The 57,671-nt window shown below is 47.2% G+C and carries 41 protein-coding genes, 1 tRNA gene and 1 pseudogene (2 of these 43 running past the window's edge); 8 read left to right on the top strand and 35 right to left on the bottom strand.

Annotation, left to right across the window (positions count from 1 at the left end; all coding sequences use genetic code 11):
• Positions 1–620, bottom strand: partial view of a tRNA (adenosine(37)-N6)-threonylcarbamoyltransferase complex transferase subunit TsaD gene (gene tsaD, locus ACP26M_RS19860; RefSeq protein WP_426582599.1) — the 5' portion only. It extends 382 nt beyond the left edge of the window; only the first 620 of its 1,002 coding nucleotides appear in the window; it begins with the start codon at positions 618–620; the stop codon falls past the left edge of the window.
• 198 nt (positions 621–818) lie between these two features.
• On the opposite strand from tsaD, the gene ACP26M_RS19865 reads away from it, so the two are divergent.
• On the top strand, positions 819–5,237 hold the full coding sequence (locus ACP26M_RS19865; RefSeq protein WP_426582601.1) for a translocation/assembly module TamB domain-containing protein: 4,419 nt from the start codon (positions 819–821) through the stop codon (positions 5,235–5,237).
• 141 nt (positions 5,238–5,378) lie between these two features.
• Here the strand turns inward: ACP26M_RS19865 and ACP26M_RS19870 are convergent, their stop codons facing one another.
• The 3 genes from ACP26M_RS19870 to ACP26M_RS19880 all read right to left on the bottom strand — a co-directional run bounded on the left by ACP26M_RS19870 (position 5,379) and on the right by ACP26M_RS19880 (position 8,661).
• Positions 5,379–6,584, bottom strand: a complete 1,206-nt coding sequence (locus ACP26M_RS19870) for a bifunctional 3,4-dihydroxy-2-butanone-4-phosphate synthase/GTP cyclohydrolase II (protein WP_426582603.1) — start codon at positions 6,582–6,584, stop codon at positions 5,379–5,381.
• Between the two features lie 134 nt (positions 6,585–6,718).
• Entirely contained in the window at positions 6,719–8,173 is a 1,455-nt protein-coding gene (locus ACP26M_RS19875) for an LptF/LptG family permease (protein WP_426582605.1), read from the bottom strand.
• 107 nt (positions 8,174–8,280) lie between these two features.
• Positions 8,281–8,661, bottom strand: coding sequence for an START-like domain-containing protein (locus ACP26M_RS19880; RefSeq protein ID WP_090534561.1), 381 nt, complete (start codon positions 8,659–8,661; stop codon positions 8,281–8,283).
• A gap of 163 nt (positions 8,662–8,824) precedes the next feature.
• Between ACP26M_RS19880 and ACP26M_RS19885 the strand changes: the two genes are divergently transcribed.
• Positions 8,825–8,901: transfer RNA gene (locus tag ACP26M_RS19885), tRNA-Met, on the top strand.
• Here the strand turns inward: ACP26M_RS19885 and ACP26M_RS19890 are convergent.
• From ACP26M_RS19890 to ACP26M_RS20040, 31 genes and pseudogenes are all read right to left on the bottom strand, one after another.
• Positions 8,858–10,480 (bottom strand): recombinase family protein, encoded by a 1,623-nt coding sequence (locus ACP26M_RS19890; RefSeq protein WP_426589744.1) that lies wholly within the window; start codon positions 10,478–10,480, stop codon positions 8,858–8,860. The genes ACP26M_RS19885 and ACP26M_RS19890 overlap by 44 nt on opposite strands.
• 541 nt (positions 10,481–11,021) lie before the next feature.
• Positions 11,022–12,851: a hypothetical protein gene (locus ACP26M_RS19895; RefSeq protein ID WP_426582608.1), complete on the bottom strand. Its 1,830-nt coding sequence runs from the start codon at positions 12,849–12,851 to the stop codon at positions 11,022–11,024.
• Positions 12,852–12,861: 10 nt separating this feature from the next.
• A complete protein-coding gene (gene traM, locus ACP26M_RS19900) occupies positions 12,862–13,983 on the bottom strand; it encodes a conjugative transposon protein TraM (protein ID WP_426582610.1) in 1,122 nt (373 codons plus the stop codon).
• A 47-nt stretch (positions 13,984–14,030) separates the two neighbouring features.
• Positions 14,031–14,648, bottom strand: a complete 618-nt coding sequence (traK, locus tag ACP26M_RS19905) for a conjugative transposon protein TraK (RefSeq protein WP_426582612.1) — start codon at positions 14,646–14,648, stop codon at positions 14,031–14,033.
• Between the two features lie 6 nt (positions 14,649–14,654).
• Positions 14,655–15,785: a conjugative transposon protein TraJ gene (gene traJ, locus ACP26M_RS19910; RefSeq protein WP_426582614.1), complete on the bottom strand. Its 1,131-nt coding sequence runs from the start codon at positions 15,783–15,785 to the stop codon at positions 14,655–14,657.
• Between the two features lie 11 nt (positions 15,786–15,796).
• The gene (locus tag ACP26M_RS19915; RefSeq protein WP_426582616.1) at positions 15,797–16,540 is read right to left on the bottom strand and encodes a phosphoadenosine phosphosulfate reductase family protein; all 744 of its coding nucleotides are present in this window, start codon (positions 16,538–16,540) and stop codon (positions 15,797–15,799) included.
• 9 nt (positions 16,541–16,549) lie between these two features.
• Entirely contained in the window at positions 16,550–17,194 is a 645-nt protein-coding gene (locus ACP26M_RS19920; RefSeq protein ID WP_426582618.1) for a TerB family tellurite resistance protein, read from the bottom strand.
• 29 nt (positions 17,195–17,223) lie between these two features.
• Positions 17,224–17,889, bottom strand: coding sequence for a hypothetical protein (locus ACP26M_RS19925; protein ID WP_426582620.1), 666 nt, complete (start codon positions 17,887–17,889; stop codon positions 17,224–17,226).
• An 11-nt stretch (positions 17,890–17,900) separates the two neighbouring features.
• A complete protein-coding gene (locus tag ACP26M_RS19930) occupies positions 17,901–18,578 on the bottom strand; it encodes a conjugal transfer protein TraI (protein WP_426582622.1) in 678 nt (225 codons plus the stop codon).
• An 11-nt stretch (positions 18,579–18,589) separates the two neighbouring features.
• A complete protein-coding gene (locus ACP26M_RS19935) occupies positions 18,590–21,034 on the bottom strand; it encodes a TraG family conjugative transposon ATPase (protein ID WP_426582624.1) in 2,445 nt (814 codons plus the stop codon).
• 32 nt (positions 21,035–21,066) lie between these two features.
• Entirely contained in the window at positions 21,067–21,870 is an 804-nt protein-coding gene (locus ACP26M_RS19940; protein ID WP_426582625.1) for a hypothetical protein, read from the bottom strand.
• 1 nt (position 21,871) lies between these two features.
• Positions 21,872–22,201: a DUF4133 domain-containing protein gene (locus ACP26M_RS19945; RefSeq protein ID WP_426582627.1), complete on the bottom strand. Its 330-nt coding sequence runs from the start codon at positions 22,199–22,201 to the stop codon at positions 21,872–21,874.
• On the bottom strand, positions 22,194–22,748 hold the full coding sequence (locus ACP26M_RS19950; RefSeq protein WP_426582629.1) for a hypothetical protein: 555 nt from the start codon (positions 22,746–22,748) through the stop codon (positions 22,194–22,196). Before ACP26M_RS19950 ends, ACP26M_RS19945 begins: the two co-directional genes overlap by 8 nt.
• Positions 22,745–28,345 carry a helicase-related protein gene (locus ACP26M_RS19955; protein WP_426582631.1) on the bottom strand — a complete coding sequence of 1,867 codons (5,601 nt, stop codon included), beginning with the start codon at positions 28,343–28,345 and terminating at the stop codon, positions 22,745–22,747. Before ACP26M_RS19955 ends, ACP26M_RS19950 begins: the two co-directional genes overlap by 4 nt.
• Before the next feature lie 32 nt (positions 28,346–28,377).
• Positions 28,378–28,809, bottom strand: coding sequence for a hypothetical protein (locus ACP26M_RS19960; protein WP_426582633.1), 432 nt, complete (start codon positions 28,807–28,809; stop codon positions 28,378–28,380).
• Positions 28,810–28,819: 10 nt separating this feature from the next.
• Positions 28,820–29,149 (bottom strand): DUF4134 domain-containing protein, encoded by a 330-nt coding sequence (locus tag ACP26M_RS19965; protein WP_426582635.1) that lies wholly within the window; start codon positions 29,147–29,149, stop codon positions 28,820–28,822.
• Between the two features lie 222 nt (positions 29,150–29,371).
• The gene (locus ACP26M_RS19970; RefSeq protein ID WP_426582636.1) at positions 29,372–29,848 is read right to left on the bottom strand and encodes a hypothetical protein; all 477 of its coding nucleotides are present in this window, start codon (positions 29,846–29,848) and stop codon (positions 29,372–29,374) included.
• Positions 29,849–30,097: 249 nt separating this feature from the next.
• Complete coding sequence (locus ACP26M_RS19975) at positions 30,098–30,769, bottom strand: hypothetical protein (RefSeq protein WP_426582638.1); 672 nt, start codon at positions 30,767–30,769, stop codon at positions 30,098–30,100.
• 395 nt (positions 30,770–31,164) lie between these two features.
• Complete coding sequence (locus ACP26M_RS19980) at positions 31,165–31,815, bottom strand: TetR/AcrR family transcriptional regulator (RefSeq protein ID WP_426582639.1); 651 nt, start codon at positions 31,813–31,815, stop codon at positions 31,165–31,167.
• On the bottom strand, positions 31,790–33,076 hold the full coding sequence (locus ACP26M_RS19985) for an aminotransferase class I/II-fold pyridoxal phosphate-dependent enzyme (protein ID WP_426582641.1): 1,287 nt from the start codon (positions 33,074–33,076) through the stop codon (positions 31,790–31,792). Before ACP26M_RS19985 ends, ACP26M_RS19980 begins: the two co-directional genes overlap by 26 nt.
• 266 nt (positions 33,077–33,342) lie before the next feature.
• The gene (locus ACP26M_RS19990) at positions 33,343–34,287 is read right to left on the bottom strand and encodes an NAD-dependent epimerase/dehydratase family protein (RefSeq protein WP_426582643.1); all 945 of its coding nucleotides are present in this window, start codon (positions 34,285–34,287) and stop codon (positions 33,343–33,345) included.
• Positions 34,284–34,424, bottom strand: a pseudogene (locus ACP26M_RS19995) (glycine C-acetyltransferase); the annotation flags it as partial. The pseudogene ACP26M_RS19995 and the gene ACP26M_RS19990, both read right to left, overlap by 4 nt.
• A gap of 205 nt (positions 34,425–34,629) precedes the next feature.
• The gene (locus tag ACP26M_RS20000; protein WP_426582645.1) at positions 34,630–35,097 is read right to left on the bottom strand and encodes an Lrp/AsnC family transcriptional regulator; all 468 of its coding nucleotides are present in this window, start codon (positions 35,095–35,097) and stop codon (positions 34,630–34,632) included.
• A gap of 3 nt (positions 35,098–35,100) precedes the next feature.
• Positions 35,101–37,887 (bottom strand): M16 family metallopeptidase, encoded by a 2,787-nt coding sequence (locus tag ACP26M_RS20005; RefSeq protein WP_426582647.1) that lies wholly within the window; start codon positions 37,885–37,887, stop codon positions 35,101–35,103.
• A gap of 616 nt (positions 37,888–38,503) precedes the next feature.
• Positions 38,504–41,125 (bottom strand): sugar-binding domain-containing protein, encoded by a 2,622-nt coding sequence (locus tag ACP26M_RS20010; RefSeq protein WP_426582649.1) that lies wholly within the window; start codon positions 41,123–41,125, stop codon positions 38,504–38,506.
• A gap of 55 nt (positions 41,126–41,180) precedes the next feature.
• Complete coding sequence (locus ACP26M_RS20015; protein WP_426582651.1) at positions 41,181–43,985, bottom strand: alpha/beta hydrolase family protein; 2,805 nt, start codon at positions 43,983–43,985, stop codon at positions 41,181–41,183.
• Positions 43,901–45,358, bottom strand: coding sequence for a RagB/SusD family nutrient uptake outer membrane protein (locus ACP26M_RS20020; RefSeq protein WP_426582653.1), 1,458 nt, complete (start codon positions 45,356–45,358; stop codon positions 43,901–43,903). Before ACP26M_RS20020 ends, ACP26M_RS20015 begins: the two co-directional genes overlap by 85 nt.
• Before the next feature lie 44 nt (positions 45,359–45,402).
• Positions 45,403–48,765 carry a SusC/RagA family TonB-linked outer membrane protein gene (locus ACP26M_RS20025; RefSeq protein ID WP_426582655.1) on the bottom strand — a complete coding sequence of 1,121 codons (3,363 nt, stop codon included), beginning with the start codon at positions 48,763–48,765 and terminating at the stop codon, positions 45,403–45,405.
• Between the two features lie 181 nt (positions 48,766–48,946).
• Positions 48,947–50,053: a FecR domain-containing protein gene (locus ACP26M_RS20030; protein WP_426582657.1), complete on the bottom strand. Its 1,107-nt coding sequence runs from the start codon at positions 50,051–50,053 to the stop codon at positions 48,947–48,949.
• 149 nt (positions 50,054–50,202) lie between these two features.
• Positions 50,203–50,808 (bottom strand): RNA polymerase sigma factor, encoded by a 606-nt coding sequence (locus ACP26M_RS20035; RefSeq protein ID WP_426582659.1) that lies wholly within the window; start codon positions 50,806–50,808, stop codon positions 50,203–50,205.
• 39 nt (positions 50,809–50,847) lie between these two features.
• Positions 50,848–51,780, bottom strand: a complete 933-nt coding sequence (locus ACP26M_RS20040) for a toprim domain-containing protein (RefSeq protein WP_426582661.1) — start codon at positions 51,778–51,780, stop codon at positions 50,848–50,850.
• Between the two features lie 207 nt (positions 51,781–51,987).
• On the opposite strand from ACP26M_RS20040, the gene ACP26M_RS20045 reads away from it, so the two are divergent.
• From ACP26M_RS20045 to ACP26M_RS20070, 6 genes are all read left to right on the top strand, one after another.
• Positions 51,988–53,028 (top strand): hypothetical protein, encoded by a 1,041-nt coding sequence (locus ACP26M_RS20045; RefSeq protein WP_426582663.1) that lies wholly within the window; start codon positions 51,988–51,990, stop codon positions 53,026–53,028.
• Entirely contained in the window at positions 53,025–54,908 is a 1,884-nt protein-coding gene (locus ACP26M_RS20050; protein ID WP_426582665.1) for an NACHT domain-containing protein, read from the top strand. Before ACP26M_RS20045 ends, ACP26M_RS20050 begins: the two co-directional genes overlap by 4 nt.
• 130 nt (positions 54,909–55,038) lie before the next feature.
• Positions 55,039–55,305 (top strand): hypothetical protein, encoded by a 267-nt coding sequence (locus tag ACP26M_RS20055; RefSeq protein WP_426582667.1) that lies wholly within the window; start codon positions 55,039–55,041, stop codon positions 55,303–55,305.
• Position 55,306: 1 nt separating this feature from the next.
• The gene (locus ACP26M_RS20060) at positions 55,307–56,113 is read left to right on the top strand and encodes a DUF3800 domain-containing protein (protein ID WP_426582668.1); all 807 of its coding nucleotides are present in this window, start codon (positions 55,307–55,309) and stop codon (positions 56,111–56,113) included.
• A gap of 102 nt (positions 56,114–56,215) precedes the next feature.
• Positions 56,216–56,941: a hypothetical protein gene (locus ACP26M_RS20065; protein ID WP_426582670.1), complete on the top strand. Its 726-nt coding sequence runs from the start codon at positions 56,216–56,218 to the stop codon at positions 56,939–56,941.
• Positions 56,942–56,964: 23 nt separating this feature from the next.
• On the top strand, positions 56,965–57,671 hold the 5' portion of the coding sequence (locus ACP26M_RS20070; protein ID WP_426582672.1) for a DUF2971 domain-containing protein. The gene runs 109 nt beyond the window's last position; 707 of the gene's 816 nt are visible here — the first part of the coding sequence; the start codon lies at positions 56,965–56,967; its stop codon lies off the right edge, out of view.

Genomic DNA, 57,671 nt, shown 5'->3' on the forward strand with positions numbered 1-57,671 from the left:
CTAAAATCATACCCCGGGATCTGCGGCTCCGGGAACTTATAAGCATCAGGGTTTCCCTGGCGTGCATATTTATCAATGAGCGGTCCGCCGGGATATGGCAAGCCTAAAATTTTACTGGTTTTATCCATAGCTTCGCCGGCGGCATCGTCAAGGGTTTGCCCTATGATCTCCATATCAAAATAATCCTTCACCAGCACAATTTGCGTATGGCCGCCAGATACGGTAAGGCAAAGGAAAGGGAACGAGGGATTTTTATCGCCGATAAAGTGGGCCAGGATATGGGCCTGCATGTGGTTAATATCAATAAGCGGGATGCCTTTTGCCAGTGCGAAAGCTTTGGCAAATGATACGCCCACTAAAAGAGAGCCTAAAAGTCCGGGACCGCGTGTAAAAGCTACCGCATCAATATCATTTTTGCTTACTTTTGCGTTTATTAATGCCTGCTGAACAGCCGGAACAATATTTTGCTGATGAACCCTTGAGGCTAACTCCGGGACCACGCCTCCATAGGCCTCGTGTATGGTTTGATTGGCAATAACATTGCTCATGATCACGCCATCAACACAAACCGAAGCTGAGGTTTCATCACATGATGATTCGATTCCTAAAATTACGGGCATTTTTAAGTCAAAAGTTTAAAGTCAAAAGTCTTAAAAAGACTAAGGCTGTTGAATTATTAAAAAATCGACTAAAGGGTAAAACTATTTGATGTGTTTTGAATTTACTCTTTAATCCAAATAAAAGGCAAAGTTATTAAAAAAGTACTCAAAATATTCCTGGGCCTGGTATTGTTCATTTTATTGACATTGAGCATACTTTTGCTCACGTTTCAATTTAAGCCGGTACAAACCTGGGCTGCCAAAAAAGCGGCAGCTTATATTGCCGGCGAATTGAAAACCAAGGTTGGGATTAAAAGCCTTTACCTCAGGCCATTTCGCTCGGTGGTAATTGAGGGGCTTTATATTTTGGATAAGAAACAGGATACTTTACTAAGCACACCCCGGTTAGCTGTTGATATTGAGGGTTTTTATCTTTTCAGAAGTATTAAACGCCGTACCATCAACTTTTCCAATATCGAACTGGATAATGGATCCTTCTATCTCAAAAAACAAAAAGACAGTACTACCAACCTGCAATTTGTTATAGATTATTTTAATTCGGCGGATACCACCAAAAAAACCCAAAACAAACCCTGGACGCTAAATTTTGGCACCATCGCTATTAATAACTTTCATTTCAGGTACAAGAACAGCCTGCGCGATACAGTAATAGCCGGGGTTAACTTTAACGACCTGGATGTGCAGCATTTCAGCACGCTGATACAGGGTATGGATTTAAAGAACCACCTGTTTAAAGCCAATATAAAAAGTTTAAGCCTGCATGAAAAAAGCGGCTTTACGGTAAAACACTTCGCATCGGATGCAACGATCGATACCAACCAGATCATGCTGAAGCACCTTGCTATCCAAACGCCCCGATCAGACCTAAAGGATTATTTCCGGATGAAGTTTAAATCGTTTGATGATTTTGACGATTTTGAAAATAAGGTACACATGGATGCCAGCTTTAAATCGTCACGCATTTCGTCATCGGATATCGCCTACTTTACCAGTTCATTAAAAAAAGTGAGTTTTGATTTGGGTATTGACGGGCAAGCCAAAGGTTATGTGAACAACCTCAAAGCCAAAAAAGTGACCATTACCGGCGGGCAGGCCACTTTTGTTAAAGGCGATTTTAACCTGCACAACCTTACCGATTGGGATAACGCATTCCTTGAGCTAAAATTTGACCAGGTTGCCTCCAACAAAAAAGACCTTGATTACCTGATCAGCCATTTTTCGGGAACGCCTACAGAAAAGGCTCCGGCCATACTTTCCAAATTCGGCAACTTTAATTTTACCGGCAGGTTTACCGGCTCGCAGAATGATTTTGTTGCCTATGGTATTTTTAAAACTGCACTCGGTCGTTTTGATTCAGACATCAACCTTAAAATTGATAAAAATGACCGCCCAAGCTACAGCGGCAGGGTTAACGCCTATGCCTTTGACCTGGGCACCCTGCTTGATCAAAGCGATTTGGGCAGGGCCACCTTTACTTCAAACATACAGGGCAGCGGCGACGCGCTGAAAAGCCTTACTGAAAAAGTGGATGCAAAAATCGCATCCATCACCTATAATAACTACACCTATAACAGGCTTACACTTAACGGCAGTTTTATAAACAGGCTGGCCAACGCTCATATTACCATAAACGACAGGAACATAAAGCTTGACCTTAAAGGTAAGGTTAACCTTAACCCCGCTTTGCCAACTTATGATTTAACTGCCGATATCAAAGACGCTAACCTGAACAAGCTTGGTTTTACCAAAGATACTTTGACTGTAAGCACACTGCTTAAAACCCAGTTTAAAGGCGATGACCTGGCCAATTTGCAGGGTAACATCCTGTTTTCGCCGGCAAGGGTGGTCAATCCACGAAATAATTATGCCGTTGATTCTCTGTTTCTATCAGCCGAAGGCATAGGTAATAACCGCACCATCGCTTTAAAATCTGACTTTGCCGATGGTAGCATCAAGGGCAAATACGATCTTGCAACCCTGCCTTCATATTTTAAAACCATTGTTAAAAAGTATATTCCTTCCATAAAAACAACTATAGTGCCGCCTAAGCCTGAGGAGTTTGATTTTTCGCTGAACCTTAAAAACCTCGATCCGCTTACAGCCATCTTCCTGCCCGATCTGAAAATTCCTGAGCAAGGAACTTTTGTTGGGCAGTTTAACTCGGAAAAGAAAACAGCTACGCTATCGGGCTATATTAAAACGCTTAAATACGGCAAAACCGTTTTCCATGATTTTATTATTGACGAAAACACTACCGATAGCTTGCTGGGCCTCAACGTATCGCTGAGGCGGGTTGACTTAACGGACAGCCTTTTTATCAAGGATATCAACATTACCAACTTCCTGAAAAACGATAGCCTTAACTTTAACGTTAAGCTCTCCGATAAAAACGCTGTTAACCAGCTGGACCTCTACGGCCTGGTTGAATTTGGCCGCGATACGACGGCCAAACTGAAACTGCTGCCATCAGATATCATACTGGAAAAAGAGAAATGGAAGATCCAGGAGCAGGTACGGATCCGTTTATTGGATGGCAAAACGCAGGTATCGGGCTTTGAACTTTCAAACGGGCCGCAAAAAGTATTTATCGATGGCTTTATATCCGATAACCCTGCTGATGAATTAAAGCTGTCGTTCCAGAAGTTTAACATGCGTACGTTTAACCAGCTCACGCGCACTTCGGGGGTAAACTTAAAGGGCTACCTGGATGGCGATGTTAAACTAACCTCGGTGCTCAAATCTCCGGGCATCGATTCGCATTTAACCATTGATTCACTTACCATGAACAAAACGCTGATAGGTAATGTGAAATTGGCCACCATGCTTGGTAACGACCGTAAACAAGCCGATGTTAATATGAATATCATTAACCGCGGGCTGGAAACCATGAACATTGGCGGCACCTACTCGTTTGGCAAAGAGACTGATGATAACCTTGATTTTGATATCAAGATGAACCAAACCGAAGCCATTATATTTGAGCCTTTTGTTAAAGACCTTGTTTCGGATATAAAAGGCCATGTTTCAACCGACCTGAAACTTACCGGCAAGCCCTCGAACCCGCAACTTAATGGCACCGTTACCCTTGTTAATACCGGCCTTACCGTTAATTATTTAAAAACAGCTTACACGGTTAATAACAAGCTGGATGTCAACAACAGCATTATCAGCATTAAGGATATGGTTTTGAAAGACATTCACAAAGGTACCGGAACCGCCAATGGTACCGTAAACCTCAATAATCTGTCCAACCCGGATATTGATGTAACCCTTAAAGCCAATAACCTGATGGCCCTGAATACCACATTCAAGGACAATCACCTTTATTATGGTACAGCTTATGGCACAGGCACTTTCAGCTTTAATGGCCCGGTTGATAATATGAAGATTGATATTACCGCAAGCACCAATGCCGGTACTGTTTTCAATATCCCGCTCAATACTTCATCAACCGCCAATGATTACGATTTCATCAAATTTGTAAGCCATAGTGATACCGCCAAAGTTGTTGCCAAAGAGCGTGCTTTTAATGGTGTTACCCTAAACTTTGATTTGAGCGCCGATGAAAAAACTATTGTAAAAATAGCTACTGATTATGGGCAACTTGAGGGCAGCGGCGTAGCCCGTAATTTAAAATTGAATATTAACAGCCTGGGCGATTTTGAGATGTACGGTGACTTTTTGATATCATCGGGCAAGTTTGAATTTACTGCCAAAAACTTTATCAGTAAAAACTTTACAGTAAGCCAGGGCGGTACCATCAGGTGGACAGGTAACCCCTCAAATGCCGAGATTAACCTTAAAGCCCTGTATGAGGTGCGTACCAGTAAGGCGCCGCTGTACACTGCCGCGGGCTTACAAACCCCTACCTCGGGGCAGCAAACGCTGGTTCAAGCCGAGCTGATCCTGACCAAATCTCTATTACAGCCTAATATTGATTTTGACTTTAACTTCCCTACCGACCCATCTGTTAAGGACGATCTGTCAACTTACCTTGCCGATGCCAATAACCGGAGCCAGCAGGCTATCAGCATTATTGTTCGCCGTAACTTTACATCAAACAGTAATAACTTAACCAACCAGGTGCTGGGTACAGCCGGCGAGGCGGTGAGCGAATTTGCATTTAACAAGCTTAACAGCCTAATATCGCAATCAAACATTAAAAACTTCGACTTAAATATTCGCTCCTTCAACGAGGCAAGTGCTTCGCTGCATTTCTTTGATAGCAGGCTATCATTTAACGGAAGCTTGTTCAGCAATAACGGCTCAAATGATATTTTTAATAATAACAACAGCAACCTGTTTAACCAACGGTTTAACAGCCTTACCAAAGACTTTGAGGCCTTATACAAGATACGCCGAGATGGCAACCTAACGGCAAGATACTCTTACAGGGCGTTGAACAACGTAACATTAAGCAGCCTTACAGACGTGCTGGCGCCGCAGTATGTAAACGGGTTAGGTTTGGTTTACCAGAGAGACTTTGATACCTTCGGCGAGTTTATCCGGAACATATTCAGGCAGGGCCGCCGCAAAAATGCGCCGGTTAACCCCGCTCCTATCCCATCGTCAATTACCACTCCGGCAACCAGGCCAGATGAAGATGAGGACCAGTAGAGCCGAAGGCTTAAAGCTAAAAGCTTTCCTGCACAAATACATTGAATAGTAAAAGGCTTAAAGCGATCTGCTTTAAGCCTTTTACTATAAATTATTTATTTCGCTTTGGGCTTTCAGCCTTTCGCTTTTAGCTTATAACGATCAATGATCCCGCATAATGGCGTGGTCCATCTTGTCGCGTTTGGTGCGCAGGTAAGCTTCGTTATGAGGGTTTGACGCTATTTCGATAGGCACATTCTCAACAACTTCCAAACCGTAGCCTATAAGGCCTGCACGTTTTTTGGGGTTATTGCTCATTAAACGCATTTTGGTAATACCCAAACTGCGCAGGATCTGCGCACCGATACCATAATCGCGCTGATCCATTTTAAAGCCCAGCTTCAGGTTAGCATCAACAGTATCATAACCGTTTTCCTGCAAGTGATAAGCCCTCAATTTATTGATGAGGCCAATACCCCGGCCTTCCTGATTCATATAAACAATAGCACCCTTACCTTCCCTGCTGATCATTTCCATCGCTTTATGCAACTGCGGACCGCAATCGCAACGGCATGAACCAAATATGTCGCCGGTAACGCATGAACTATGCACGCGGACCAAAATAGGCTCACCAGGCTCCCAGGTTCCTTTTACCAGAGCGAGGTGATTTTCGCCGGTATCAACCTGGGTATAAGCTATCATATCAAAATCGCCCCATTCGGTAGGCATTTTAACAGCCACTTCACGTCTTACCATCGACTCATGCTCCAGGCGATAAGCAATGAGATCTTTGATAGATACTATTTTAAGATTAAATTCTTTGGCTATCTCCAGCAGATCGGGCAGGCGGGCCATTTCGCCGTCTTCCTTCATAATTTCGCAGATAACCCCGGCGGGTTCCATACCGGCTAAAACGGCCAGGTCAATAGCAGCCTCGGTATGCCCTGTACGGCGCAGTACACCGCCATCCTTGGCTATCAGCGGGAAAATATGCCCCGGGCGACCAAGGTCTTCGGGTTTAGTAGCCGGGTCGATCAGCGCAAGTGTGGTTTTTGACCTGTCGCTCGCGGAGATCCCTGTAGTACAGCCATGGCCAAGCAAATCGACAGAAACCGTAAAGTTAGTTTCGTGCGATGTGGTGTTATGGCTTACCATAGGCATCAAGTCAAGTTCGCGCGCCCTTTGCGCCGTAATTGGGGCGCAAACCAGGCCGCGGCCATGGCGTACCATAAAATTAATTGTTTCGGGGGTGGCATTGCGGGCGGCCGTTAAAAAGTCGCCCTCGTTTTCACGATCTTCGTCATCAACTACGATAATTGTTTTACCTGCTTTGATTTCTTCAATCGCTTCCTGTATGGTGTTTAACATTCTATACTTACTTGTTGGGTAGCGCCTAAACGCTTGTTTAATCTAAATCAAATTTAACGCATATTACCATGACTTGGGTCGGCCTTGTGTAAAATGATAATGCTTTTATAATATGACGTTTATTAAATATACCGTTAATGACCGTGGCGGGTTGCCTTAGGCTTAAACTTTGCCGCCACACGGTTTACAAAGCGTTTATAAATCTCCATATCAAACAGGGCGGAGTCTGTAGCCGCTTTATAAGAGAGGAACAAACCGATAGGCAGCAGCGTGATAATAGAAATCCACATGCCCAGGTACTTGTTAATATCGCCGCCCTTAACCGATTTTTCGCCAATAGTGGTAATGATATAGTAAATCAGGAAAAATACCACCGAAACTACAACCGGCAAGCCCAAACCACCTTTGCGGATAATGGAGCCCAGCGGCGCACCGATTAAAAACAATACCAAACAAGCTACCGAAAGGTTATATTTCTTTTGATACTCTACAAAATACCTGCGGATACCTTCCGAATCGCCTTTATACCTGTCGCTCCGGTTTTTGATCACATCCTTGATCGACCTTATTTCGGAAGCGGCACTGTTGAGGCTCATTTGCTGTTCGGATAAGGTAAGGCCCTGAAAAACATCTTTTTTAGGATCAAACTCTTTATATTTTTTAATAACCTTTGATTGCGCAGGTATTGAATAGTATTTAATGTATGGTGTAACCAGTTTATAATTCACCATCACATTGCTATCCACCGAACGCTGCGACGAATCGAGATAATGCCTCAGCTGTTTAATGTTCATCATTTGTGATGCCTGCTTAAACTCGCTTTCATTGGTACGGGTAAGCTTAAATGCCGACAGATCAAACTTGGTTTCGGTTTCCTTAAAACGCTGGCGTAAAAGGCGCTGCCGGGTATTATATGTGGCATTTTCGGAAGCAGTTTCTTCATATCGCACCCCGTCTTTTAAACGCAATACCAGGTATTTATCGCCCATGGTACGGAACATGGTACCTTCGCGGGCCAGGATCACCGAATTGTTATTATCACCATTTGGGCTTTTTTGATAGATCATGATATCATATAAACGCTGGCCATCGGGATCCTTACGTTTTACCCGGATGGTATAGCCGGGAAAACTGGTACTGAACACCCCCTCGGGCAGCAAATCGGCCGATTTTTGTTTCCGGGCATCATACAACAGCGAATAATATTTAAGGTTGGCCACCGGCAGCATATAATCCGAAAAAAAGAACGCCGCGATACTAAGAATGGTAACTATGACTATCATCGGGTACATAGCACGTCTTAATGAAATACCGGCAGCTTTGATGGCAACCAGCTCGTAATTTTCACCAAGGGAGCCATAGGTCATGATGGTAGAGAGCAGGATGGACAACGGGAGGGCCATTTGAACATTGGTGGCCGAATTATACAACATGAGCTCCAGGATGGTATACCAAGCAAAGCCCTTGCCAATAAGGTCGTCAATGTATTTAAACAAAAACAACATCAGCAACACAAACATCACGATGAAAAGCGTAACCAAAAAAGGCCTTATAAATGATTTAAGGAGTAAAAGGTGAATCTTCTTCATTAGTGCTATTTGCAATTAACAGGGGCAAAACCAGTTAGCCGCACAGTTAAAACCCTTTAACGTGCAAAACCAGTTCAGCGTACAAAATTAGCTAAAATAAAGTTTTATCAGGCGCCCAATACACTTATGAGGTAATCGATAGAGTTATCCCAGATCTGCTTTCGTTCTGTAATGGCATCTTCGGTGGCAAAATCAGTAATGGCCAGGGCTACATCATTGGTAAGCTCATCCTGCATTATTTCCATTTCAAAATAATACTGGGCGTCATCATCGAGCCATTTAAAACGTACGGATCTGTTTTCCTTAACTGAACAAAGTTTGGCTTTTTGCGATTCGTCATCCCATGTAAAAGTATAAACATGGTCACGAATATTAACCTCATCGGCAAACCATTGAGACAAGCCATTAGGCTCGCTTAAGAAGCTGAACAGGATACGCGGAGATGACTTAATCTCGTACTCAATGGTAAATTTTTTCTTTTCGGACATTCGGTTTACACTTAAAAAAACAGGAACAAAAGTAAATGTGAAACATTTTTTCTAAAGAAAACGAATTTCTACTATATTTGCAAACCTTTTTAGGGACGGCCATTTGTTTTATAGCAAAGCCACTCTTTTTATTAACCACAAAAAGAGCCATAAAAATAAAAACGGCGGGGTAGCTCAGATGGTTAGAGCGTAGGATTCATAACCCTAAGGTCGGCAGTTCGATCCTGCTCCCCGCTACCAAACAGGCGAAAGCGGCAAAATCCAGGTTTAATTCTGGTATGCCGCTTTTTTTATTGCTAATAACTTGCTGTAAATAAGCGACATACAAAAACACAAAATTTATTCGAGAAGTTCGACACCCATTAGTTTTTTTACTATAGCTTATGCCGCTTGGGAATAGCAAAAACTGAATTTTCTGTTTGGTGAAATAATCCCCTCTACGCCATTTAAACGCCATTTTTGATACAAAACCGAGGGCTAAATTGATGCTTTGAGTAAGGTTCGACACCCCCTTTGAAGATTTCCATAAAACAACCTCTATTTCCTTCTTTTCTTCCTGGTATTTCGACCCATATTTGTTATAAAGTTCCGCGCTTATTTCTTCTTCTATGTAACGTTCTTCCAACCTTTCGATCTTTTTATTGAGATCAAATAATTGACTTTCCAATAATCCGAGGTCATCCTGCTGGCCATCGTTCATTTCATTAAACGTGGTCGTCATCTGCGCTTTGATCAGATCCCGCACTTCTACAGGCGCATCTTCCTGTAGCCCAAAATAATTTAGGATATTAAAAAACGTCTCATTTAGCTTGCTGGCGTTTTTATTATTGCAGCAGCCGACGGTATTGCATTTATAATAATGGATGCCTTTCTTTTTGGCTAGGTAGCCCCGCATTAGCCTGCCGCAATCCTCACAGTATATAAACCTCTTCAAGGGAATCGCCGGATTTTCTTCGACCAATTTATAGCCATGGGCGTTTTTATCCAGTAAGCCATTCACCTGTAAAAACAAATCCTTGCTCACTAATTTTTCCTGATTACCTTCCACCACACGGCCTTCCAGCATATTGTGTGCCATCAACCCGCAATAAAAAGGGTTACGGAATATTTCAGAGATGCGCTGGTGGTTAAGCTTTAAACCCTTTTGTGCTAATCGCTGACGGATCGCTTCGTTATTCAGTTCCTCATCTACCTTCCAGGTAAAGGCCTGACGCAGCAGTTTCCCTTTCTGATTAACCACGATTTTGCGTTTACCCTCAACCCGGATATTATCATAGCCTAAAGGCGGTGCGGTCGGCCAATCCCCGCGGAGCAGCATCTCCTTAATACCCGCAGCGCATTTTTCTTTACGGAGCTGATTATCGAATTCCCCAAACAGGAACAGCATTTTTTGCTGCATCTGGCCGGATGAGCTGGAAGTATCTATGGGCTGTGTAACCGAAACGATCTCGATGCCTAATTTACGCAACTGTCCGCTCAGCCAAATGGAGTTATCGTTACGCGAAAAACGCTCCAGGCTGTAAACGATGATATATGAAACGCGTTGCTTGGACTTTTTGACAAAGGCCAGCATCGCCGCGAACTCCCGGCGTTCATCCGTTTGCGCGCTTTCATAAGTACCGCCGAAATCTGCCAGCACCGTGTAACCATGTCTTTCGGTGTAAATGTTGCAGGCTTTGCGCTGGGTATCTAAACTTAGATTTTTATCGGCCTGTTCTTTAGTGCTGACGCGTGTATAGATCACGCAGTTGGTGCCTCTCTTGGTTTGGGCCAGTGTCGCACCTTTCGCAAAGGTGTGGAATATCGGATTTTCGACCATAACAATGTAATTTATGCGATTTGCTATAGTTACAAAATACGCACTTTTCAGGTCAAATCAAAGCTATTTCCGCTTTTCTTTGCGGTATTGACGATAGATAATTAAGGTAAATTCTTTAAATGTACGGATCACTTCAAGTGCCTGTTCATCGGTAAAATTTGCGAACCAGGGACAGGACCTGACCTCATCAATCGTCAGGTCGTGCCGCCTTTTCGGATTCAAATCAATTGGCTCGCCCACTGTCCTTAATACAATAATTTTATTTTACTCCGTTGGTTCCGTTTATAGGAGGGTTCATAAAAGATGTACCCGAAATCATGCAAATCCCGGATACACCTATGGTAAGTCGTGCTGGCGGAAATCTTAGCAAGTGGCATGATTTCATGCGCATAGGCCTGCACCGGGTTCTGAAAACCCTGCGATTGCCAGTATTGCACCAGCGCAGCGTAAATTCCAATATGGGTAATACATATCCGTGCATCACGCTGTATGGCTTCAAAGAAGCCTGCTATGGGCTGGCATATTTCCACCTGTCTACAAATTAAACACGGACACCTTGCCTGCGACGCTGTTCCTGCTTTTGTTCAGTGGCTACTGTTTCCTTTGCGCCTTCCTTTTGTGACTGCTGTTGGCTCTGACCCTCTTTCTGTTCGGCAGCAGCTTGGCCCTGTTGTTGGTTCGGTGCCTGCCCCTGGTTCTTTTGCTCAGCTGCTTTCGCAATTGCTGCCCTTTGCACTTCCTGCGGTGTCATTTCCATCTTTTGCGTGTGGTCAACGGCCTGTTTCTCCACTTTACGAACGATCAGGCTTTGGCCGTTAGCATCGTAAAAATCCAAACGCATCATGCGTGGATTAGCAACCATTTTCGCAGGTGTTTCTTGCCCATCGCGTAAAAGAATCACATCCACCTTATTGCCTTTTTCAAGTGGACGGATCATACGGCTACGGTCGTATTTTTCTTCCACCCCTTTGATCGGGTATTTCTGTAATTCCTTTTCGTGATCCCAAAAAGTAACTTTCGGGTTAAAGTTGCCATACTGGTCAGCGTTCTTAAAGTCCAGTCCCCGCCACGCGAAATAGGTTTCGCCGGTGGGTTTCATTCTCACTTCGCCGTTCTCTTCAACGGGTGCCACTTTGGGCTGCTCGCGGTAAGCCGCGCGCCCGTCCATCATATTGTAGCGCTCCTGGAGCGTGTAGTTATATTCCTTTCCAAAGAAAAAAGTTTGGGTAAGATCTTCTTTGCCGGGCTGTTTTAAAGTCACATCGGCCCGGTTAAAGAAAGTCATGTCCTTATCCTTCTGATCCCCTTTGGAAAAATGCAAGATGGAATGTGTTTCATCCTGACCGAACTTGCGGCTGTGCGGAACAGTAAACTCAGTGAGTTTTTTTTCCATTTGCTCGCGCAAGGGTTTTGCAATCTCGTCACCAAAACCCAGGTAAAACAACTGGTTCTTTACATAATCAAAACTTTGCTCGTTCATAATGCTTGAATTTTTAATGGTTAAATAATCGTTTATAAAATGTGCCGGGTAGAATGGCTGCTGCGATGCACCCAACCTTGTCGGTTCCAGCTTATCATTGAATAAGCATAGCCCGCCGTCCCGTACACCGGCAAAGAAATACTGGCTCACAATCGCGGGCTCGAACAGTGATTGCAATTCATGGTAGTCATAGCCATTCTCATGGTTATGGTGAGCGGTTACCAGGGTCAAGCCGGAGTGCGGCAGGGCATAACCCTCCAGATCCAGCTCCAGCTTTTGATTGTGGAAACGCCCGGCGATCAGGTAATCCGTCCCCTTGTCGGCCAGTTCATTATACAGTATCGCGCTGTCCATAAAGGTGCGGGCATTCCGCAGGTTGCCGAAGGATTCCAGCAGCCGGGGGCTGTGACCGGTCTCGTACACCATCCCGCCATCGTGCTGATGAGCGATGACATGATATTCCGCGATCTCTTTCAGCGGGTCGATTGTCCGCTGCCAGGACACCGGCAGCAGGTGCCCCCTGGAAAGCGCGTTCTCAAAAACATCAAAGGATGTACCCGGCAGCAGGTACAGGTTTTGCGCCGCCATCTGGCGCGCTACGGTCGTAACATCAATCTTTACGTTTTCCTCAGCGTCAAACCCCAGGCTGCTTTTTAGGGTTGCGGCCTGCATATACCCGTAGTTATCCGAATTGAACATTTGTTCCACGAAGTCGAATTCCCCGTTGGCGGCATCGCAGAATTTTTCGGCTGCGCCCGCCGATGAAAAGAAATGCAGACCCTGCGGTTTTAGATCTTCATCCGGCTGGTCGTTGAAAACCACCCAGGGATTGCCCTCACTAATTGCCTGGTCCAGTTCGGCGCTTAATACTTGCTGTTCGTCCCTTGTCATAGGCTGAATATTAATGACTGCTCTTGACTTCCTGGTTGTCGCGCAGTAAGAGCGTGTGTCCGTCCTTCAGTTTTCCTTTGACCTGTTTGATCTTTTTGCCGAACAGTCCCTTAGCCGTATTGATGCCGGCTGTGGTGAGTTGCGCGGTCATCGACGGGTCGAAACTCATCACATCCATATTCTGCACGCCGCTGGCTGCACCATCGCGGAGCACATCGCCAGTAATGGCTTCCGGCACGCTGATACCTTCCAGCCCGTCCGTCTGGTCGAACACCGTCAGATCGACCGGATAAAAATTATAGCCCACATGGATGCTTTTGATGTTCAGCGTATAGCGCTGGTTAGCTAAATTACCGCTGCCGTAGATGCGCTGCCCTTTGGCGTAAAGCTGCCCCCCGAGGGTCACCGTATCCGTCAGCTTTAAGCAAACCACCGTTCCCTGCACGATCTTCTGTGTGCCGTCAATAACCGCCGGTATCGCGCGAAACTTTTTAACCGGGGCTTTTTCCTGTCCGGGAGCTGCTGCCGCTTTTACCCGATCCGGATGCTGGATATCCAGTATTTTTTCCAGTATATTGTTCATTTGTTTGAGTTCCGGATCTTCTGCGGTTTTTGGCTGTAAAAGCGAATCAGGCAATGCCCGGTGTTCAGCCGGCAGCGTATTTTCTTTTGTAGGCTTTATTGCCGGTTTATTGATTTCTACCTGTAGCTGCGCCAGCCGCTGGTTGATTTGCACGGTACTGGCAGCAGGGCTGACGGGCTCTCCCGGGCCAGCGCCAAAAGGAGGCTGATGAGGTGGAAAAACATCACTGATATACGCCCCGGGAAGCGCGTTCACCGTGTCGGCGCTGTTTTTAGCATAGGGGTCGCCTTTGCGCAGCTGTTCCTTTTTCAGGGAATCCGCCCGCGCCCGGTCATAAAAACTCATTTTGTCGCCTTGCTGATCGGTGGCGATGATCCCGGCTGGCAATTTCATGCTTAAGCCTTTTTTAGCTTCAGCTTTTGCCTGTTCAGACTGACCTCCGCCAAGCGCCCAAAAAAGCATGGTCGCAAAGCAGAAAATGATTAGAGGCATTACCAGCAAGAACTTGCGCTTACGCCGCTCCTGTAAACTGAGTGTGTTAGTTTTCATAATGATTGTTGTTTTTGTCTATTGTTTATGGTACTTATAGCATTCTGTTAATGACTGCTGACCGTCAGTACTTTGTTCTCAACGGTGTTCCAGCGCTCGACCAAAAATCCGAGCAGGTTATTGTCGCTGCGGGTTACTTCCCGCAGATCACCTTCGGTGACCAGGCTTTGGCTAACGTTGCTGGTCGAGCGGATCAGATGCAGTGTGGCGTAGCAGCGGAAATGATAGGGGGCGCTGCGGGTATCGACCTGCACGCTGTCGACATTGATCCGCTGGCTGATATTGCCGGCGACGATGCCCGAATAATAACCGCTGGCGGAAAGGCTGTCATAGACTTTTTTGGCGGAGCCATCGGCGAGGTACAGCGCTTTGGACAGGTTCTGCCGGATTACCTTATCGTCAGGATCAAGGGTAAAGAACGCTTCATGAAAGGCGCGGACATGTCCCCGCGCCTGCATAGGTAAAGAGGTGCTTTTATCGGCAGCTACCGCTGACCAGGCGGTATTGCCCGCCAGGATATAGACCTTACTTTGCAGGGCGACCGTTATGCTTTTGATCTGCCAGGCCATAAAGCCGATGGCGGCAAAGGCGGCGATGACGATCACGATGGTGAAGGTGCGGACGTGCTGGAAAGCGGTTTCGAGGTTTTTCATCTTCTTGAACATACAGGGTTACTTTTTTGGTGGGCTGCCCGATAGCTTGCTTTTGTTAAAGTGCCAGATATCGCCAGATTGAGGATTCGTAGTTTGCTGATTATGCTGGGTATTACTGCCCCTGCTGAAACTTTGCATGACCGAGCCGCTGAAATAGGACAGCGCCATCGACGCGAGTGCGCTGGTTTTGCTGAACAGGGCATGGCCGCCGACATTCATAATATAATTGGCGACGCTGGGGACGGTGAAATAACCGACGATGCCGATAAGCAGGAAGATCAGATAAGCCGTATTTGCATTGCCCAGCTCATTGCCGCCCAGGTTCCCGCTCTGGATGCCGATGATCATATTTTCCTGCACCTTAGCGATGATCGCCCCGAAAATATTGGCGACGGGCAGCCACATGAATACGTTGACATAGCGCGCCAGCCATTGCTTAAGACTGTGCTGGAAGCCGTCGAAGATGCTCAACCCAAAGCAGAGCGGGCCGAGGATGGCCAGCACAATCAGCTTGAAAGTCCGTACAGTATCCAGACAAAGTGCCGCCGCCTGGAAAAGTACGTTTAGCAATTCGGCAATAAATTTCCGCGCCCAGTTTTTAATGCTCCAACCGGAAAACGCGTCCGATATCGGATTACTGCTGCCTGTATCCGTGGCGGCGCCGTCCGGGTGACTGTACTGGTACCATTTGTCAGGATCTGCATTCTGATCGTCAGGTGCCACGTCGCCGGCATCGGGCTTATCATTTTCCAGCAGGCGTGCAATCGCTTGGTTGGTATTGGTGACCATGCCCTGTGTAGCAGTGACAGCCGGCTGTAGGACGCCGTTGATTAAGGCCAGCACCGCCGGGAAAACAAGAATGCAGAAGCCGATGGCGAAGGGGCGCAGCAGCGGATAAACATCGACGGGTTCAGCGGCTGCGAGATGCTTCCAGACCCTTGCGCCGATATACCACAGCGTGGCAAAACCCGCAATACCCCTGGCGACGCCGATCACCCCGCTGCACAGGGGCAGCATCTGGTCATAGAGCTTGGCCAGCATGCCCTGCAGGCTGTGGAGGTCATCGGCAATACCCTGGGCATGGGAAAATAGCGGCATGCATGTTGTAAACATGACAGTGATAATGATTTTTATTTTCTTTGATTTCATAGCTGTTAATTTTAAGCGCAAGTGCAGGAGTAGGCCGGTAATGCCGCCTCCAGGTCAAAATCTTTTTGCTGCGCCAGGGCCATCTCCAATAGTTCCGCGTAGGTAATATCCGGGAAGAAGTTGCCGATCCTCCGGTCGCGGCCTGCGTTAGCCCTGCGCTCGTCCTCGATCCACTTATCAGCGAGCTCTGGGTATTGCGCCATAATTTTGATGATACTGTTCTTCCCCTTTAAAAAGCAGAGGTCGCAGTTACCCAGGATCGGCGGGATCTCCAGGGTATAAGGCTTGTTCTGCCAGTAATCGTTCACCATTTCCTTTGTAACCCCCTGTTCGTATAAAGGGAACCGGGTAATCGTATGCTTATAGGTCTGCCGGTAATTTTTCACGCGGTTCGGCTCATCGTACCGGAAGCCGATAAACTGCTCAAATTTTGTCCCGATCAAAGGACGGAGATACCTGCGGGCGACCCTGATCTTCAGTTCCACCGTGCATATTCTTCTCGCGCGGTTGGGCAGAAAGCGCTTCCAGCTGGTCAGCGCATCAAAACCTGTTTTACCCGGGCTGCGGTGATGGATATAGGTCGCGCGGTGGATCTTAAAACCTTCGTGCTTTTCAATATCATCGAGAAACTTGTAAGTCAGCGGATGTTCACGGCCCGTATCGGTAAACAGCACAATGTCATTGGGGTCCGGTTTTTCGGCAATAGTCATGTAGGCAGAAGTCTTTCCGCCGGACAGATTAAATACTCTTTTCATGATTTGCGTTTATAGAAGCCCGTTGATCTTTTTTAGTGCCTGGCGTTCGTTTGTTTCGCGCGTGCGCTGTAGCGCAATACGCTTGGCCTGGTCAGTGAACTTCCGCAGGTAACTCAGCTGGTTCCGGCTTTCCAGAAAGAGGCGGTATATCGCGGTCAGACGTTCCGCATCGCTCATCCGCAGCTGGCTGTCGGTCACCACCATAGCCAGGGCATCGAGGTTTTTTAAGCTTTGGCCGGCTAGGTTATTATAAATCTTCATGATATAGGCCAGTTCATCCGGGCTGAAACCGGCATTCTGGTTAAAACCTGCGGCGGCAGCCTTATATTCCCGGACGAGCTGCGCCTGGTCACTGATGATATCCGTCACGCGGGGATATTTGCGCACCGCCGGGCTGACGAGGTACAGCCCGTCCAGGAAAACCTCGTGCAAACTGAAATTACCCCGCGCAACACTTTTTACCGCGCTGTAGCCTTTGCTCAGCACCGAGTAGCCGCTGTACATCTGGCCCAGGATATCTTTGAGGCTGGCCAACTTTTGGTAATCCAGCACCAGTTGCTGGACACAATCGGCTACCGACTGAGCGCGGCTGTTGCCCGGCGCGCTTACCGTTAATACAAGGATCATTGATCCAATGGCGATCATTTTCTTCATCACTATATCTCCTTCACATTTTTTAATGACTATTGAATTCCGTAGAGCTTTTTCAACTGTTGCTTGTCTTCCTGGTTCTGTTTCCGGCCCAGCGCCAGCTTCCGGCACTTTGCGGCAAATGAACCGGCAAAAGCATATTTATCTTTCATGCTTTCATAAAGCTGGTCGAGCCGTGTCAGCCGCTGGGCATCGGTTAGCTGTAGTTTGCCTGGTGTCAGTACTTGGAGCAGTTCGTCCATATCCAGCTGGCATTTGGCCAGCAGGTTATCCCGTACTTTTTTGAAATAGGCCATTTCGGCGGCCCTCAGCAGTTTTTGCTGCTGCTGCCAGCTGAATTCAGCAGCCAGCATCCCGCGGATCTGCCGGTCGAGATCGGCGATGGCCTTACCTTTCGCGCTGTTTTTGATCAGCGGGTTAACCTGTTCGAGTGAGCTGAAATAAGCACCGTGCAGGCTGAATGTACCATCTTTGAGCACATGCGCCAGGTCCAGCCCGTTTTCCGTGATCCGGTAACCGGTTTTCAGCGCGCTGTAGTAGATCTCGTACTGGACGATCTGTTCGGCCATTACCCTGCGCAGCTTGGATTGCTGGCTGAACAAATCCCCGAAAGAAAAGGACAGCGACTGGGCTTTCGCGGACTGGAATACCAGGCTTCCGGCGAAAAAGATCAATAAGAATTTACATACGGTTTTCATCGTTTTATTATTTAGTTGATTCCATACAATTGTTTAACGGCCGCCCGTTCCCTGGCATCGCGTGCACGGAGGTAGCTCAACCCCGCGTTTTGCCGGTTGAACTGGCGCAGGTGGTCGAGGTTGGTTTGCATGGCGCGGGACGCCTGGGCAATCTTTTGCAGGCGTTCAGCATCATCCATTTGGGTGCTGAAGGACGAAACGGCCAGTAACAGTTCATCGAGGTTGCGCAGGCTTTCCTGTAAGATGCCATTATAGACCGTGCCCATATAATGAAGTTCCGCAGGGGAAAAATGCGGGTCCCGGCTGAACAGGCCGCTGGCCTGCTGGTATTCCGAGACCAGCCGCTGCTGCCGGGTGATAATGGTTTTGACCTCGTTAAAGCCGGCGATCAATCCCCTGACCCTGTTGAGCTCTTCATAGTAGTTCGCGTAGAGTTGCTTTTCCTTATCCAGCCAGCCGCAAATATCATTCAGGCTGTTCAGGTGCAGCGTATTTTCCAGTTTGCGCGCGGCATTTTGCAGGCCGATGGTCTGGTTTTGCAGGCGCTGTACTTTGAGGTCGATAGCGACGATCACGCGCTTGACCAGGCCGGTGAACGCGCTGACGACCGGGATCTGGGCTTTAACGCCTGTGCTGCTGAGAGAAAGCAGGCAGCAGATGAACAGCAGGATAGTTGTTTTTCTTTTCATTTGGATTGGAATTAATGGGTGAGTGCCTTTTCTTTTACCAGCGCCTCGATGCCTTTTTGCACGCTGCCGTATTTTTCAGCGTAGTCCAGCACCTGGACCCGCTCGCGGCCCTCGGTGGTAAAGGCGTAATATTCTTCCGGGCAGAGTTCGTTTTTAAAGACCTTCATGACCTGCCCGCCGAGATCGATAAAGATCTCGCGGTTATCCTTGTTGACCGAGAGCAGGATGGTCTTGCCTTTATCGGACAGACCGAGCGCGTCCTGCAGCTTGGCGAACTTGCCCTGGAATTTCCGCATATCCATGAGTATCTTGATATCGGCATTATTAATGATGGCGTCTTTGATGACCGGTGAATTGATCAAATCTTCCAGTTCCTGGGTGATGACGACCGGGATGCCGTTGAACTTACGGATGGTCTTAAAGGCGTAGCGCAGGAACTCGGCCATGCCTGATTTGGCGATGGCTTTCCAGGCTTCGTCGATGGTCAGCACCTTTCTTAATCCCGGCAGCTTGCGCATTTTGGAAATAAACAGTTCCATAATGATCAGCGTAACTACCGGGAAAAGGATCGGGTGGTCCTTGATCTGGTCCAGTTCGAATACGATAAAGGGCTGGCTCAGGAGTTGAAGGTTTTCCGTGGCGTTCAGCAGGTAGTCAAACTCGCCGCCTTTATAATAAGGGCGCAGCACATACAAGAAATTATCCATATCAAAATCCCGTTCCTTGACCCGGTGGCTTCGCAGCACTTTCCGGTAGTCGGTTTCAAGGTAATCGTAGAATGAGTTGAAGCCGGGGAATAAGCGGGTGTTTTGCGTCAATTGCTCATAGTAGCCCTGCAGGGCATTGGAGAGCGCCACGTATTCGGCGCGGTTAAAGGTCTCATTTTCGCCTTTCCATAGGGAAACCAGCAGCGCTTTCAGGCTTTCCTTCTTTTCGGTATCCAGCACATCGCCTTTACCCAGGTAGAACGGGTTGAATTTGATCGGGTTGTTTTCCTCATAGGTAAAATAATAGCCGCCGACCAGAGCGCAAAGGCCTTTGTAGCTGCCGCCGATATCCACGGTTACGCAATGCGCGCCCTGGTCATAAAGCGAGCGCAGGATATGGTTAACGGTCATGGACTTGCCACCGCCGGAAGTCCCGCAGACGAGGGTGCCCATGTTGCTGGTGATGCCGTTATGCCGGGGCGCGTCATACAGGTCGGCAAAAACCGGGCGTCCCGACAGCCGGTCGCAGAAGCGGATGCTATTGGCAGGCGGATCGCTGCGGTAATTGCTTTCCAGGTTCAGAAAGCAGGCCGCCTGTTCTGCGAAGGTGTCAAAAGTATCGTTCAGCGGAAAGTCACCGCCATTACCGGGGATGCCGGCCCACCAGATCTGCGCGGCACCGTCGGTTTCCGGTTTGGCCGCCGCATCCATGGCGGCCAGGGCCGAAACGACCTTGTTGCCGTTCTCCTTTAAACGGGTTTCATCCGCCGACCAGATCATCACGTTGTAGTGGGCTTTGACGGGCAGGCGCTGTTTGGCTATGGCTTCGTTTAAGAAATCGTTGGTCGCCTCCAGCGAAATGGCGTTCTCACGCGAATAGGCCGACAGGGATTGCAGACGCAGGCGTTTTTTCTCCAGTTGGCGCAGGGTGGCCTGCGCGTCGCCGACCAGGATATACTGGTTATAGATATGGCTGCAATCCAATAGTAAGCCCAAACCTGCAGCGAAGCTCACCGGGAAACGGGTCTGGTCTGTGGAATAGGCATCATAGGTCAGCCGCGAGCCGCAATGCGCCGGCAGTTGTTCGGCGTCGCCTAATGTGTAGACGGCCAGTTGCTGGCTGCCGATACGGATACCATCCGAAAGGCTGATGTCTCGGATTAATAGCTGGCTCTCCTCTTCCGGCAGAAAGCAATAACGCTCAATCAGCCCGGTTCTTTTCAATCGGCTTTGCAGGTCGGCGGCGGTCAGGCGGGTTAAGGTGATCAGCCGGGTATCTTCCAGCATGCGTTTGAACTGGGTGCAGATATCCAGGAACTCCTGACGCGCCTGTGCCTGCAGGGTTTCCTTCGGTACCAATACCGGGCGCAGTAACGTGGAGAACAGCGAATTGCTTTTAGACCGGCCCTGTGGTTTTTTGGTCAGATATAACAAACAGTCGTGTTTAAGGTATGGCCGCCCCGCAAAATACTTTGCAGCCGCGCCCGACAGGAAGCTTTGTTTGCTGCCTTCACCGGTGGCTATTTCAGCCCGTGTAAACCAATCCTGCTTATGCAGCACGCTGTCTTTGGGCAATACCCTGATCGCCTTAATCCAGGCCTGGTGCATGTTTTCGTAGTCGTCGTCCGAAAGGGTAAATATCTCGGGGAGCTGCACTCGGTAGGCCACGGTGTACTCGCCTTGCTTGGACAGGATGCAGTCATGCTCCACGCCCATGAGGGGCAGTATGTGTTTTAATTCTTTTTCCATCTCACAGATCTTTCTCGCTCGTTATGGGTGTTTTAAAATTTCGGCCGGTTCCGGGGCTTGATCCGCCGGGCGTTTTCCCGGTGCGCTTCCTGCAAGGCCTCTTTGTTGCGCCGGATCAGCGCCGGGATATTAGTTTCGCTTAGCGGCATAATTTCCGCTTTCAGGTCCTTTTGTATGGGATGCCGGCGCAGCAGCTCGCGTTCATCCATGCCGTACTGCCGGGCGGTGGCCACGGGGTCAAGGCCGATTTCATTGGGGATCTTCAGCTTAATGACGCCCTCGGGGAATTCCAATAGCTTGGGGTCAAGTTCCACGACCTGTCTCAGCACCGGGTGGTAAAACGCTTCGTAATGCCAGCCGTCGCTGGTCAGGTCAAAGCTTTTCAGGCTGATCACCGGATGAAAGTTGGCGGCGTGCCTTAATTCGTGCAGGTGCAGGTCGATGATAAAAGCTTCCCCGGCGAGGTCGATCCGCGGCAGGACACCGTTTAACCGCTGCTCGACCGCTGTTTGGTCAACGATGAGTTCGAAGTCGGATTTACCCATTACCAGCTCAGGCGGCAGGCCATATTTGGCCGACATGCCTTCCGGATCAAGACCGGTCATTTGCGGTACGGTGATGACCTTTACACGGTTCTCGTCAAACAGGTCATGTACCGCGCGCTGTTCGTCCAGGTCATACAGGAGTTTGTAAAAGGCGCCATGATCCTGCATGTCGCTGATAAATGAAATTTCATTCGACTGGTCATTGGTCTGGCGCAATACTTGTTTATCGATATCCACCTCGAAGCCGGTGCCTTCAATCTCAAAAATGACGGGCGTTTTTAACTTGCTCATTTTACTTCTCCTTTTCTGATAAATGTTGAAAGCATCTGCGGCTATAGGATTTTAGTACTTTGGGGATACGCTTGCGGGCGGCGGCTTTCATCAGGCCATGCTCGCCGTACTTGCGGCTGAGGCCGAATATTTTGATACTGCCGTAAGCGGCGGCGCTGCCTGTCACGGATAAGCAAACAAGCGTTCCTGCACCGGTGATATAGAGCGCGGCGAAAACCACCAGCAGGCCCATGACCAGCCCGGCGAAATACCAGATGTACTGCGCCCGCAGGCCGCGGAACTCGATGCTTTTGTTGATGCCTTTATTGATTTGATAGATGCTATTATTCATAATTATTATTTTTAAAGTCTGCCGAAAGCCCTCCCTTCCGGGGAGGATTGGGTGGGGCTTGCTGATACCGTTCTGCACTCGCGATGGTATCATGGATTGCGCCGCCATGACTGAACAGCGCCAGGCGCTCCAGCCAGAAGTTGCGGTTACGGCCCATCACCACTGAATGGTAGCCAAAGGTGACGACCAGTCCGCCAGGTTCAAGGCAGTCAGGTATAGCGTCTTTAAGCTGCCGGAAGGGGCTGCAAATGATTCCTTTATAGAATTCCATGGACTTGCGGTAAGCATAGGGCGGGTCAAGCAGGATGGTGTTAAATTTTTTACCGCTCCAATTGCGCAGGAATTCCAGCGCATCCTGATGATGACCAGCCGGCATGGCCGGATCACGGTCGTTGCGGGTTTCATCGACCGTGAGTTTTGTTGGTCCTGCAAAAAGGTTAAGCACCCGGCCCTCACAGGTTTGCTCCACCCAGTTGCGGATCGCCTTTACTGAAAAAGTATAGCGGTGCAGCGGGCAGCGGATATGGTCGAAGTGCAAGGTTTTCATATCCGTACTCCTTTCGCTCTTTTCAGTACCTGCTCAGCGCGTTCTTTCATTGCGTTACCATTCGCTACGGTTTTCGACACCCATTGCTCCATTTCAGTGTTGTCTTCAGCTGGCCGGATCATGACGACTTTGGCTTCGGTATCTGCCCCATTATTATTCTGCTCATTAGTGGCTTGACTGATGGCTGTTTGTTCTTTTTGCTGTTGCAGTTCCTGCTTCGCTTTGATATTCTGCGCGATCTCCCGCTCAAGCCGAACCAGATCGGCTTTCATGTTTTGCAGTTCGCTTTCTCTTTCGAATTTCTTGCCGAGCAGGCTTTCCAGTTGGGGGATCTGTATCTCCAGTTCTTTTAATTGTACACTTGTTTTTTCCGCCTGACCTTCTGCCTTGTCAATGGCGTTCAGATAATAGCGGGCGGCCAGTTTGGGGTTATCGGTATTCGGGGCGCCGGAACTGTACACATACTGGTTACCCGTTTCCGGGCGCAAAGCATACAGCCGGTTATAATAGCTGACCGGCTTATCGCTGTCAAAGTTGCCCAAGTGCCGCTCGATCATCAGGTCGAAACCGTACAGATTGCCGAGTTTGGCCTTTCCGGTCGTTCCGGCTTCCGGCAGCCAGTTCCGGTACTTGGAGATGAGGAATTTTCCTATGGCTACGGGATCGGCGCTTTTCAAGTTATCCAGCTGGATACTGTTGATCTTCGTGCCGTCCTTGTCGGTTTTGAGGTTTTGCCGGTAAGCTTTTACATCAGCAGACACGCTGAGGACTTCCGCGCTCAGCTTTGCTTGCTCCTTCAGCTTATCTTCCAAAGTGTACTTGGAGCGGTTGATATCCCGGTAATGCGCTGATTTCAGGCTTTCCAGGGCTGCGATCTTTTTCTCCAGCTTGGATTTTTCGAGCAGCGATGTATCGCCGGAAAGGATGGCGATGTACTCCGAAAAGTTCATGCCGCTCTTTTCATCCACCGAACCTTCATCGATACTACGCACGTTCAGCTCGCAGTTTTTCATTTGCGATATGAAGGTTTGCTTATTCTTCAGCAGGTTGAACTTGTAATTATCCAGCGACTGCTCTACCGCATAGATGTAGTTTTTGACCTCATTGCCGTAATGTAGTTTGGCGATCTGGTTGCCCTGTCTCGCGCCGCGCCCGTTGCGCTGTTCCAGCTCACTGGGTTTCCAGGGAATATCCAGGTGGTGCATGGCAATCACCCGCTGCTGCACATTCAATCCGGTGCCTGCCTTTTCCGTACTGCCAATGAGCACGCGGATATCGCCACGGTTCATTTTTCTGAACAGTTCCGGCTTTTGCCTGTCTGTCCAGTGATGAATAAAAGTGACCTCACCAGCACGCACGTTCAGATCGCTGACCAGCTTATCCTTCAGTGCATCATACAGGTTGAAGACACCGGGTTTCGGCGTGCCGATATCGCAAAAGACGATCTGTGTTCCCCGGTGCGCAGTGGAGGCATGGTATAATTCGGCGACTTTGCGCGCGCAGGTATTGACCTTGTTATCCGGATGGTCACCGTAAGCTGGGTTGATAAGCCGCATGTCGGCCGCCATCTTTTTGGCGTAATTGGTTGCGATCAGCATGCGGCCCTTATCTTCATCCTCGGTGAGTGGCGGACGTCCGATCAGGGTAGCATCCCCGGTTTCGGCGAATTTCATCAGGCGCATGATAAAATCGCTTTGCTGCTGCGTAGGTGTAATATTGACCAGCTGTTCATCCAGCGCCGGTTTATCCAGGCTGATATGTGCTGCAGTCTTGTAATCCGTGATCTCGTTATAGAACAATGCCAGCTCGGGCACCTTGATAAAATGACGGAAGCGTTCCTTGCTGATGATCTGGTTGGTTACGGAAAACTCGAAGTCGGTGGTTTTCCTGGCGAACACTGCTGCCCAGCCGTCAAAATTGCTGATGCGCTGTCGCTCCATTTCCTTTGGCCGGAGGTATTTGAAGATCAGGTACATTTCTGTCAGCGAATTCGAGATCGGCGTACCGCTTAAAAAAGTCACGCTGAGATCACTGTTAAACCGTTCCTGCAGGGTGCGGACGGCAAAGAGCATGTTCAGGGCCTTTTGACTGCCCTCGATATTGCCCAACCCCGCTACCCGGTCATGCCGGGTCGTAAAAGTCAGATTCTTGAATTTATGCGACTCATCAATGAACAGGTGGTCAACGCCTGTTTCGTTAAAAGTGATTCCGCTGTCCTTCTTTTCAGTGATCTCCTGCTCCAGCGTTTTGAGCTTGACCTGCAGGTTCTTTTTACGTACTTCCAGTCCTTTCAGCATCCGGCGCGAAACCTGGCCGCCCTCCAGTTCAAGCGTGATAAGGTCTTCGGTAACCGCGTCCAGTTCTTTACTGAATATTTGTTGCTGGATCTCCGGTGACTGCGGGATCTTGCCAAATTGGTCATGCGTCAGGATGATGCAGTCCCAGTTATTGTTCTTGATCTCATGAAAAATGCGCAGGCGCTTATCCGGTGTAAAATCATGCTCGCCTGGGAAAAGTATGCGCGCATTTGGATAAGCTTTCCGGTAGGTGTCGGCGATCTGGTTGACATTGGCTTTCAGCGCCAGGATCATCGGCTTCTGTACGATACCGAGGCGTTTCATTTCATGCCCCGCGACGATCATGGTCAGTGTTTTGCCCAGGCCGACCTCGTGATCGATCAGCCCGCCGCGGTTTTGAACGATGCGCCAAGCCGCGTTTTTCTGCGAACTGTAGAGCTCGCTGATACCCAGCGCTTTTTTATCGAGGCCGGGAAAACGCAGGTGGCTGCCATCATATTCCCGGAGCACATAACAGTTAAAGGTCCGGTTATACAGCTCCGTAATTGCCTGCTTGTGATCACCGGGCAGTTCGTGTAGCCAGCTGGTAAAGCCGTTACGGATCTGCTCGATCTTTTCATGTGCCAGCTGGATGGCTTCGTTATCCGGGTAGCGTTTGGTGGAATCACCCACCTTGACCTCGTAGCTGAAATAGGGCGTGGTATTTTCCAGCGCATGTTCCAGCAGCGTATAGCCATAGGTCGTGCGGTTACTTTCTTTCGGACGGATGGCGAACTCCCGGCTGATCTTCAGGTTGCTGCCCTGGGCCGCTACCTTGAAATTATCACTGGAGGCCAGGTAGCTGATGGTCACCGGCACTTCGAAAAAATCACTCGCGAAGCGCTCATAATAATCATTCGGAAACCAGCGTTCTCCGAGGTTAAAGTCCAGCAATTCGAACGGGATCTGCTCGGGCTGGGCCTTGTCCATAGCTTCCAGGCTGCGTCTGATTTCGGGGTCACCGGGGTTTTCGGCTTCTGCCGCCCGCGCAGCAGCCAGTTTTTCCACCACGTTGCCGCTCAGGTATTCGTCGCGTGTTTCCCAGTTCCGACTTTGCGGATTGAGAAATACGTGGCTGTGCAGGTTGATAATGGTTTCTTCGGGATCAAGGCCGGTCGCCGCTGCGATAAAGCCGATATCCACCCGGCCATGATCGTTGAGACAGCGCGCCAGCGCAGATACGGGATCATCGGTCTTAAATGCTTCCGCCTGCTGAAATACCGGCCCGTTTAAAATATCTGCGGGCAGAAAGTCATTGCCCTCGCGCCGCTCGATAGAAGCCAGTACCTTAAAGCCGTCTTTTTCATCCGCCAGGATAAGCCGCCGGTTGGCCGGACGGTTAAGTTCGCCGTATTGTTTTTTAAAAATGGCATAAGCTTCGTTCAATTGTTCCCGGAGCAGAGGAAACGCCTGGAGCGCTTCCGCCTCGTAAGTGTAGAGTGTATAGTAACCGTCCCGGATGCGCAGGTAAGCGCGGTAGAACAACGCATCCTTCTGATCCGCAAGTGGTTCGAATACGGCGCGGCTTCGCTCGTGGTCAATATCTTTGATGGTACCGGTTTGCAACCCAACCGTTACCAGGCTGCCTACTTCATGAAAAGGCCGCAGATCGCTGAACCAGGTCTTTTCTTCCTGCCGGTCAAAGTTAAAATAGCTTTTTAAGCTCTGGTCGCCCTCGAAATAAAAGTGGTGCCCGTATTGCGCGAGTTTAGCAGTCAGACCTTCAACCTCCCGGCTGAAGGCGCTGCCATAAAGCCAGGCCAGCGGGAAACGGAGTTCCTCAGCATTGGAAAAAAGTTTATAGGCATATTGCTTTCCGGCCTGCAATTTAGCGGTGACCAGCACCACACTTTCATGGTCTGTATTATCCCTTGTTCTGATGGTGCCGATAGAGCGGACAGTTCCCGGAATGACTGCCGCCCGGTCAGTGTCGGTCAGGTAATCCAGCGCCCGGTTGACCTGTTCAGCCGGCTGGCTGTCGAAGAGACCAAGCTGTACCGATACGGCCACCGCTTTATTTTCCGGCACGGGTGTATAGGTGAGCTTTGGCAGTTCCTCCTGTTGCAACGCTACTTCAGGGTTAACCGAGTGCCGGGCGCGCATATAGGCGTTGAGGTCTGCACGTCGATTTATGCCGTTGGAGATCTGTTCGCGGAGCGGGCCGGCGATGGCATTGATATCACCTTTTTGCCAATATTCAACGGTGGCCTGCCCGTACTGGGTTTTACCCGGCCGAATGGTATCAGCCGCTACGATACTTTCTCCCTGGCTGAGGATATAGCGGTTCACCTGGTACCGGCCGAACTCGTTCTCGCGCCAGTCCGTGTCCAGCAATTGCTGTTCCTCTTGAGTAAGGGCTGTTTTACCATCCCGCTTTTGTACAATCAGCAGGTGGCTGGGGGCTTCGGTATTACCAGTGTCCTTCATCAGGTTGTCGGGCATCAACGACAGGCTGATAAAATCGGCACGGTTAAACAGGTGTTCCCTGGCGGCTTTGTTCGATGGTGCGTTCAGGAAGGCATCGGTGGTAATAAAGGCCATGATGCCGCCATCGGCCAGCTTATCCAGCCCCTTGGCAAAAAAATAATTGTGGATCTTGCCGGAGAGCTTTTTGTCCGGGTAAGCCGGGTCATAGACCTGGAAATTACCAAAGGGGATATTGCTGAGGATAAAATCGTAGCGGCCGTTTTCGGATGCCGCGGTTTGTTCCAGTCCTTTGATCTGTACGGTTGCAGGAACTGGTAAGGCGCTTGCTAAGGCGGTGAGTACTTTACCGGTGAGCAGGTCTTTTTCAACAGCAGTTATCTGCTGCAGACCGGGAAATGTTTTGACGGCCTCCGAGATAAAAATGCCGGCACCGCTGCTGGGCTCGTACAGGCGTGATAGCAAAATGGCATGTTCCTTCAGCACCTGATACAGCACCTTCGGCACTACCGCGGGTGTATAATAAGCGGTAAGCACACTGTCCCGGAGCGAATCAATCGCGGTTTTATAATCAGCTTCACCGAGTTTTTCCCGCAAAAGCCCGTGCAGTTCCATGACCGATGGGTAAAGCTTCAGGTCATTTTGGGAGGCATTCAGTTTTTTCCATTCGCCGGCGGGGCCTTCGGGAAACAGTACAGCTTTGAGGCCGCCGAACCCGGTATAGGCGCGCAGGGTTTCCAGCTGCGCTTCCTCCAGCTGGTTCCCTGGCCGGAAGGCGAGCGCGATCCGGATCGCCGCGATATTGGTCCGCAGTTGTACTAATGAATTATAGGCCATTGTTTCTCGCTGTTTCTTTTTGCTTTGTTCGGTTAGCGTACCAGGTATTCGCTGATCATGCCCATGACGGCATGTCTCAGTTGACGGCTGTCTTCGGTTTCCTCTCCGAAAGCGAAGACCTCGAAAATGGGCTCACAGGCACCGATGAGGTTGATGAGCTCATAGGTCAGGATGCCGCTTTGGAGCATCCTCCGGTAGTCCGGTTCAAATTCTGCCTCCAGCAGTTCGCGCATATAATTGAAGCGCGAAGGGCGCAGGTCGCGGGTGAGTTCTTCGAGGCAAAGTGCTTCGGTGACATACGCCGGGCGCTGTTCTTCCTGCAGCTGTGCCAGCAGATCGGTGATGGAGTCCACCTTTTGCTTCAGGTAATGTTCCAGCCGGTATTCCTCCTGCAGCGCAATGAGCAAGTCGGTATGGTTATGCAGCAGATAATCGTGCAGTTGTCTGATTAGTTGTGTTTTCATGACTGCCGTATTAGATCCCGAAGAATGATTTAATAATGGTTGCCACCACCACGAGGAAGATGCAGGAGCCGAACCAGGCGGCGGCAACTTTGGAAGTGTCCTGGTCGCCGGAATTCCATTTCTGATATACCTTGACGGCGCCGATCAGGCCGACGATGGCCCCGATGGCGTACATCAGATTGGTGCCGCTTTCAAAATAGCCGCGTACCTGGGTATTGGCTTGCTGGATGCCGGCGTTGCCGTCTTGAGCGCTGGCTTGTAAGATTTGGATGATGAGCAATCCGCAGACCGCACTCGTTTTCAGGGCTTTGCCCACGATTTTTCTCTTGCACGTTTTCATGTTCACTATCGTTTGTTAATTATTTTCAGGGCATAGCTTTCCCGTACCCGCTCCGCACGCACCTGCGGAGGGGCTGGAAAAGATTGCTGCCGCCGTTTCCCCTTGCCGGCATTAGCCTGGCGCTATGCGCCGGGACGTTCGGTCAGCAAATGCTGTTGTTGGTTTTATTTCTTCCGGTGCCCGGCCCCGGTTAAGGGGCACGGGACGGAAGCGGCAGGCCTGCTAACGTTCCCACCACTGATCCACTTCATCTTCGGTCAGCAGGGCGGTGCCGGTTTTTTCGCATTCGTTGACGATCAGGTGGCTGATCGCGGGCCTCTCCGGAGCGGGGAATGCTGTGTGTTGTTGCAGGATCTGCTTCAGCTGGGGGATCAGGATCGCGGGGGCAAAGGGTTTGTCGGCAGCTTTGGCAATGCAGGCTTTGAGTTGGCCTACGAGGATGTCGGTTTCGCTGATGGTAGCCTCCTGGTAGGCTGTTTCCATTGGGTTTTGTACTGCCGCCGCCATTTGTTCATTTTCAGGCTGGTACTGTAAGGCCTGTAATGGCGCACCGGCTTTATCGCCGCTGAGGCGGTTTAGCAGATTTTGCAGCTCGGGCCGGTAGCAGCGTAGAATAACGAATATGTAGTAAATAATCATTGCCACGAGCACGGCGCTTAAGTATTGTAGCCAGCTGATTTGGTGCAGGAGATGGTTCATATTTTTTATCGCTTTTGGTTTGTTCAATTAGGGCAGCGCTTGCTGCCATTTGTTAATACAAAGCAACCGGATTTGGATACGCGCAAAAACTTCAACTTCGCGCTGCACCCTTGTTGCAGGTATTGAAGCCTGGTGGAAATGAGTGGTTTAAAGAGGTGTTTTGGTAGTGTTTAGGTGTATTTTTTTTGATGAAAACAAAAAAGCCTCCCGACGGGGAGGCTGTATGGCTTAGAATTATGACGGTAGGTATTAGTATTCTTTGATCTTGCTGATCAACGCTTCGAGGGCCTCGATTGCGACGGCTTTATCGCTGCTTTCCATTTTGTAGGTGCTGGTCCGGGCGCTTTTCCAGGAGAAATCTGCAAAGCGCTCGGTCGAGAGGAAAGGTACGATGCTTTTGAGCACCTGGCTGAAGGAGCGGGCGACGACAAGCTTAATATCATCAGCTGCTTTTAAAATAATGGCGATCTGGTCGACGCTCAGTCGGCAGAGCACTTTAAAGAGTGCCTGGATCTGGGGACCATCAAGCTGCGTCCCGCTCAGATAGGTTTGGTAACGGAGGTGCACGCTCTGGTAAAGTTCCTGGAGCAGATCCAGCAGCAACTGGCCGGTTTGGCGGAAGGGCCCGCTGCCGGGGTATTGCGCGAGGTTGATGTGCATTTGTTGCTGCAGCAGGCGGATAGCCTGGTCATAGTGACCGGCGACGACCTTGATATGGTCACCGGAATAAAGGGAGAAGGCCTGGTGCTTCAGGGTGGCGGCGATCCGGCTGAATTCTTCGGGCAGGCGCTCACGAATAGCGGCCAGTTCCGCGGGCTTTAAGTGATCAACCGGATTCTTGTCCGGGTTTAAGGTAATCTCGGCCAGTTCGTCCAGCCAGTAAAAGGGGTAATTCTTTTCATCGTTTAATCGCTTGCTCATTCCCACAGTATTAAGTGAATAATGGCGGGGCCGCAAAAAACTAGGCATACCGGTATATTTTCGCTAAATCAGGATGATTTCAAACGAATGTTTTGTTTTCAGGAAGGTATGATGAATTGGCGGGGCCGCTTTGGTTAAAAGCTTAAACACGGGTTAGTGCAAGTCTGCGCCTTTTGAAGGTACTGGTATACCTGTGGAGAACGCAGAACAAGCACGCCCGCGTTTAAGCGGGCATTGCACTTGCTCTTGGCTCTCCTTTTTAAAATTACCAGTTTCTCAAAAGGCCAAGAAGGTCGTGAATGCTAAAATAGCTTTGTATGTTAGAAAACAGTACTGTTTCTTATCTTAAATTTTGTTGCCATAAAGGTAATAATTTATGTGTCCTTACTTAATGATTAATTCTCATTTCCCTTTTCAGCAGCTGCGAACGCCCAGCTGATGACCTGCGCGATGGTGGCTTTCAGCGCCTCGCTGTCTTTCTCCAGGTTAATATCGATGCCGCAAACCTTGCTTCTATTGGTGTTGGCGTGCAGCACGATATAGTAGATGCCGCCGAGCAGTAACGCAATCACGGCTTTAAAGCTGATACCGCTGTTCCGGAAAAACGGCTCGGTCAGCCCCAGCAGTTTATCCCCTTCGCGTTCCCTGGCCTCGGAGATGCTGCGCATGAGCGGATTTTCCTCGCTGATCTGCCAGAGGATGATCTTCTGCATTTCCTTGTTGGCGTTAAAGAAACGGTAGTTCTCCTGCATGAGTTCCATAAACAGCGTTTTTACCCGGTCTTTGTCAGCATCTTTCCCGAGCTGAAATCGTTCGAAAAACGGCGGCCAGTAATCCTTTTCCATAATATATGCTTTCTGCAGGTTGGCCAGGCTGTCAAAATAGTACCTGACCAAGTTTTTGTCCCGTCCCAGATAACGCGCGATGGCATTGACCCTTAAGCCGGTATAACCTGTGTTTTGCAGGATCTCGCCGATGGCGTCGATCAGCCGGCGTTTGGTCTGATCGGGGTCCCTGATTTTATGTCGCTTCTTCTTTGTAGCCATAGGCAATGGGTTTTAGTTGGCTGACCTTCAGCTTGCCGTCCACCCATTGCCAGGCATTGAGCACCTGGTCGAGGTGTTCCTGCGTATGGGTAGCCATCAGGCTCATCCGCACCCGGGCATCCTTTTTGGACACGGCGGGATAGCCGATCTGGTTGGCGTAAACGCCGGCCTCCAACAGCAGCTTGGTTGCTTCTGCGGCCAGTTGCGGGTCACCTGTTTTGACCGGGATGATCGCGGAGGCGGTATTGCCGGTATCCAGCCCGAGTTCCAGCAGCCCGTTTTTAAAATAGCGGATATTGGCCCATAGTTTGTGCTGCCACTCGGGCTCATCGTCGACCAGCCTGATCGCGGTGGATATACAGGCGGCGGCGGGCGGCAGGGTAGCTGAAAAAATATGCTGCCTCGAATGAAATTTTAAATATTCTACCACTCCAGGCTTTGCCACGACATAGCCGCCGACATGGGCGAAGCTCTTGCTGAAGGTACCGGTGATGATATCGATCTCCTGGAAAAGATCATACAGCTCGATCACGCCGCGCCCGGTTTCGCCGATGACCCCGGTACCGTGTGCGTCATCAACGACGATATAAGCGCCATATAGTTTACAAAGCGCCACGATCTGGTAAAGCGGGGCAAGGTCGCCGTCCTGCGAATAAACGCCATCGATAATGACCATGCGGGTGCGGTACTGATCCTGGCTGATCCGTAAGATGCGTTCCAGCGCTTCCAGGTTGTTATGGGGAAAGGTCTTGATATTGGTGAGGATACACCCTTCCTGCACGCTGGCGTGCACGGCCATATCAAGGATCGCGAGGTCCTCCTTTTTGAGCAGGCACTGGAGCATCGCGCTGTTGGCGGTATATCCGGTCGTATAAACGATGGCGCTTTCCCGTTTGAAAAAGGCTGCAATGCTTTCCTCGATCTCCCGGTGAAAATGATAATGCCCCCCGATAGCCGGGGACGCGCCGGCGCCGGTGCCGTATTGCTCAATGGCCGCGATGGCGGCAGCTTTAACTTTCGGATGCTGGGTAAAGCCCAGGTAATCGTTGGAGACGAGGCTGACGAATTGCTGATGAGGGTTGCCGGCGATGCGGAGTTCAGCCACCGGGCCGCAGCCGCTGAAGGATTCCTGCCGGTAGTTCCAGTGACCTCGGCTTTGCCAGTTATCAACGTAAGCGGCCCATTCGCAAGCGCGCTCATCAGGTCCGAGTCCCGGTATGTTCTCGAAGTCTTTAAAGCTTTTGTTTTCTAAATTTTCCATGTTATGATGAATTGATTTAGGCGAATTTACCGGGCTGTTTCGCCCCTGCCGGGGAATTAGGGGGCGATATTTTAACTTTTATTTAATTTTTTTGAGTGGGTTATGTAAAGCCCTTTCGTTTTTAAGAAAGCGCGCCGGGGATTCAGGCCACCGGCACGCTTGCCATTAATTAACTACTAACTTCTATTAACTTATAATATAAAGAACGATGTTCGGCCTTACACGCTGTCTTGTTAGTAAAGACAGGTATATACGCCATCCCCTAACTAACGAAGATCTTTTTCCTGTCGTAAACGCACCAGCATGTCATTAACCATGTCCGGCAGGTCGTATCGCGGCATCCAGCTCCAGTCGTGGCGAGCCTGATGATCGTTGATGCCGGTCGGCCAGCTGTCGGCAATGGTCTGCCGAAAATCGGGCCGGTAATCGGCGCGGAAGGCAGGAAGGTGTTTGCGGATCGCGGCTTCGAGTTCGCCGGGACTGAAGCTCATGGCGGCAACGTTATAGCTGGTACGGACAGTCAATCCGAGGGATGGGGCTTCCATGAGTTCCAGTGTGGCCCGGACGGCATCGGCCATGTACATCATCGGCAGGGTGGTATGCGGTTTCAAATAGCAGGTATATTGCCGGTTCTTAATGGCCTGGTGGAAGATCTCCACGGCATAATCCGTCGTACCGCCGCCGGGTTGCGCGGTATGGCTGATCAGGCCGGGATAGCGGATGCTGCGCACGTCCACACCATAATTATCATAATAATACCGGCACCAGTTTTCCCCGGCTGCCTTGCTGATGCCATAGACTGTGCGGGGCTGGGTAATGGTATGCTGACTGCAAAAGGCCTTTGGTGCATGGTCTCCAAAAACGGCGATGCTGCTCGGCCAGAATACTTTTAACTGGTCGATCTTGGCAGTATCCAGTACGTTTAGCAGGCCCTGCATATTCAGTTCCCAGGCCCGTAGCGGCTGTTTTTCAGCTACCGCCGACAAACTCGCCGCCAGGTGATAAATCTCCGTGATACCTTCGTCCTGCACCAGTGCCTGTATGGCAGTTTTGTTGAGTACATCGAGTACCTGAAAGGTATGATCATGGTTTGCAACTGGCCTTTTGATATCGCTGCCGATGACTTGGTTCGAACCATAACGTTCCCGTAAGGCCACGGTCAGTTCGGTACCGATTTGGCCGTTTGCGCCGGTGATCAATATCTTGTTCATCGGATCATCTCCAGTTCTTTTCCTGTTTTGGTAAAGGCCGCTATGGCCTTATCCAGATGCTCCTTTTCGTGTGTGGCGCTGAGCTGCACACGTATCCCCGCCTTGCTCTGCGGTACTACCGGGTAATAAAAGCCGATGCGTTCTTTTTTATATAAACCGGCAGCTTTCGTAGCTGCTGACTCTTGTTGCATTATCAATTGTAATTTAGTATACATAGATTCAAATTGGTCATTTTTTCTCATGTTGACAGAATTGTTTGTCTTTTGGGAAAGTCTCCTGTTTAAATACCCTGGCGCCCTATTTTTCACCGTTTTAAGGTAATAGGACGGCGGTCTTGGGTTATTAAACAACCAGTGGACTATAGCTTTTGCATTCCTTCATCACGAAACTGCTTTCCACATGCTCCACGTTCGGCTGTCCACAGATACGTTCCATCAGGAAGACATAATAGGCCTGCGGCGTGGTAGCGGTCACATGCAGGATAAAATCCCAGCCCCCCGATACGTGCAAACAAAACTGTACTTGGGTCATACGGGTGACGGTCTGCTCAAAATCTCCGAGCAACATTTGCGTCTGTCGCTTGAGTTTGACGTGCACAATGACCAGCACCGGCTGGCCGGCCAGCGCCCGGTCGAGTACGGCGATATAGGCCTTGATATAACCCGCCTGCCGTAGTTTTTTTATGCGTTCGTGCACCGGATTGGCCGAACGGTGCACAAGTTTGGCGAGTTTGGCAATATCAACGGAGGCATCCTGTTGCAGGAGCCCCAGCAGCTTTATATCGATCTCGTCAGGCTTGCCGTTAATCATACGCTAGGGTTTGGGTAAGGCGATAAACCTGATCAGTTCACTCCCGTTGACATATTTTTTCGCGGTTTGCTGTATATCGGCAGCGGAAACTTGCTTGATCCGTTCGGCCTGACCAAGAAGGCTGTTCAGATCCTCCCCGTTTTGCAGTTTGGTTGTCAGATAGCTTAACCAGTAGCGGTTGTCCTGCAAGCTGGTTTCCAACTGGCGCTGTTCCTCGGCATGGAATTTTTGGAGGTCGTCCGCTTCCGGACCCTTCGTTTTGATCGCTTCGATTTCCTCCAGCGCAGCAGTGATCAATCTATCCACGTTCGCCGGAGCGCACCCGAAATAGATCACCAACTGGTAACGGTCGCCCGGGCCGTGCTCGCGCTGGAACTGTACGGATGGCGAATAGGCCCCACCTTCGCTTTCGCGCAGGCGCGCATTCATGCGGAACTGTATGACGTCCTTCAGCGCCGAAAGCTTCAGCACTTCGTCCGGGCTGTAGGTAAAATCCCCGTGGTACACGAGCATGACGGTGGCTTTGTCTTCTTTACCGGCATAAACCGTTTTGGTTAGCGTACCGCCGGGGATGCGGATGCCCTGGTCTTTGGCCTTTTCGGGCTGCCCGCCGCCGGAAAGACTGGCAATATACTGTTCGGCCAATGGTTTCATTTCATTGGTGGTGAAGCTGCCGCTGAATACAAAAGTAAAGTCACCCGCATCAGCAAAGCGCTCCTTATAGATTGCATATAAGCGGTCGAGCGATATCTGTTGCAGTTTTTGCAAGCTCGGACCTGTTTTCCGCACATTGTAATTGCCCAGCACGGCGCTCACGCTGTCCTGGAAGATGGCCTGCGGGTTGCTGTAGCGGTTAGCGATGCCTTGCGAAGAGCCACTTATGATCTGCGAGAACATCGCTGTATCCTTTCGCGGCTGGTTAAAGTACAGATACAGCAGTTCCATGGCCGTAGGCAGGTCGGCCTTGGTGCTGCCGCCTTGGAGGCCTTCCCAGCGTTCATTGATAAAAGGTTGCACTTGAACCTGTTTGCCCGACAACATTTTGGGCAAAGTGATGGCATCAAAATCGCCGAGGCCTGAGGAAGCAATAATTCCTGCCGCATTGGCCGCGGATTGGAAGTCGGCATCGCCGTAGAGCGAGGTACCGCCTGGACTGAAAATGCTGAATAATACCTGGTCGTTTTTAAAGTTGGTCGGCTTGAGCACGACCGTGGCCCCGTTGCTTAGCTTCCAGGTCGTAATACCCAGTTCCTGGTTTTTTGTTTCTGAAACGATCTTTCCCGGTATGGGCAGTTTGGCGATGAGTCGACTGCCGTTTTGTTTTTCCGTATAGGCCGCTACCGGTTGCAGGTCCCGCGTAGCGATCCAGCCGTTTACCGTTGCTTCGTCCGGCAGTTCACGCCGCTTACTTTCCGGCGCGGTCAGGATGATGTCGCGGTTGGTATCGCTGATCAGTCGGCCTGTTTCTGCATTAATGACCGTGAGCGTAAGTTCCGGTAGCAGTTCGGCTGCCAGTTTGTTTTCGTAACCGATACCCGGTGCGGGTTCATGCTCCAGAAAATGACGTTTGAGCTCATCGGCCAGGGCCGTGGAATGCTGCCGGTCTTTTTCCCGGAGCAGGGCAGCCGCTTGCGCGCTATAGGCGGCTTTCACCCGTTTAATCTCGCTTTCAGTGAAGCCATAGCGTTTGATTTGTCTTACGGCGGTATAGGCCAGATCAAAACCGGCTTTGAGCTGTCCGTCTTTGACGGTAAATTCCACAGACAAGGCATCCAGTCCATGGATCACCTGCTGGTAGCCGCCCTGCATGTTCAGCACCGGTGCGCCGGGAGTTTTGCCGATGTCGGAAAGCCTTTCGGCCAGTAACTGTCCGCACAAATTCCGTAGCAGGCTGGCCTTGTAATGCGCCCGGCTGCCTTGCTGTAATGCAGGCGTTTTGAAGTCGATCTTTATGCTTGTTTGCGCCAGTTCCGGGTCTGTGAGGGCGAGGAAACGGTCTTGGTTTAGTAACCTCGCCTTATAAGCCGTCCTGGTTTTTTCATTTTTAGGATTTAACAGGTCCGAAAACAAAGCCTTCACCTGCTTTTCAACCTGCGCTGCATCCACATCGCCCACCACGATCAGTGCCTCAAGGTTGGGACGGTACCAGTCGCGGTAAAATGACGCGATGGCGGGTTTTTGAAAAGTGGTGAGCACTTGCTCGGTGCCAATCGGCAACCGCTGACCATAGCGGGAACTGTTGACCTGGAAGGGGAAAAGCTTGGGTAGCAGGCGGTCATTTGCGCCCTTGCGCAGCCGTTTTTCTTCCAGTACGACGCCGCGTTCCTTATCGATCTCCGCGGGGTCGAGCGTGGCTTCGCCGGCCCAGTCCCGCATGATCTGCAAGCCGTTCGCAAAAAGTTTCGGATCGTCGGTAGGTAGAGGTAGTTGGTATACTGTTTCGTCAAAAGAAGTATAGGCGTTCAGATCGGCGCCAAAGCGGATGCCGGACTTTTGCAGGTATTCAACCAGTTCGTTCTTGGGAAAGTGTTTGGTGCCGTTAAAGCTCATGTGCTCAACGAAGTGCGCCAAGCCTAATTGATTCTCATTTTCCAAAATAGAACCTGCCTTGACGACCAGATACAATGTCGCCCTTTTTTGTGGTTCGGTATTTTTTCGGATAAAATAGGTAAAGCCATTGGCCAGCTTTCCGGTATGAATAGCCGGATCAAGCGGCAGTTGCTGCGCGAAGCCGGAAAATGCCGCGAACAAGCCGGCAATGGTCATCAAATAGCGATGGTTGTTTTTCATGTATGGGTTATAAAATGTCTTTGTGCTTGATTTTATTGTTTAATATGGCAAAACAGTATCTGCCAAGCTTAACTGAGTTCTCCTTTACCTGTTACCAAATCAGGCAGCTTGATGTCCGATGCGATTAACGGTCATCTACATACGACAAACGCAGAGCCGCAGTCAGTACCGTTCCGATCTGGCCGTTCACTCCGGTAACTAATATTTTGGGTGTTTTACTTTTCATTCCTTTCAAAATAGCAGGGCTGCAACTCGGGCGTGCCCTGCTGAAAAACTAATCTAAAACTGCCGGAAAGCCTCGCTCTTCCTACCGGGAAATCTAATTATGCCTGTACCGGGCTTCGCGTTAGGGATTAACCGGTCTGAATTTACCTGACAAAAATGCCTTCCGATGAAAGCCGGTTCCTGACTTCATTCAACTCCTGGTCATTTCACAGCATCAGCGAGCGAGCAATAGGCTTTGTAGCCTTCCTGCTTAGGCATTTGTTCTTTTAATACATTGCAGCTAAGTGTCGTTATCTTTAAAAAAGACACGGGAATGAGTAAAAGCATTTCCAAACATGATTAAATTTCATGCCATTGATTATTTACGTGTGTTCACATTAGATCTCATGGATCAGGGATTTGGCCATGTCTGCTCATTGTTTTTCATTTTGTTCAAGGTTTCCATAAATGCCGGTCTATTACCAGACAGTCGGATTGCTTTTTCCTGCCATTCGATTGCTTCAGTTTTCCTCCCTCTTTTATATAATAAATTGGCATAGGTATCGTAAGCTTCTATATTATCCTTGTCAAAATGTTCCAGATCATATTGCATCACTTTAATGGCATAATCGAGTATTTCAGGATCATTTATCTGCTCAAAAATCGCCCATGAAACATTATTAATATGCACCTTGCTGTGGTACAGGGCAAGATCAAAATAGCCTCTATAATATTTTGCCAGTGAATCAACCTGCGGAGCTTTACCCCAGTAGTATATTAGCTTTTCCATCAATAACCGCTCCCTGCCTAATTCGCCGTATTTGGTAATCACTTTTTCATTGATGGATTTCCAATCTGGATTCTTCATCCTATCGGACATATAAGGCAGTATTTCCTCTTTGCTAATCATGTCCATGATGAAGTTCTCAGCTGCATAATCTCCCAGAATCTTATTTATTTTATCGGATTCGTTCTTAAATAGTTTAAAACCTGCGTCTGTTGAACGAATCGTTATCCGCTGTATGAATTTCAAGTTTTCTTTGCTATACGAATTGTTAAAGTCTGTTAAATATGCATCTGTTATGCGTTTTACATTAACTTCATCCTTTTTTCGCACGCCCATTAGGATCAATCCACGCAAGAAAGTCGTATCCCTTTTTCCCTGATTGAACTCGCTCAGTAGCACAGGATATTGGTCATCCGTATTGCTTTTATCAAGGTCTTTTGCGATAAAGAATGCCGGGTCGTAATTAAAGCCAGAACTGTTCAGATTAATCATTTCTGAATGTATGGCCCGGAGGTTTGAAACAGGTATTTTAATGATTTCTCGGTCATAGGTCATTAAACCATTTTCTTCACCCTCCACATCAAATGGCTGTGTATAAATAGAGCCACTTAAACCTTCCGCTTCCAGAGATTTCATTTTTTTGATCATTCCCGTGTATTTGCTTTTCAGTTCGTCTGCGCTAACCTGCACATATCCCCAGCCGGTCAGGTCGTCCCATTGATGAAAGGGAACGGGTACCCCGACACCTCCATATTCTCCCAATACCCTTGCTTTGCCTTCTTGTCTTTCCGCATTCATCGGTTCAGGATAAGAATGCACATCGGTAATATCAGATGATATATAAGGATGTTCAGCGGGTGCTCTGAGTTGATTGTTCACATAGAGCAACTCTCCGCTATGCCCGTTCACTAAACGGGTAGGGTCTTGATGCTTTACCCATTCGGTGAGACGCTGCTGGTCATAGGCTCCCCAACGCTCATTGAACAATACCCATGTAGTAATACATGGATAATTATATAATTGTGAAATCGTTTCCTTTGCCTGCTGTTCAAAAGCCTGTTTGGCACCAGTAGGCAAACCTTGATTGGGGTTCACAAAATCCTGCCATACCAGAACGCCTACTTTATCGGCATGATAGTACCAGCGGGCCGGTTCTATTTTGATATGCTTGCGAATAGTGTTAAAGCCCATTGCCTTGATCGCTTTGATATCAAAGGCTAATGCTTCATCAGTTGGTGCGGTATATAACCCATCCGGCCAGAATCCCTGATCGAGTGTACCTAAATTATAGGTGTATTTGTTATTCAAGAAAATACGGTCGAATCCCTTTGCATCTTTTTTGATTTCTACCTTACGCATACCGAAATAGCTTTTTACTTCATCCTTGCCTAAGTGAATAGCTAGGTCATAGAGGTATGGGTCATCCGGTGACCAAAGCCGGGCATTTTTTACTTGAACGGTAATCACAGTATTAGACCTGCCCTTTACCCGTTTTCCTGCAACAGTAATTTCAACCAGCGCGTCGCCTGCCGAGCGGACTTCAATATTGACCAATGACCTATCCACGTCAGGTGTTATCTTCAAACCGCTTACATAAGCCGCAGGAACTGTTTCCAGCCATGCCGTCTGCCAGATACCGGAAGTCGGCGTATAATAGATATTTTCCGGGTTAAGCACCTGTTTGCCGTGCGGGCCATAGCCCTGGTTAGTAGGATCATACACTTTGACCAGTAATTCGTTTGTACCATCTTTCAGCGCATCGGTTATATCCAAACTGAATGCGGTGTAACCGCCTTCATGACCACCCACGTCCCTGCCATTCAGAACTACCTGGCACCGATAGTCCACTGCGCCAAAATGTAGCAGAACCCGTTCGTCGGTTTTGATCTTTGGTTTATCTATATTCCGTTTGTACCAGAGTCGCTGCGTCGGTAGCAAAGTTTTCTTGACTCCTGACAGAGCGGATTCCAAAGGATAAGGCACTAATATTTGTCCTTCATAACTATCCGGCTTATTAATACTATCGGTAATAGCATAATTCCACAATCCGTTCAGGTTCGTCCAGTTCTTGCGTCGTAATTGCGGGCGGGGATAGTTATTCAGGGGTTTGTCAGGTTTAACATCTTTTGCCCAACGGGTTTTTAAAACCGTGGATTGAATCGTCCAGACTTCCTGTGCAAGTCCGCTTATCGAAAATTCAAAACATAGCGCTGCCACGAGCAGCCATTTTTTTTGCTGGTGTCTCATTAAAAAATATTTAGATTATAAATTGCTGTCTACTATTTGTCTTTTATTTTATTGGCTATGGCACTGCTTCCGGGCTGTCCAGTTCCAAACGTTCATCAAAGCCCTTCAAAGCCGCCGGTCGCCCCTGCGTCATCCATTTTGGCGCAGGCTTATCCATTAGATAATGGTCAAAAAATTGCCGGACTCGTGTAGCAAAGTCATCTGCTGACTTACCTGATATTCCATGATTGCCATCCTCATATTCCAGCATCCAGACCTTTTTGCCAAGGCGGCGCAAACCGGTGAAGAACTCTATGACGTTTGGAAATAAACAAATGCCATCCTTTGTGGTATGCATTATTAGTAAGGGCGTAGTTACCTTGTCTGCATTAAAAATTGCAGAGTTCTTTATATATTGCGCTGGAATGTCCCAGAGTGGTTTGCCCATTCTAATCTGACCGATCTCGAAAAAAGCATTTTGACTTGTACCATCCTGCGCAAGGCTCCCATAGCCGCTGATAACATCGGCAATGCCCGAGGCCGACATACCCGCTGCAAATACATTGGTTTTTCCTATGAGGTAATTAGTCTCGAACCCGCCAAAGCTGCATCCTTGCAAACCCAGTTTATAAGCGTTCACAAAAGACAATCCTTTTAGGTATTCGGCACCCGACACAACTGCATCATAAGCCCCTTGCAAAGGATTGCCAATTGTATAATAAATATCAGGTGAAAACACCAGGTAGCCGTTGCTGACAAAAGTGGGAATGTTAATATTACATCCATCACAAAGGCTCCCCGGTTTGACATAAAAGTTTTTAAACTCAGAGCGTCGTTCGTAGATGTATACAATAACTGGATACTTCTTAGTTGGGTCAAAATTTTCCGGTTTGTACAGGACACCCTTCAATGTTCGGCCATCATAAGACTTCCATGTATGGAGTTCTGTAGTATACCAATTGTAATTTTTTTCAGGGTGAACGTCTGATAACCTTCTGAACTTCCTAAAATCTTCTGTAAAAAAGAAATTGGGTGATTCTCCGGCACTCATTCTCGAAATAAGATAAGCGTTGGCATTTCTTGCTTTTTGAGTGATATTCTGCCCATAAGGTAAATATTGGCTGTTTTTAATCTCGTAGATGTAGGGCCCTATTGTCAATAATTCTGGGTTAGTAGATTTTCCTATCCTTGCTTTGAAATATCCTTGATCGATTGTAGATTCGTTCAGAGCAGTCAGAATTAGTTCCGAGTTGGACTGAGTAGTATTTTTAAAGTTCTCTGGCATATTGAAAATGATATGATTATGCTTTCCATAGCCGTTTGTCAGATTAACTGGAGGCCGTACCTTCCTGAGATCAATCTGCCAAAGATCATTCCGGTCATATAAAAGCACTGCGTTTTGATCAGAAACCCATCCCGCTACACCACGGGCATTTGTAGAATCTTCAGAATTTCTGGAAGATGTCAGCCAATCGGTAGTTATTCCTTCGGTTATCTTTTTGGTAATACCTGTTGTCGTTTCATAGCTAAAATATTGTCTTTGTATGGGATCGAAATAAACCGCAAAATTTCCATTGGGCGAAAGATTAAGCGTATATGGCATTGACAAGCTCCGCTTTGCGTCCTTAAGTGAAACGATCGTATATATCCAGTGCGACGCGGCGGCCATGTGTGTGCTTTGGTTTCTGTATAGCCTTCCGTATTCGCCGTCGCCGGGATAGTCGAAGCTCTCACCCGCATCTTGTTCCAAACGGACAATTTTAGCAAATGGATTAAGAATATCGACCACAGCCATATATGTAGGTATTTGTCCTGAGTCTTTCAACTGCTGGGGCTGCAATTTCTGGTCTTTATAGCTCCAAATATTAAGTTTTACGGCATCAGAAAGTACAGGATTCATCTGTTTCTCTTTGGGTTTAAGGGAAAGAAACAGTTTATTGCCATCGTTGCTGAACCGGGAAATCGCGGCGATGCTTAAGTCTGTGTCGAGCCCTTTTGCTACCTTTCGGGCATGTTTTTCACCCGCACTATAAAGCCATATTAGAGGGTCGTTACCGGTATTAATAGTGTCGGTTGCCATGAATACCAGGCGCTTACCCTGCTGATCCATAACTAGGTTCGCTATTCCCGAGGCCCGAATAACTTCCTTAGTTGTCATTTTTTCGAGTTCCATCCATTGAATGGCCTGCTGAGATCTATTGTCAGATATTTCTGTTTTCAGCACAAGAGCGTTCCCGCTATCTGCAAACTGATATTCCAGCACATCAGGAATGGTGGTTTCTTTATGTGTTGCCAGATTAAGCAACACCAGTTTTTCTGGTGCTGCTTTACGAAAAAAAGCGATCCAATTTCCGTTCCCTTGTTCAGGTATAGAAAAGGAAATGATTTCCGGAATATATTGTTTGTCCGGTCGACCCAATCTAAGAATGGCCAGGCTATCTCCATCTGTTTTCAGCACGGCGTAACGGCTATCAGCAGTGAAAGTAGGATAGTCCTTGTTCGAAAGTGTTACCTGCCATGCCTTTGCCGAAGATTGAAGGATGGTGGTAAATCCCCGGGAATTGTCGTATTCTCCTTTTCTTACATGGTAAGCAACGAAATTACCATTGTTGCTGATAGTGCCCATTTCGACACTTTGCCACTGGTCGTAAGCCCTTGAACTGAGAGTTGGTTGACTTTTTCCATTCCTTACCTGACCATTAACAACCGCGGGGCGTAATAGTATTACCAACAATACAAGGGGATTAATATGTCGCATTTTTCGTTCTTTATTTTGTGATATTTTGTTTGATGTGCTTAATAGCTGGGGTTTTGCGTGAGATTTGGATCTTTCAGGATCTCGCCGGCCGGTATTGGGTACAGCTGCCGGTTGGTGTTCCAAATACCACCTTTTAATGGGGTTACGTTGCTCATTACCTCATTTACTTTATTCAGCCTTTTCAGGTCCAGCCAGCGATGCCCCCACTCACTGAAAAGTTCGACCTGTCGCTCGTGCATAATTGCTTCAAGCAAAGCTGTCTGTGCAGTAGCAGTTGTTTTATTCACTCCTGCACGCTGACGGATGGCGTCCAAATCGGTTGCTGCCTCAGATAGTTTATTTTGTTGTGCCCGCGCTTCTGCCCTTATCAGGTATTGTTCGCTAAGTCGAAGCACCATTGCATATTCCGTTACTGGTTGACCAAATTCTGAGACTTTATATTTATAAGAATAATAATAATCCACCGCTGGCGTAACTGAATTGTCCGTAAAACGACTGATCCATGACACTTTACGCTGATCTCCGCTTTCAAAACTGTTCAATAGTTGATTAGAAAGATAGACCGGCCACTCATCTGATAGGCCAGTAGAGGGGATAATAAATAGGCGCGCATCTTCAGTATTAAAGCCATTATTTACCGGTTGCAATTGCCAAATTGCCTCTCTGCTATTCATCTGAAACACATCATTTAATCCCGTTAAGCCGTACAGGGCGGTATGACCAATGACCTCGGCAGCAGTATTTTCAGCGTTCGCATATTCTCCATGGTATAAATAAGCCCGTGCTAACAAAGCAATAGCAGCCCATTTATTAGGCCGCACTCTTTCAGAAGTCGCGTTTACTAAAGAATTATCCACATAATTATCATTTAATATCGCTTGTGCCTCCTTTAAGTCAATGATGATTTGCTGATACACGATATCCTTTGGGCTGCGTGACAAGGTTGAGTTCACAGTATAATCTGTGGAAAGAGCAAGCGGTACATCACCGAAAAGATTGACTAGGTAGAAATAATAAAATGCCCTGAGAAATTTAGCTTCTCCAAGCAATTGATTTTTTATCGAAGGAGTCAGTTCCGAAGAACGGCTTAATCCTTCAATAGCAGAATTACAAGTAAATATAAGGCTATATAGATTGCTCCAAGGATTCGGATATCCGAAATTACTGCTAGTCAAAGAATTGGTATAGAAAGCACTATAAGTCTCATTGTGTGTACCACTATACAGCACCAGTTCATCCCCGGAAAGACCGGTTAATAGCGGCATACTAGTCACACCATTGCTCTGAAGGCCACTAGAACTCATTTTTATGTATAAACCGGTCAACACTGCTGTAGCACTGGCTTTGTTTGAGTACACATTCAATTCCGTGATATTCGTGTCCGGCGGATCAACTTCAACCAGCTTTTTACAGGAAGTGATTGAGAAAATAAAAATTAGCAGGTATATAGTAATCCTACCATTTAATATATGCTTGATATTTATTTTATGTTTCATTGGATTAAGATTTAAAACCATTGGATATGTCTTTTGTGATGGGGCTATAATGTAATTTGTACCCCCAGTGTCAGTACCCTTATTGGTGGCAACGATGTTGAACTTTTAGTCTCTGGATCTAAGCCTTTGTATGAGCTAAAGGTCAATAGATTCTGGCCCTGCAGAAATATCTTCGCATTTTGAAGATGTAATTTTTGCTGGAAATTCAATGGTAGCCGGTAAGAAAGGGAAACATTTTTTAACCTGATATAAGAAGCGTCGCGATAGGCAGCATCACTCTCTTTGGCCGCTGCATAGGCAGAATATGTGGCGAATGTTTGCGTGTAGCGTTGTATTGTTGTTATATCGCCTGGTTTTTGCCATCTGTCCAACACATATAGAGGAGCATTTCCTTGACCGCCGTTAAACCATCCCGGCATTATATTGCCACCAGGATAATAGTTTTGAGCAACTTGCTTTACAAATTGCAGTAAGAAATTGAGCTCAACTCCTCTAAATTGAAAATTATTAATTATTCCTCCGTAATATTTGGGTGAAGTATCAATGATTACCGTTTTATCGTCTGGTAGTACGGGTGTCGAAGTTGGATTGCCCTTACTATCCATAAAAGAATATATGCCAGTCGTTGGATCTACACCTAAGAATCGATATGTTTTTATAATGTTAATTGATTTTCCAATAGCGAGATCGTTCACATATGGCGATTCTTTAAAATTTGGAAAGGACACTAACTTATTTTTTGGCATGGTAATATTTGCGCTAGTTGACCAATTGAAATTTGATGATTTAACGTTAATGGTATTCAATGTTATTTCCCATCCCGTATTCTGTATTGTAGCCGGAAAATTTCTATCAATTGTAGCAAATCCGGTAATAGTTGGCAGTTCATATGGTAACAATTGATTCGAAGAACGGTTGCGGAAATAATTTGCATTTAATAAAATGCGGTCTTTTAAAAATCCCAAATCCAGACCGAACTGCAATTTCTTTGTTTCCTCCCACTGGAGATATGGATTAACCAAGCCGTTTGGTTGTAAACCGGTCCCACCCAGGTAAGGTAAATCAGAATTTATAGGCTCGTATAAATTGAGGAAACGATAATCAGATATCTGATCGCTTCCGGTCGTGCCATAACTTGCTCGTAACTTACCAAAACTTAAGAAACTTAGATTTTGTTGAATAAAATTCTCATTTGAGAAAACCCAGGCTCCGGCAAGAGAGGCAAAATTATGAAATTGATTTTCGGGGCCGAAACGAGAACTCCCATCCCGTCGTGCGGTGAAATTCACAATATACTTATCCGATAAATTATAGTTGATGCGACCAAAAAGCGCGTTATACCTGTAAACGGTATGTGCTGTTGAATTTACCGTTACTCGTGCCGCAGATCTGATGTCGCCTAAGACGAGGTCACTGGGGAAACCGGTACCACTCAATATTTGTCCCCTGCTATTGTTTTGTTGAATTGAAGTACCAAGTAGTGCCTCTAACCTTCCTTTTCCAAAACTTCTCTTAAAATTTAATTGCGGTTCTATGATCCAGGAATTGATGTTGTTGTGTCCAAAGCTTGCGCTAGGTGTGCTATACGGTATTTCTTCTGGTAATCTTGCTGTAATCGGAAGGGCGTTGGCTTCGTCGCTCTGCAAATTTGTATATCCAAAACTGGTTGAGAAATCGAGTCCAGCAGTAATTGAATAGTTCATGAATATATTACTCACTAAATTGGTGGTCTTATTTGAATATTTCTCAAAAGTATATTTCAAAGGGTTTGTCCACGTTGAAGATCCAGAAGAATTCACTTGCCAGTTCAAGGTGCCGTCATCATTAAATGGCCGAGGTGCGATAGGAGCGAGCGAAATTGCGGCATTAGTCAGATCCTCATTGGGTAAATGATTGTTGTCAATCATATAATTCCCCGAGAGGGTAATGCTGAATTTTCTATTAGCTGATGTGGCTCGCAAATTGAAATGGAGTGATCCTTTTTTATCTGAGAACTCACCTGGAAATACAGTGGTTTCCCGGTGGAAAGTTGAGCCGATAGTATATTGAGTGTTTTCACTCCCTCCCGAAAGGCTAACCTGCATATCATTATATTGTGATGTTCTACCGATCAGTTCTTTTTGCCAATCTGTATGCCGGGTTGTATCCCATAAGGTTAAATCATAGTCTCCACCTATTCCATTACCGACCGTGCCATTGTCGTTGGCTATCGCTTCATGGCGCATCTGTAAATATTGTTGAGCATTAAGCACTGGCAGTTTTCTGGTAACCTTACCCCAACCGGTTTGCAGGTTGAAGTTTACCTGAGTTGCTCCTGGTTTGCCTTTCTTGGTAGTGATAAGGATAGCGCCATTAGCTGCCCTGGAACCGTAAATGGCAGTTGCGTCGGCATCTTTTAATACTGATATACTTTCAATGTCCGCAGGATTAATGAAGCTAAGCGGATTTCCATTTGCGTTTATATCCCCGCTTCCCGAACTACGAAGAATGCCGCCAAGATTTGACAATAATTGCGAGCTATAGGGCACACCATCAATGACATAGAGCGGATCATTTCCGTTCAAATAACTGTTTTGCCCCTGTATGCGAACTTTTACTCCGCCTCCTGCAACACCGCTTGCTTGCTCAATGAATAAACCTGGCACACGTCCCTGTAAAGCCAGTAATGGGTTATTTACAGGTTGTTTTTCGATGTCAGCTGCTTTAATTGTTGTCACGTTACCAGTGCTTAAACGCTGTGAGGTTTGCCCATAAGCGATCACCTGCACCTGATCGAGGCTGGAAGTTGCTACTGCCAGTTGGATCACACCGAGGTTTTCAGCCGCTTTCACTTCTTTGGGCTGATAACCAATAAAGGTAATGACCAGCGTAGCACTGGGATCGATCTGCTTAAGCGTAAACTCCCCGCGTGCATCCGTAGTGGTGGCACTTTTGCCGTCTTTCACTTTAACAGTGGCACCGGGCAGGGGCTGGCCCTGCTCGTCGGTGACTTTGCCGCTGACGTCGATGGCGGCAGGGGCGGCTTTCTTGGGTTCGGCAGGTGCGGATGCTTTTTGCCGGACGATGATGGAGTTGTCCTGTATTTCGAAGTCCAGGTTTTGGTTTTCGAGGATACGGTCCATAGCGTCTTTTAAGGGGGTATTACTCAGGTTAACAGTTACCGGCTTGGTATTATTAACCAGCGCGGATGGGTAAAGTACCATGTACCCGGTTTGTTTTTTGACTTCTTTAAAAATGCTTTTGAGGCTGGCGTCTTTCTTTTTGAGCGTGACATTCTGCGCCCTGGTAGCAGCACTCACCTGGATAAGGGTAACGAGTAGTATAATGGTCGTGAGTCGCATGATCAGCCATATTTTACGGTACACCTGCTTGGGTATACCAATTCCATGTGTATATTTTTTATACATTTGTATTCCTTGCTTTTGCAGTCCGCCGCTATTTTGAAACGGTCGTGGCGGCTGCGGTTAACATTTAGTTTTTTAACGAGCTGGGTTGAACCAGGAGTGTCGAGCTTCTGGTTTTTTTTGGCCTTGATTTATCGTCGTAAATATTTTTTCATGCGTTTAAATTTTAGGGTGATTAATTAGGTTATTTACTGACATAGATAGTTTTGCCCTGTATTTTAAAATGCACCATGCGGGTGCTTTCCAGTTTTTGCAGAACTTTCGATACATTACTGAAACGCGATACACCGCCGCCAAAGGCCTGTGTTTTATCGATGTCGCCATATTGAACATCGACATCATACCAGCGGGCTACCTTACGCATGATGCTTTCGAGCGGCTCGTCGTTGAAAACAAACAAGCCGTTCTTCCAGGCCAGCACTTCTTCGATATCAGCTTCTTGTACATTAAGCTGGTTATTGCTTAGTACGGCCTGCTCACCCGGTTTAATGATTTGCTGCTTACTGGCTGTCGTGATCTTCACACTGCCCTCCAATAAAGTGGTTTTAAGCGTGGGTTCATCCGCATAACTGTTAATATTAAAATGCGTACCCAAAACTTCCACGGTTTCTTTTCCGGTCTTCACCCGGAAAGGATGCGCCTTATCCTTGGCCACTTCAAAATAAGCTTCGCCGCTTAGTTCCACTTCCCGGTCCGTACCCGTAAAGGATGCTGGATATTTTAATGATGACGCGGCATTCAGCCATACTTGAGTGCCGTCCGGTAATACGACCTGGTATTGTCCGCCACGCGGCGTCTCAATAGCATTGTAAATGCTTTCCGCGCTGTTATGACTGCTATTCGAATTGTCATAAACGAGCGTGCCATCCGCTGTTTTTTGAATCGTTTTTCCGGCTTGATTGGCAATAGGTCCATTTTTAGCGTCGGTCAGTGATATGCGCTGTCCATTCCCCAGTACGAGGTAAGCCTTGTTACAGCCGGGCTGTACATCATTAACAGCGACGGTCTGAACAGCACTTGTCTTTTTATGCTCTAAATAGCTGTAGCTGCCTATGCCAATAGCGGCCAGTAGCATGGCTGCTGCGGCATAGCGGTAAATAGGAACGATGCGACGGCGGTGGATCCGGTTCCATATCGCTGCCTTTACCTGGCTGATGTTCCGGTCTGATTCCGGAATTTCTTCTTTTGCTGCAAGGCCCATATACCAGCGTTCGATAAGGGCCGCTTCTTCCTCAGTGGCCGAACCGTTGACGTACCGGGACATCAGTTCCTCAATTTCTTGATCATTCATACCAACTGTTTAATATTCGCTTATTAACTATCTAACAGGTTATCGGCACCAAAGGAGTAGTGCTATGATAAAAATATTTTTTTCGCAGGAATAATATGAACTGGGCACGAATCCGTGTTAAAGTGTAGGGCAGACTCTGCTCAAAGCTGCTACTGAAACAGCCTGTTGAGCCAGAGCAATGATGCCATGAGATGTAGCAAAACGATGGAGGTAAAACGGGCTCGTAACCGTCTGAGTGCAACAACTAGATGTTTCTTAGCAGTCGCTTCTGATATTTGCAGTACATCCGCAATTTCCCTGCTGCTGAGGTAGGATTTGCGGCTAAGCTCAAAAACTTCCCGCATTTTTGGCGGAAGGGCGGCAATTTCTCTTTCGATCAGGGCTGCCATTTCCTTTGTTCTCAGCTCCTGGTCGGCATAAACTTCTTCCTGCGCCAAGTAAGTTTTCATCGACTGGAGATACTTGTGCCTGACCTGCTCGCGGTAAAACAAATTGATAATGCGGAACCGGATGGCCTGAAAAAGATAGGCAGCTAATGTAGTATGGAAAGTCAGCGTCCCCATTTTCTCCAAAACCGACGAAAAAATATCCTGCACAAGATCGGCGGCTTCGTCGTCATTTTTCAGCATTCTCCGGGCATGGTTATATAAGGCCAGCCAGTACCGGTTATAGACCTCTTCAAACGCACGCTTGTCATACTGGTTGAGTTTATCAACCAGCTCGGTATCTGTCAGCTGCGAATAATTGATAGTCATGGGTCTGTCAAACCAAAATTACTCAATCCCTTACAGATTTCAAATTATTATGATAAGCAGCATTTTTAGCAGGGCCGGGATTTTGCAGGTGATTTCTTTCTGCTTTGCCTTCGCTGCTTTGTCCACTGCCCATTCATTCAGGTCGGCATGTGTGGCGTACTGAAACCGCCGGTCTTCATATCGCTTTCCGTCAGCACTGATCGCTTCATGGGTATATTTATCACCAGTAGGGTCGTTATCCAAGAAAAGGAACACTTTATCATGCCGCTCCAGAAAATCTTGTGTCGCTTTGCGGCGCATCAGGTGGGCGCTGTGCAGGATGACGTAATTGCTGTGCGGCGGGTTGTTTTTGTGCAGGGTCATAAAGGTGAGGAAATCAAAAAAGCCTTCAAAGACCCGCACGACCGTAGCGCTGTTATCGATCGTCGTGATCTGCTTATTCTCAGCGGCCTTCATATAGGGGCTGCGGATCTCGAAACGTCCGCTGTCGTTCCGGAAACCGATGCCATAATAGTCTTTGCCGTTAATTTTAAAGTTCACCTCGCGGCAGTAACGGTATGCTATATCTAGGTCTATGTTTCTTAACCGGAGATAGCGGAGTAAGGCCGCTGAGTGAATGCGGGCATTTTTATATATGCTGACTTTTGCCGGCTCCGGCATTTGTTCGAGCTTCAGGTCAACGCTGCGGATATAGGCAGCCGGGCTAATTTCCTGGTTATTGAGCTGTCTGACCGCTTCTTTGATATCGATATTCCGGTACGCCATGATAAAGTCCAGAAATGATTTCCGCTTCAGCTCTATACCGAAATCGGTCCACTTATTCCTGGAGCGCTCGATCCGGAAAGATGGGTGGTTCTCCGCCCGCAATGGCGACAGGTAATAATGAAAATCACCGACAACCCGCACGGGATTGATACCCATACCCGCAAGGTAGGATACCAGTTCTATATCATTCAGTTCAGCACATTTCATATGCTACTTCTCAACTTGCAGTTTTCGTTATCCATCGTTTTAAGCTACAAAATTAGGGGCGCGAATGGAAATCTTCATAAAAAAACTACAGTTCGCTTTTTATAGCCGTAAGATATGTAGCTTTGATATTGAATCAGTTTGACTTGCTTGGGGATATACTGATTGTAGAGTTAATTATTATTCCTTCACTTTAAACCTGAACTGTTAATGCAGCTACCCGATTGTATTACACCACGCCCTGGCGAAGACGTCATTTTTTATAACGAATCGGTTAAAATAGAGGGAAAATTCGTCGGCTATAATGTCGCAGATGCATTGATTATTCAGAATCAGTTTGGTTCGCAGTCAATCATTGATGACTTTTTGAAAGTTCGCCCTAAAGACCCTTTAAATCGCGCAAAGCCAAGTTGGGACTTGTTACATAGGAGTGGCGGCACCATCAAAGCAACACCAGACGAGATCGCAGCATTTGACAAATTACTGAATGTCCGTATCCCGCCGGGCCCCTGCTATATGGAATTCATAACAGAATTATGGGCCCGCGGTTATGAGACTTTTCTGGTGGGGGGCACCGTCAGGGATGTTATCAATGGGCAAAAAGCCAATGACGTCGACCTGGTAACCAGTATGCCGTTTAATTTGTTGGAACCGCTGGTAGAATCGATGTTTGGTGATAAGAATTTCAGCCGCGCCAGGCCTAACGGGTTCATGAGTGTTGCGCCGAAAGAAAGATTTGACCCTAGTATAGATGTAAAGAATTTTTTTCTCTCATTTCCTGGAACAAATATGGCCACATTTGGATCTAACTTTGAAATAGATCACCGACTACGGGATTTTTCCTTCAATGCTATTTATTATGACCCAATCAATCATTTCTATCTTGATCCCAGCGGCAGGGGTATTCAGGATGCAAAAGACAAAGTTATTCATATCATTAAAGATGTGAAGTTTGAACATCCGAACTATGCCAATGCCACTGTGTTAATCAGGTTCTTTAAATTTTTGAACCGGGGATATTCCTATACAGACGAATCACTTAAGCAAATACAGGATACTTTTATTAGGGAATTCTCATCATTAGGACACACGAAACGAATATCTCATTTCAAAAGACAAATACTAAAGAAAAGCCCAAAGGCGGATCACCGGGAGCTGATTAGCCAAACAAAACAATTTATGATCGATTGCGGCTGTAGCGTAATATGGGAGAGTTTTTATGAAGAGCATGTGGAGGAGCTTCAAAAATGACAATAGATAACTACTATATTCCCCTGGAAGAATCACCGGGAGGATTTGCCTATAATTACGACTTGGCCAATTTGATTGTTCCCGATGATGACGACATCGCAGAATTAGAGGCTCAGTTTGCAAGAAATTTTACGCTTATACAAGGTACAGTCATCATCAATGGGGCGACATATAACAATTGTGTGATTCTTAAGCCGAATGAAGGCATCGATGATAAGCATTATATACGGGTAAACAAAGACGGGATACCTGATCAATTAGGCGAAATCACCGGGGCCAGGCCACCCGCTGAATGGATCAACGAAAATATGCTGGAAGTAAGGAATTCTGAGTTTTACTACTACCAATATTTTACACACCTGGATAACAATTATATTACCCCTTATCTGGAAACGTCCAATGACATATCGTTTCCCTTGCTCGACTATAGTCATATCCTCAATACCCCGAAATTACTCATTGTCGGAGGTCCCGGCGTAGGAAAAACAACGTTTATCCGGAAGTTGGCTTACTATTTATTAAAAAAGCTTGACAAGGCGCGTAAACCGGGATTGGTACCTGTTTACATCAAATTAAGATCACTAAATTTTTCTTTGAACGAGCTGGCAATCAGTCATTTTCTGAAAGAAACTTATTCAAAAATGAGCCTTGATGTCGCGCATCAGACGATAACTCAAAAGAGGTTTTTATTGCTATTCGACGGGCTTGACGAAATCGAGCCCAAATATCAGGAGATATTTACGTTCTGGCTCAAAGAGCACGTTTTGAACAACGAGCGCTATCAGGTAATCATAACTTCCCGTGAAATTTCCATGCTTCAAAAGAACGAGTTCGACTCGTTCAAAAGACTAAAAATAGCGCCCTTCAATTTATCGCAGATGAAGGAGTACTGCTATAAAGTAACTTCTGAAAAGAACACACGCAATTTCTTTTTTCATTCGATTGAAAAAAACCCAGATTTGGAAAAAATACTTTCAAATCCCCTTATACTGAGTTTAGCACTACGGCTTTACCTGGATAAGAATATTTTGCCGAACGATATTACATCCCTGGTGAAGGAAATCGTAGATCACTTGTGTGAGAACTGGGATCTCAACAGGAAAATTAAGCGATATAACTTTTTAACATCTTCGTTAACACGTACCTTGTTAAGCAAGATTTCTTATTTTTTGCACACCAATGAAAAGGTCTTGTTCTATTCAGACGAAATAGAGCATTTGTTGCCCTACAAATTAACCGCTTTTAATGTAAAAGACATACTGGAAGAGATTTCGGAAGCAACTGGTTTATTGACGCCGGAGAGTGATAACTACTGGACTTTCTCACATATCTTCTTTCAGGACTTTTTCTGTGCCAATTACCTGATCGACAAATCTTCCAGCGTAATCGATGATTTTGCAAAATTTAAAGGAAATTACAAGTGGATCAATGTTTGGAACAACCTCATTTCAATGAGCAGCGATCCTGAATTTTACATGGGAGATCACACGAAAAGTGAATATGAAAAATCTTTAAGATTGATTCGCATGACGACCTTGTTTAGGAAATCAGATTATCTTGACAGTGCCTTGTATCACGCTGTATTGGATCAGATGCAAAGTCTTATTGAGAATTACTCGCATAAAATAAAGTCTATCAATTATGGAAGCCCAGTGATCGACGTAATATTGAATGATCCGTCAACTGAAGATATTAACATCCTTTGGTATATCTTATGCATGATTGTCATTAAAAATCATGAAATGCCGACAGAGCATTTTAAAAACAGTTTGTTTAAAGGAGATTCTGAGTTTGTCAAACTAATGAACCTGCTGCTTTCTTCTTCCAATGACTACCTTCTCGATAAAACGGATACATCTATTCAAATCGTTAAAGAATAACAATAGCGACAAACCTATTTAAAATTCCTGCCTTTGTAAATGGCGTCTTTCGGCTGCAGTGTCTTAAGGGGCTTATACATGGGAATGAAAGGCGCGGCTTTTCATCGGCGCGGGATAAGGTGAGTACCAGTTGCTTGATGTTTGGGATAGCGGTGAGGTTGCCAGGAGTTTGGTGATGTCGAATACGCTGCATGATAATGTGAATGACCTGGATTGGCTCGACGACGCATTCACTGTAGATTATTCTGTTGCAACAGCCCGTTTTTTGGGCGACCCAGCGCTCCATCCAAAAAAGGCCCGCCCACGCTTCGCCGGGGCAAGCCTTTTTTATGCACATCGCCAAAACACGGGCAGTTGCTTTCTATTTAAACAGAGCATTTCATCGGTATATTTGTAGAATGATGAAACACGTGTTTGTAATTGATGATACTGGTTCCCCCGGTAACAAATCAGAATCACTGATGCTAAGGAGCGACCGGGTAACTTACGTGGCGGTATTTATTGCAGCAGACATCCGGGAGGAACTCGCACTTGCTGTTCAAAATTTGCTCTCCAAACACAATCTTCAAGAATTTCATTTCACAGACCTGATCAACCGTCGAAAAGAGTATGCAGGCCTGAGCACCGACAGTGTTATAAACCTATTTAAAGACTTCACCGGTATATTGAATAGATACCGGCTACCCTATTTTGTTCAAACAATTACACCGAGAACACTTGCTGAAAATGGACTAAGCAATAATCTCAATAAAACGCTTGATGAAATTGCACTTGATTTCCTTTTTGCGAGGATCGTTCATTTTGTAAAAGTAAAACGGATCCACAATCAATTTGAAGTGTGGATCGACTCGGGGAAAAAAAAACACGGACATTCAGCCGAAGTACCCAATCTGCGGAGGGTAACTAAAGATAACATTATGCTTTACCAATCGTCAGATAAAAACGTGCTAATCCAGGTCGCTGATTTTTTTGCCTTTGCTATGAACAGGAATCAATTGATAGCCATTAAACCATCGCGAACAGCATTCGATATCGTGCTTATTACCTTGCTCAACAGCGTATTTTTTTGCAACGAAAGTTCAGGAAGCGCGTCGGTTCTTTATGATGAAAAAATATTCACAAAGGAAGATTACGACACTTACCAGATTGAAAAATTTAAAGAGCTTGGTGTTTTCGAATATTGGAAGAAGGTAATGCGCGATTAAACAGCCGGTGGCTTTAGCCGGGAATTCAAAGATACCAGTGCTTGTCCCTTTATTAAAATATTCGATAAACTATATTATTTTTAACACCCTAAACATTTCACAATGGTAATCGACAAAATCAAAGAAAACCTTATTCCTTGTTTTACAATTTCCCTGGTAATTGCTTATTTTGGTTGTGATGGCTATTATTCGTTTTTCCATATTAACATCGCGTCATTCATGTCTATAACTGACCTTACAATGGTATTCGCTAAATATGTATGGCTATCTGCAATGAGCATATTTATCTTTGGTTATATGCTTTATAACTATTTAAAGCAAGTTGGCAATAATGCAAGCTGGTGGGATAAAAAAATCGGGAATTCGACTATCAAACGGAGATCGCTGTTTTTATTCCCTGCTATACTGGTGGTTATTATATTCGGATTTACTTATAAAACTTTAGGCGATTATTTGATGCTGACTTATGCCGGGACACTTGCATTGCTGGTGCTTGTAGTCGCGGGTATTGCTATTTTCTCTAGTGTAAAAACCAAAACCGAACTAACCGAGATATCTATTTCACAGTGGTTTTTAATCATATTCGTTGCTTTAATTTCTTTTGTACTTGCGCCTAATATTGTGGGATACGTTATTGCATTAAAATCTACGCCTGGAATCGTGAAGGTTAAAATGGAGGGTTACGATGCCGAAGTGATTACAGATAACCAAAATTTAATTTATGTTGGAAAAATAGAAGGTTTTTTCTTCGTTTATAATTCCAAATCAAAAACGGCAACGGCTTACCCAATGGGAAAGGTACAAAAGTTTGATATCATTGAGGAATAATTGAATTAGCTGTTAATAAAATTATGTCAGACAATCCTGATTTCCCACCTATCGTATATAAATACCGCAATTGGACAGATATCAATCACCAGAATATGCTGCGCAATAATGAGCTTTACCTATCGTCGCCAGCTGATTTCAACGATCCGTTCGACTGCCGCATACCGGAAAATTTTTATTTGCTTGATACTCCCGCAAAAATCGACGAGTACATCGGGAAAGTGATAGACCGCCAATACGATACGCTACTCAAAGACAGAATTGATCTAAAGTTATTTAGCGAAAGGATGAAACTACGATTGACAAATCGGTTAGATCAGGTACAAGGAGAACATGAGCAAATAACTTTTGAAGCGCTTGATAGAAACTACGGTGTGCTGTCCCTGAGCGCGCGTTGGGATAGTATCCTAATGTGGTCTCATTATGCACAAAATCATAAGGGTTACTGTATTGGATTTCATGAAGAAGAATTATGTAAGGCCAAACTTTTTGGCCGGGGTGGTATGGTGATTACTCCGGACGACAACAACTATCCGGCAATTGATCCTAATGACGACGACATCATGAAGAAAGTAATATTGCAGACACAATACAAATCCAATGAATGGGCTTACGAAAATGAATACCGCCTTACGTCCCTTCTACCTGGCCTACCTACCGTTAATGACCGTAAAAGGTTCGTCACCAACGCGTGCGTGGCGGAACTAACGCTTGGCCTGCAGACCCCTGA

Origin of the sequence: Mucilaginibacter sp. R-33 (genome assembly GCF_049949235.1) — a bacterium.
Taxonomy (GTDB): domain Bacteria; phylum Bacteroidota; class Bacteroidia; order Sphingobacteriales; family Sphingobacteriaceae; genus Mucilaginibacter.

Bases quoted from the DNA above. Each gene is read 5' to 3' on its own strand.
- ACP26M_RS19870 (WP_426582603.1), bottom strand. From the start codon at position 6,584: ATGTTAAACACCATACAGGAAGCGATTGAAGAAATCAAAGCAGGTAAA.
- ACP26M_RS19875 (WP_426582605.1), bottom strand. From the start codon at position 8,173: ATGAAGAAGATTCACCTTTTACTCCTTAAATCATTTATAAGGCCTTTT.
- ACP26M_RS19880 (WP_090534561.1), bottom strand. From the start codon at position 8,661: ATGTCCGAAAAGAAAAAATTTACCATTGAGTACGAGATTAAGTCATCT.
- ACP26M_RS19890 (WP_426589744.1), bottom strand. From the start codon at position 10,480: ATGGTCGAAAATCCGATATTCCACACCTTTGCGAAAGGTGCGACACTG.
- ACP26M_RS19895 (WP_426582608.1), bottom strand. From the start codon at position 12,851: ATGACAAGGGACGAACAGCAAGTATTAAGCGCCGAACTGGACCAGGCA.
- traM (WP_426582610.1), bottom strand. From the start codon at position 13,983: ATGAAAACTAACACACTCAGTTTACAGGAGCGGCGTAAGCGCAAGTTC.
- traK (WP_426582612.1), bottom strand. From the start codon at position 14,648: ATGTTCAAGAAGATGAAAAACCTCGAAACCGCTTTCCAGCACGTCCGC.
- traJ (WP_426582614.1), bottom strand. From the start codon at position 15,785: ATGAAATCAAAGAAAATAAAAATCATTATCACTGTCATGTTTACAACA.
- ACP26M_RS19915 (WP_426582616.1), bottom strand. From the start codon at position 16,540: ATGAAAAGAGTATTTAATCTGTCCGGCGGAAAGACTTCTGCCTACATG.
- ACP26M_RS19920 (WP_426582618.1), bottom strand. From the start codon at position 17,194: ATGAAGAAAATGATCGCCATTGGATCAATGATCCTTGTATTAACGGTA.
- ACP26M_RS19925 (WP_426582620.1), bottom strand. From the start codon at position 17,889: ATGAAAACCGTATGTAAATTCTTATTGATCTTTTTCGCCGGAAGCCTG.
- ACP26M_RS19930 (WP_426582622.1), bottom strand. From the start codon at position 18,578: ATGAAAAGAAAAACAACTATCCTGCTGTTCATCTGCTGCCTGCTTTCT.
- ACP26M_RS19935 (WP_426582624.1), bottom strand. From the start codon at position 21,034: ATGGAAAAAGAATTAAAACACATACTGCCCCTCATGGGCGTGGAGCAT.
- ACP26M_RS19940 (WP_426582625.1), bottom strand. From the start codon at position 21,870: ATGAGCAAGTTAAAAACGCCCGTCATTTTTGAGATTGAAGGCACCGGC.
- ACP26M_RS19945 (WP_426582627.1), bottom strand. From the start codon at position 22,201: ATGAATAATAGCATCTATCAAATCAATAAAGGCATCAACAAAAGCATC.
- ACP26M_RS19950 (WP_426582629.1), bottom strand. From the start codon at position 22,748: ATGAAAACCTTGCACTTCGACCATATCCGCTGCCCGCTGCACCGCTAT.
- ACP26M_RS19955 (WP_426582631.1), bottom strand. From the start codon at position 28,345: ATGGCCTATAATTCATTAGTACAACTGCGGACCAATATCGCGGCGATC.
- ACP26M_RS19960 (WP_426582633.1), bottom strand. From the start codon at position 28,809: ATGAAAACACAACTAATCAGACAACTGCACGATTATCTGCTGCATAAC.
- ACP26M_RS19965 (WP_426582635.1), bottom strand. From the start codon at position 29,149: ATGAAAACGTGCAAGAGAAAAATCGTGGGCAAAGCCCTGAAAACGAGT.
- ACP26M_RS19970 (WP_426582636.1), bottom strand. From the start codon at position 29,848: ATGAACCATCTCCTGCACCAAATCAGCTGGCTACAATACTTAAGCGCC.
- ACP26M_RS19975 (WP_426582638.1), bottom strand. From the start codon at position 30,769: ATGAGCAAGCGATTAAACGATGAAAAGAATTACCCCTTTTACTGGCTG.
- ACP26M_RS19980 (WP_426582639.1), bottom strand. From the start codon at position 31,815: ATGGCTACAAAGAAGAAGCGACATAAAATCAGGGACCCCGATCAGACC.
- ACP26M_RS19985 (WP_426582641.1), bottom strand. From the start codon at position 33,076: ATGGAAAATTTAGAAAACAAAAGCTTTAAAGACTTCGAGAACATACCG.
- ACP26M_RS19990 (WP_426582643.1), bottom strand. From the start codon at position 34,287: ATGAACAAGATATTGATCACCGGCGCAAACGGCCAAATCGGTACCGAA.
- ACP26M_RS20000 (WP_426582645.1), bottom strand. From the start codon at position 35,097: ATGATTAACGGCAAGCCTGACGAGATCGATATAAAGCTGCTGGGGCTC.
- ACP26M_RS20005 (WP_426582647.1), bottom strand. From the start codon at position 37,887: ATGAAAAACAACCATCGCTATTTGATGACCATTGCCGGCTTGTTCGCG.
- ACP26M_RS20010 (WP_426582649.1), bottom strand. From the start codon at position 41,125: ATGAGACACCAGCAAAAAAAATGGCTGCTCGTGGCAGCGCTATGTTTT.
- ACP26M_RS20020 (WP_426582653.1), bottom strand. From the start codon at position 45,358: ATGAAACATAAAATAAATATCAAGCATATATTAAATGGTAGGATTACT.
- ACP26M_RS20025 (WP_426582655.1), bottom strand. From the start codon at position 48,765: ATGTATAAAAAATATACACATGGAATTGGTATACCCAAGCAGGTGTAC.
- ACP26M_RS20030 (WP_426582657.1), bottom strand. From the start codon at position 50,053: ATGAATGATCAAGAAATTGAGGAACTGATGTCCCGGTACGTCAACGGT.
- ACP26M_RS20035 (WP_426582659.1), bottom strand. From the start codon at position 50,808: ATGACTATCAATTATTCGCAGCTGACAGATACCGAGCTGGTTGATAAA.
- ACP26M_RS20040 (WP_426582661.1), bottom strand. From the start codon at position 51,780: ATGAAATGTGCTGAACTGAATGATATAGAACTGGTATCCTACCTTGCG.
- ACP26M_RS20045 (WP_426582663.1), top strand. From the start codon at position 51,988: ATGCAGCTACCCGATTGTATTACACCACGCCCTGGCGAAGACGTCATT.
- ACP26M_RS20050 (WP_426582665.1), top strand. From the start codon at position 53,025: ATGACAATAGATAACTACTATATTCCCCTGGAAGAATCACCGGGAGGA.
- ACP26M_RS20060 (WP_426582668.1), top strand. From the start codon at position 55,307: ATGATGAAACACGTGTTTGTAATTGATGATACTGGTTCCCCCGGTAAC.
- ACP26M_RS20065 (WP_426582670.1), top strand. From the start codon at position 56,216: ATGGTAATCGACAAAATCAAAGAAAACCTTATTCCTTGTTTTACAATT.